At 60.4% G+C, this 57,671-nt stretch carries 49 protein-coding genes and 1 pseudogene (1 of these 50 running past the window's edge); 42 read left to right on the forward strand and 8 right to left on the reverse strand.

The features are described from left to right. Positions 1 to 6,883: pseudogene (locus tag V7M64_RS06055) on the reverse strand (hypothetical protein); the annotation flags it as partial. A 448-nt stretch (positions 6,884 to 7,331) separates the two neighbouring features. Between V7M64_RS06055 and V7M64_RS06060 the strand changes: the two are divergent. The 27 genes from V7M64_RS06060 to V7M64_RS06190 all read left to right on the forward strand — a co-directional run bounded on the left by V7M64_RS06060 (position 7,332) and on the right by V7M64_RS06190 (position 29,298). Beyond that, positions 7,332 to 8,507, forward strand: a complete 1,176-nt coding sequence (locus tag V7M64_RS06060) for a tetratricopeptide repeat protein (RefSeq protein ID WP_333677784.1) — start codon at positions 7,332 to 7,334, stop codon at positions 8,505 to 8,507. A gap of 248 nt (positions 8,508 to 8,755) precedes the next feature. Then, entirely contained in the window at positions 8,756 to 9,022 is a 267-nt protein-coding gene (locus V7M64_RS06065; RefSeq protein ID WP_333677786.1) for a flagellar biosynthetic protein FliQ, read from the forward strand. Between the two features lie 5 nt (positions 9,023 to 9,027). Next, positions 9,028 to 9,783, forward strand: a complete 756-nt coding sequence (locus tag V7M64_RS06070; RefSeq protein ID WP_333677787.1) for a flagellar biosynthetic protein FliR — start codon at positions 9,028 to 9,030, stop codon at positions 9,781 to 9,783. Beyond that, a complete protein-coding gene (locus V7M64_RS06075) occupies positions 9,780 to 10,850 on the forward strand; it encodes an EscU/YscU/HrcU family type III secretion system export apparatus switch protein (RefSeq protein WP_333677788.1) in 1,071 nt (356 codons plus the stop codon). The genes V7M64_RS06070 and V7M64_RS06075 overlap by 4 nt, the downstream gene beginning before the upstream one ends. A 113-nt stretch (positions 10,851 to 10,963) precedes the next feature. Then, a complete protein-coding gene (locus V7M64_RS06080; RefSeq protein ID WP_333677789.1) occupies positions 10,964 to 11,179 on the forward strand; it encodes a hypothetical protein in 216 nt (71 codons plus the stop codon). A gap of 3 nt (positions 11,180 to 11,182) precedes the next feature. Further along, complete coding sequence (locus V7M64_RS06085; protein ID WP_333677790.1) at positions 11,183 to 13,261, forward strand: flagellar biosynthesis protein FlhA; 2,079 nt, start codon at positions 11,183 to 11,185, stop codon at positions 13,259 to 13,261. 16 nt (positions 13,262 to 13,277) lie between these two features. Then, complete coding sequence (locus tag V7M64_RS06090) at positions 13,278 to 13,982, forward strand: flagellar hook basal-body protein (protein ID WP_333677792.1); 705 nt, start codon at positions 13,278 to 13,280, stop codon at positions 13,980 to 13,982. 3 nt (positions 13,983 to 13,985) lie between these two features. Next, positions 13,986 to 14,756 (forward strand): flagellar hook-basal body complex protein, encoded by a 771-nt coding sequence (locus V7M64_RS06095; RefSeq protein WP_333677793.1) that lies wholly within the window; start codon positions 13,986 to 13,988, stop codon positions 14,754 to 14,756. 187 nt (positions 14,757 to 14,943) lie between these two features. Continuing rightward, on the forward strand, positions 14,944 to 15,579 hold the full coding sequence (locus V7M64_RS06100; RefSeq protein WP_333677795.1) for a flagellar basal body L-ring protein FlgH: 636 nt from the start codon (positions 14,944 to 14,946) through the stop codon (positions 15,577 to 15,579). Between the two features lie 50 nt (positions 15,580 to 15,629). Next, positions 15,630 to 16,694, forward strand: coding sequence for a flagellar basal body P-ring protein FlgI (locus tag V7M64_RS06105; protein ID WP_333677796.1), 1,065 nt, complete (start codon positions 15,630 to 15,632; stop codon positions 16,692 to 16,694). A 19-nt stretch (positions 16,695 to 16,713) separates the two neighbouring features. Further along, positions 16,714 to 17,073, forward strand: coding sequence for a hypothetical protein (locus V7M64_RS06110; protein ID WP_333677797.1), 360 nt, complete (start codon positions 16,714 to 16,716; stop codon positions 17,071 to 17,073). 4 nt (positions 17,074 to 17,077) lie between these two features. Beyond that, a complete protein-coding gene (flgC, locus tag V7M64_RS06115) occupies positions 17,078 to 17,521 on the forward strand; it encodes a flagellar basal body rod protein FlgC (protein ID WP_333677798.1) in 444 nt (147 codons plus the stop codon). Continuing rightward, complete coding sequence (gene fliE / locus V7M64_RS06120) at positions 17,518 to 17,814, forward strand: flagellar hook-basal body complex protein FliE (RefSeq protein ID WP_333677800.1); 297 nt, start codon at positions 17,518 to 17,520, stop codon at positions 17,812 to 17,814. Before flgC ends, fliE begins: the two co-directional genes overlap by 4 nt. A 210-nt stretch (positions 17,815 to 18,024) precedes the next feature. Beyond that, on the forward strand, positions 18,025 to 19,476 hold the full coding sequence (fliF, locus tag V7M64_RS06125; protein WP_333677801.1) for a flagellar basal-body MS-ring/collar protein FliF: 1,452 nt from the start codon (positions 18,025 to 18,027) through the stop codon (positions 19,474 to 19,476). Then, positions 19,463 to 19,951, forward strand: a complete 489-nt coding sequence (locus V7M64_RS06130; protein WP_333677802.1) for a hypothetical protein — start codon at positions 19,463 to 19,465, stop codon at positions 19,949 to 19,951. Before fliF ends, V7M64_RS06130 begins: the two co-directional genes overlap by 14 nt. Then, positions 19,948 to 20,631 (forward strand): hypothetical protein, encoded by a 684-nt coding sequence (locus V7M64_RS06135; RefSeq protein ID WP_333677804.1) that lies wholly within the window; start codon positions 19,948 to 19,950, stop codon positions 20,629 to 20,631. Before V7M64_RS06130 ends, V7M64_RS06135 begins: the two co-directional genes overlap by 4 nt. A 192-nt stretch (positions 20,632 to 20,823) precedes the next feature. Next, positions 20,824 to 22,146, forward strand: a complete 1,323-nt coding sequence (locus tag V7M64_RS06140; protein ID WP_333677806.1) for a FliI/YscN family ATPase — start codon at positions 20,824 to 20,826, stop codon at positions 22,144 to 22,146. Then, positions 22,143 to 22,655, forward strand: coding sequence for a hypothetical protein (locus tag V7M64_RS06145; RefSeq protein ID WP_333677808.1), 513 nt, complete (start codon positions 22,143 to 22,145; stop codon positions 22,653 to 22,655). The genes V7M64_RS06140 and V7M64_RS06145 overlap by 4 nt, the downstream gene beginning before the upstream one ends. A 13-nt stretch (positions 22,656 to 22,668) precedes the next feature. Next, positions 22,669 to 23,445, forward strand: a complete 777-nt coding sequence (locus tag V7M64_RS06150) for a hypothetical protein (RefSeq protein WP_333677810.1) — start codon at positions 22,669 to 22,671, stop codon at positions 23,443 to 23,445. Further along, on the forward strand, positions 23,435 to 23,824 hold the full coding sequence (locus V7M64_RS06155; RefSeq protein ID WP_333677812.1) for a flagellar hook capping FlgD N-terminal domain-containing protein: 390 nt from the start codon (positions 23,435 to 23,437) through the stop codon (positions 23,822 to 23,824). Before V7M64_RS06150 ends, V7M64_RS06155 begins: the two co-directional genes overlap by 11 nt. A 12-nt stretch (positions 23,825 to 23,836) precedes the next feature. After that, complete coding sequence (locus V7M64_RS06160; protein WP_333677814.1) at positions 23,837 to 25,033, forward strand: flagellar hook-basal body complex protein; 1,197 nt, start codon at positions 23,837 to 23,839, stop codon at positions 25,031 to 25,033. Positions 25,034 to 25,041: 8 nt separating this feature from the next. Continuing rightward, positions 25,042 to 25,854, forward strand: coding sequence for a FliM/FliN family flagellar motor C-terminal domain-containing protein (locus tag V7M64_RS06165; protein ID WP_333677816.1), 813 nt, complete (start codon positions 25,042 to 25,044; stop codon positions 25,852 to 25,854). Beyond that, positions 25,851 to 26,180, forward strand: coding sequence for a flagellar motor switch protein FliN (gene fliN, locus V7M64_RS06170; protein ID WP_333677818.1), 330 nt, complete (start codon positions 25,851 to 25,853; stop codon positions 26,178 to 26,180). Before V7M64_RS06165 ends, fliN begins: the two co-directional genes overlap by 4 nt. A 478-nt stretch (positions 26,181 to 26,658) precedes the next feature. Next, entirely contained in the window at positions 26,659 to 27,420 is a 762-nt protein-coding gene (fliP, locus tag V7M64_RS06175; protein ID WP_333677820.1) for a flagellar type III secretion system pore protein FliP, read from the forward strand. A 73-nt stretch (positions 27,421 to 27,493) separates the two neighbouring features. Next, complete coding sequence (locus V7M64_RS06180; protein ID WP_333677955.1) at positions 27,494 to 28,180, forward strand: sigma-70 family RNA polymerase sigma factor; 687 nt, start codon at positions 27,494 to 27,496, stop codon at positions 28,178 to 28,180. 3 nt (positions 28,181 to 28,183) lie between these two features. After that, positions 28,184 to 28,759 (forward strand): tetratricopeptide repeat protein, encoded by a 576-nt coding sequence (locus tag V7M64_RS06185; protein ID WP_333677822.1) that lies wholly within the window; start codon positions 28,184 to 28,186, stop codon positions 28,757 to 28,759. A gap of 86 nt (positions 28,760 to 28,845) precedes the next feature. Then, the gene (locus V7M64_RS06190; protein ID WP_333677824.1) at positions 28,846 to 29,298 is read left to right on the forward strand and encodes a DUF4442 domain-containing protein; all 453 of its coding nucleotides are present in this window, start codon (positions 28,846 to 28,848) and stop codon (positions 29,296 to 29,298) included. A 7-nt stretch (positions 29,299 to 29,305) separates the two neighbouring features. On the opposite strand, the gene V7M64_RS06195 is transcribed toward V7M64_RS06190, so the two are convergent. Together V7M64_RS06195 and V7M64_RS06200 are read right to left on the reverse strand one after the other, a co-directional pair. Beyond that, positions 29,306 to 29,956 (reverse strand): hypothetical protein, encoded by a 651-nt coding sequence (locus V7M64_RS06195; RefSeq protein WP_333677826.1) that lies wholly within the window; start codon positions 29,954 to 29,956, stop codon positions 29,306 to 29,308. A 2-nt stretch (positions 29,957 to 29,958) separates the two neighbouring features. Beyond that, positions 29,959 to 30,471 (reverse strand): RNA polymerase sigma factor, encoded by a 513-nt coding sequence (locus V7M64_RS06200; RefSeq protein WP_333677827.1) that lies wholly within the window; start codon positions 30,469 to 30,471, stop codon positions 29,959 to 29,961. Positions 30,472 to 30,566: 95 nt separating this feature from the next. Here V7M64_RS06200 and V7M64_RS06205 point away from each other — a divergent pair, with 95 nt between their 5' ends. From V7M64_RS06205 to rapA, 12 genes are all read left to right on the forward strand, one after another. Next, on the forward strand, positions 30,567 to 31,235 hold the full coding sequence (locus V7M64_RS06205; protein ID WP_333677828.1) for a DUF502 domain-containing protein: 669 nt from the start codon (positions 30,567 to 30,569) through the stop codon (positions 31,233 to 31,235). After that, a complete protein-coding gene (locus V7M64_RS06210) occupies positions 31,232 to 33,037 on the forward strand; it encodes a M14 family metallopeptidase (protein WP_333677829.1) in 1,806 nt (601 codons plus the stop codon). The genes V7M64_RS06205 and V7M64_RS06210 overlap by 4 nt, the downstream gene beginning before the upstream one ends. 476 nt (positions 33,038 to 33,513) lie before the next feature. Beyond that, positions 33,514 to 35,640, forward strand: coding sequence for a M13-type metalloendopeptidase (locus V7M64_RS06215; protein WP_333677831.1), 2,127 nt, complete (start codon positions 33,514 to 33,516; stop codon positions 35,638 to 35,640). A gap of 586 nt (positions 35,641 to 36,226) precedes the next feature. After that, positions 36,227 to 38,251 carry a TonB-dependent siderophore receptor gene (locus tag V7M64_RS06220; protein WP_333677832.1) on the forward strand — a complete coding sequence of 675 codons (2,025 nt, stop codon included), beginning with the start codon at positions 36,227 to 36,229 and terminating at the stop codon, positions 38,249 to 38,251. A 180-nt stretch (positions 38,252 to 38,431) separates the two neighbouring features. Continuing rightward, positions 38,432 to 39,118 carry a Fe2+-dependent dioxygenase gene (locus tag V7M64_RS06225; protein ID WP_333677834.1) on the forward strand — a complete coding sequence of 229 codons (687 nt, stop codon included), beginning with the start codon at positions 38,432 to 38,434 and terminating at the stop codon, positions 39,116 to 39,118. A 266-nt stretch (positions 39,119 to 39,384) separates the two neighbouring features. Next, positions 39,385 to 39,903, forward strand: a complete 519-nt coding sequence (gene pilV / locus V7M64_RS06230; protein WP_333677835.1) for a type IV pilus modification protein PilV — start codon at positions 39,385 to 39,387, stop codon at positions 39,901 to 39,903. Further along, on the forward strand, positions 39,900 to 41,279 hold the full coding sequence (locus tag V7M64_RS06235; protein ID WP_333677837.1) for a PilW family protein: 1,380 nt from the start codon (positions 39,900 to 39,902) through the stop codon (positions 41,277 to 41,279). Before pilV ends, V7M64_RS06235 begins: the two co-directional genes overlap by 4 nt. Positions 41,280 to 41,296: 17 nt before the next feature. Beyond that, on the forward strand, positions 41,297 to 41,974 hold the full coding sequence (locus tag V7M64_RS06240) for a pilus assembly protein (RefSeq protein ID WP_333677838.1): 678 nt from the start codon (positions 41,297 to 41,299) through the stop codon (positions 41,972 to 41,974). Positions 41,975 to 41,991: 17 nt separating this feature from the next. Beyond that, complete coding sequence (locus V7M64_RS06245) at positions 41,992 to 46,557, forward strand: PilC/PilY family type IV pilus protein (protein WP_333677840.1); 4,566 nt, start codon at positions 41,992 to 41,994, stop codon at positions 46,555 to 46,557. Between the two features lie 13 nt (positions 46,558 to 46,570). Further along, positions 46,571 to 46,999: a type IV pilin protein gene (locus V7M64_RS06250; RefSeq protein ID WP_333677842.1), complete on the forward strand. Its 429-nt coding sequence runs from the start codon at positions 46,571 to 46,573 to the stop codon at positions 46,997 to 46,999. Positions 47,000 to 47,004: 5 nt separating this feature from the next. Next, a complete protein-coding gene (locus tag V7M64_RS06255; protein WP_333677957.1) occupies positions 47,005 to 47,610 on the forward strand; it encodes a GspH/FimT family pseudopilin in 606 nt (201 codons plus the stop codon). 147 nt (positions 47,611 to 47,757) lie between these two features. Continuing rightward, entirely contained in the window at positions 47,758 to 50,598 is a 2,841-nt protein-coding gene (gene rapA, locus V7M64_RS06260; RefSeq protein ID WP_333677844.1) for an RNA polymerase-associated protein RapA, read from the forward strand. Positions 50,599 to 50,672: 74 nt separating this feature from the next. Here rapA and V7M64_RS06265 read toward each other — a convergent pair whose 3' ends face one another. From V7M64_RS06265 to V7M64_RS06285, 5 genes are all read right to left on the reverse strand, one after another. After that, on the reverse strand, positions 50,673 to 52,040 hold the full coding sequence (locus V7M64_RS06265; RefSeq protein ID WP_333677846.1) for an amino acid permease: 1,368 nt from the start codon (positions 52,038 to 52,040) through the stop codon (positions 50,673 to 50,675). A 24-nt stretch (positions 52,041 to 52,064) separates the two neighbouring features. Then, positions 52,065 to 52,718, reverse strand: coding sequence for a rhomboid family intramembrane serine protease (locus V7M64_RS06270; RefSeq protein ID WP_333677848.1), 654 nt, complete (start codon positions 52,716 to 52,718; stop codon positions 52,065 to 52,067). Between the two features lie 293 nt (positions 52,719 to 53,011). Further along, positions 53,012 to 53,614 (reverse strand): C40 family peptidase, encoded by a 603-nt coding sequence (locus V7M64_RS06275; protein WP_333677851.1) that lies wholly within the window; start codon positions 53,612 to 53,614, stop codon positions 53,012 to 53,014. 382 nt (positions 53,615 to 53,996) lie between these two features. Further along, a complete protein-coding gene (locus V7M64_RS06280; RefSeq protein ID WP_333677852.1) occupies positions 53,997 to 54,692 on the reverse strand; it encodes a YggS family pyridoxal phosphate-dependent enzyme in 696 nt (231 codons plus the stop codon). Further along, positions 54,689 to 56,110 (reverse strand): M20 family metallopeptidase, encoded by a 1,422-nt coding sequence (locus V7M64_RS06285; RefSeq protein WP_333677854.1) that lies wholly within the window; start codon positions 56,108 to 56,110, stop codon positions 54,689 to 54,691. Before V7M64_RS06285 ends, V7M64_RS06280 begins: the two co-directional genes overlap by 4 nt. A 281-nt stretch (positions 56,111 to 56,391) precedes the next feature. Between V7M64_RS06285 and V7M64_RS06290 the strand changes: the two genes are divergently transcribed. From V7M64_RS06290 to V7M64_RS06300, 3 genes are all read left to right on the forward strand, one after another. After that, positions 56,392 to 56,745 (forward strand): helix-hairpin-helix domain-containing protein, encoded by a 354-nt coding sequence (locus V7M64_RS06290; RefSeq protein WP_333677856.1) that lies wholly within the window; start codon positions 56,392 to 56,394, stop codon positions 56,743 to 56,745. Between the two features lie 107 nt (positions 56,746 to 56,852). Next, complete coding sequence (locus tag V7M64_RS06295; protein WP_333677959.1) at positions 56,853 to 57,332, forward strand: SET domain-containing protein; 480 nt, start codon at positions 56,853 to 56,855, stop codon at positions 57,330 to 57,332. Beyond that, positions 57,329 to 57,671, forward strand: the 5' portion of a protein-coding gene (locus V7M64_RS06300; protein ID WP_333677858.1) for a GNAT family N-acetyltransferase. It continues 200 nt past the right edge of the window; the window shows 343 of its 543 coding nt (coding positions 1–343); its start codon is at positions 57,329 to 57,331; its stop codon lies beyond the right edge, outside the window. Before V7M64_RS06295 ends, V7M64_RS06300 begins: the two co-directional genes overlap by 4 nt.

Here is a 57,671-nt window from a genome sequence, read left to right on the forward strand (position 1 = left end):
CGTCGCGCGTCCACGCGATGCCGTAACCCTCCGCATCGATACGGAGGATGGCGTTGCCGTTGGCGTCGTACCAGGTGCGGCTGACGTAGCCGTTGCCGTCGGTTTGCAGCACGAGCTGGCCGTTGGCGTCGTAGACCCAGTTGCGCGTGATGCCGGTGCTGGTGGTGTAGTCGGTGTTATTGGATGCCGCCGTACCCGCCGCCGCGTTGAGCACGCCGGGCTGATAGGTTTGGATCAAGCGGTTGGCGGCGTCGTAGGTGGATTGCACCTCGCGCACCGCACCGCTGCCGGTGGGCAGCATGGCGGTGTCGGCAGGCAAGCCGACCGGGTTGCTGTAACTCAACGACTGAATGCGATTACCGGCGGGGTCGTACGCATAGTGCGTGGTCGCACCGGTGGGGCTCACTTCGCCGATCAGGCGATTGGATGCGTCGTAGTAGTAAACGCTGCGGTTGCCGTTGGCATCGAGGCGTTCGATCAGATTGCCGTTGAGGTCATACGCGCGCTGCTCGGCGACGATCTGCCCGTTGTCCAGTGCCTGGCTGCTGCGGATCAGCCGGTTGAGGGCGTCGTACTGGTAGGTGGTCAGCACCGAGGTGCCGCCCGTGTTCTGCTCCTGCTTGGTTGTCAGGTTGCCCAGTACGTCGTACTGGTAGAACGCGCTCCTATACAGGGCGCCCGTCTGGCTGTCGAAGGCGCTCTCGTTGCTGACTTCTCCGGCCTGGTTGCGGCCATAGCTGGTCTGCAAGCCAAGCTTGTTGGTGTAGTAGCCCAGGTTGCCCCAGGCGTCATAGCCCCACTTTTCCGTGCCGCCTTGGGCATCGGTGGCCTGGATCAAATAGCCGCGCGTGTCGTACGACAAGTGTGTGGTGGCGATCGGGCCGGCGGGCGGCGTGGGTCGTGTCGCCGGATCTGCCGGAAGGCTGATCGGTGTTTGATACGCCTGCACCAAGGTGGGATTGCCGAAGGCGTCATACGTGGTGACGGTGAGGTAGCCGTTCGGATCGACCTGGGCGATCACGTGGCCGAGGGTGTCGTAGTAGAAGGTGCCGGTGTAGCCGCGCGCATCGGTCACCGTCATGGCGTTGCCGAAGGCGTCGTACGCCGTGTTGACCACCGCGTAGGTGGCGCCGTTGGGATTGGGTGCGCCGTAGGGGCTTTGGGTTTGCACGGCGTTGCCGACCATGTCGTAGTCGGTGTAGGTGCTGTAGTAGCTCAGGAGTTTGGCGATGTCGGCATCGGTAAGTTGGTCGGAACCCTTGCCCCCTCCTGTGCTATCGACCACACCCAACGCGGCGCGCTGCTTGCGTAACGCGGTACGCAGGTCGATGGACGCTTGATCATCGCCCGTGGGGTCGGGACCCAGCAGGGCTATGCCGCGCGGATCGATGCTTTGGATCAGCTGACCCAAGGCGTCGTATACGTAGCGCGTCGTGGCGGCGATGGGAGTTCCGGCGGCTCGGGTTTCTTCAACGAGGCGGCCGTCGACGTCATAGGTGCGCGTGGTGGTTTGCGCAAGCGCAGTACCGGCGGCGCGGGTTTCGATGCGGACGCGGCCCAGGGCATCGAGCGTGCGCTGGGTAAGCGAGCCGGCCGCGTCGATCGTGTCGGTGGCGCGGCCGGCGCTGTCATAGCGGTATTGGGTGACCTGCGCCGCGCTGACGCGGGCGAACGATTGCAGGTAAGCCAGGCTGAGGTTCGTGCTTGAGGACGGCCCGGTGGTGTAGCGCCGCTCCTCCAGCGGATGACCGGCGCCGTCGTAGCGCCACTCGGTGATGCGCTGCTTGTAGTCAACGTAGTCGGTCTGGAACACCCGGCGGCCGGCGGCGTCGTAGAACCATTGGGTGTCGCGCCGCCCGGCATAGTTGCCGTACTGGGCCCAATACGCCTGCACTTGCTCGAGCGAGGGCGATACCCCGCCGGGCTCGTAGGTAAACCAGATGTAACCGGTCTCTCGCACGAGGTTGCCGGCCGCGTCGTAACGGAACTCGGTCAGGCCGCGCGAGGTATTGCCACTCAGCATGCTGTCCAGGCGGAAGATCATGCGGTTGCCGGCGTCGTAAAAGTAGTCGGTGACGCGGTCCTTGAGCAGATTCGTCACGACGCGTGCGGCAATAGCGTCGCGGGTGAACGCACCGTTCAAGTTGATGGGCGTGGCGTGGATCAGCGTACGCGTGACGTTGCCGTTGGCGTCGTACTGCTGTTCGGTGACGCCGCCCAGGGCATCGACGGTGTAGGTCAGGCGATCATCGTTGTCGTAGGCGAACCGCGTGAGGCGATCGCTGGCACCAGGCGCCAAGCGTGCCGTAACATCCGCGTCGCTCAACGCGTTGCCCAGTCCACTCAGATCGACGCGGTTCGCATACTGAGTACGCGCCATCAGGTTGCCGGCCGCATCGTAAACGTGGCGTGTCACTGCACCGGTGGCATCAACGCTCAGTGCAAGCTGGTTGTTGGCGTCGTACACGTAACGCGTCACCGCGCCGTTGGCATCGGTCACCGCGACCGCATTGCCGTTGCCGTCGTAAACGTAGAGCGTGGTGAGGTTGAGGCCGTTCGGGTCGACGACGGTTTGCGTCAGGCGCCCCGCGTTGTCGTAGCGGTATTGCGTAAGCTTTTGCTCGCGAGTGCCGGCGCCTTCGGTGACTTGCACGGTGTTGCCCGCACCGTCGTAGGCGAAGGTGGTGGTGAGTGCCAAGCCATCGGGATCGACGATCAGCGCGACGGCCTGACCGTTGCTGTCGTACCGGGTTTCGGTGACGGTGCCCGCCGGATCGGTCATGCGAATCACCTCGCCCATCGCGTTGTAAGCGTAGGTGGTGGTGAGGTTCAAGCCGTTCGGGTCGACGGTGCGCGTGAGCACTCTTCCCGCTGCATCATAGCTATAGCTGGTTTTGGTGCCACGTGCGTCGGTGGTTTCGATCAGCTGGCCGGCGGTGTCGTACGCCTGCTCGGTGGTGGTGCCCAGCGCATCGGTGACCTGGGTGAGCTGGCCGTCTTGGTTGTACTGATAGCGGGTAGTGTTGCCGTTGCCATCGGTCAGCGCGATCACCTGCCCGAACGCGTCGTACTGCGTGGTGACGCGGATACCTTCGGCGGTGGTCATCGTCACCTGGCGGTTGAAGGCGCTGTATTGGAACGTGATGGTGTGGCCGTTGCCATCGGTCTTGCTCAGCACGTTGCCGAAGGCGTCGTAGCTAAGCTGGGTTTTATTTCCCAAGCCGTCGGTGACGACGATCAACTGGCCGTTGCGGTCGTATTGGTTCGTGCGATGGATGCCGTTGGCGTCCACCGTCTCGATCACGCGCCCGAAGGCGTCATGGATCGCTTGGGTGACGAGGTTCAAGCCACCGGCATCGGTGGTCTGCGTGGTTTGCTGGCCGAGGCGGTCGTAGCTGTAGGTCGTGGTCGTGGAACGATTGGCATCCAGCTGTTGCGTGACGCCGGTGATCTCCCCGAAGGCGTTAGTCGTGTAGTCGGTCGTATAACCCAAGGCGTCGGTGCGGTGCACAAGCAGACCGCTGGCGCTGTAGTCGTAACGGCTGATGCGCGCGCTGCCATCGGTGTCGAGGGCGTCGAGGATCGTTTTGATGTCGCTGGTAAGCGCACCGCCGACCAGCGTGCCAAGGGTGCCGGAGGCGACGCGGCTCATGTACACGGTGGTTTGTAATGTGTTGCCGAAGGTGTCGTAGGCGTAGCTGACGGCTTCGCCTTGGGCATTGATCACCGCGGCGAGCTGGCCGGCCTCGTCGTAGTAGTACAGCGTGCTGCGTCCGAGGGCATCGGTCATGGAAGTGCGGCGACCGGCTGCATCGTAGGCGTAACGCGTGGCCCATTGCTGCCACACCGCATCGACGGCCGCTTGGGACGCGTTGGCGCCGAGTGCGGCGAGCGCCGCGCTGCCTTCGCCACCGAGCTGGCCGATCACGCGGCCTTGCAGGTCGTAGCGGTACGTCACGGTGCGGCCGTCACGCGCTTCACTCGTCACGCGGCCCATGTCGTCATAGGTGTACGTCGTGGCGACGTTGCCTTCCGGCGCAACTTCCGTCACACCGAGCAGGCGGCCATCCGCATCGTATTGATAGAGCGTTTGTTCGAGCACGCCCGGTTGCGTGGCCCAGGCAAGCAGGGCCGCCAGGCCAGCGAGGGAGTAGTTGGGCGCGGGCTGTGCAGGATCCCACTGTGCCGGATCGATGCGCTGGCCGCGCGTGCGCGAGGCGACGTTGCCGTAGGCGTCGTAGGTGTATTGCGTGACGTAGCCTTCGCTGTCGACCTCGGCCACGAGCAGGCCGCGGGCATCGTAAAGATAGTGGCGATGGGCATCTTGCGCGCTGACGGCTGGGCGCAGTTGCACGAGGCTGCCTTTAGCGCGCTGGGCTTCGGGCGTAGAGGTGGCATAACGGATGGTTTCGATCCGTTTGCCGGCGCTGTTGGTGCGGTATTCGGTGAGGAAGCCTTCGGCGTTGAGTTCGCCGACCAGGGTGTTGTCCTTATCGTAGAAGTAACGCGTGGTGCGGTCGCGGCCCGGATCTGTCGCGAGGGCCATGATTGCGGTGAGCGAGGGCATGGTGTTGGTGCCCAGGTGCGGTGTCATATCCAACCGTGCGGCATAGACGGTGCTGCCAATCAGCGTGCGGCCGTCGTAGTAGAACCGAGTGACCGTACCGTCGGCACTTACGGCGTAGAGCGGCTCAGTGCCATCCAGGTAATACAGGTAGTCGTGCCGATCAGCCGGGGTGCCGGGTGGCCGAAGTCCGGCATTGCTGAGGGTGATCGGGGCGCCGCCCACACCGATTTTTTCCACGGGCCGACCATGTGTGTCGACCAAACCGGCGAGCTGCGCGACACTCAAGCGCGTGGCGTAGTGGATGACTTGATTCAAGACATCGCGGCTGGCGTCATAGAGGTACTCGGTAACCGTTCCGTCCGGGCCGATCTCGGCAACCTTGCGATCTTGCGCGTCATAAAGGATATGGGTCTTGAGGCCGTTGGCATCGACGGTCATGCGTAGACGGCCGTCGCTGTCGTAGTAGTTCTGTATCTGCGAGAGTACGGTGCCGCCGCCGACCTGCGTGATGGCGATCAGCTCACCGGCCAGGTTGTAGGTAGAAACCTGGGTGAGGCCGTTGGCGTAGGTCACGGCGACTTGATGGTTGGCATCGTCGTATTGGTAGAGCGTCTGCGTGCCGTCGAACGCGGTGGCGGTGAGCAGACGGCCCAGACCATCGTAGGTAAACTGCTGCACTTGCATGGCACCGGGCTCGCCGACGAAACGCTGCAGCAGACGACCGAACGGGTCGTAGACGTACAGCGTCTGGGTCAGCGCAACATTCGTGTCGCCGTCGCCGTTGGCAAGCAGTTGGCTGTATTGCGTGGTGCTGGCCAAGTTGCCGCGGAAGTCGTAGGTCCAGTCGGTGCGGGTCGCCTGGGTTTTGTCGCTGAGCGCAGCGACCCAGCGGGTGAGCGTGGCTTCATCGAATGTACTGCCGGTATAGGTGTTCGCGCTGTAGCTCAGCTGGCTGATTTGCTGGCCGGCGGCGTTGTAGCGGAATTCGGTGACGCGGCCTTCGGCGCTGACCACGAAGCGCAGATGATCCTGGGCGTCGTAGAGGTAGTGAGCGACAGCGGGCGTGGCGTAGTTCCACGTCTGGGTCAGGGAGTTGTAGCGGGTGAGCGCTTCGGTCAGCAGTTGGTTGGTCGCACTGTAGGTGCGATCGATCTGCATGAATGAATCCTGCTGTCGCGTGACGTTGCCATACCTGTCGTAGGTGTAATAGGTCGTGTTCGAATCCTTGCCTTGATACGCCTGCAGCTGGCCGTCCGCGTTGTAGATAAAAACCTGTTGTTGCAGACCCGTCTCGATGGACGTGACACGCCCTTGGCTGTCGTACGCCAGCGTCGTCACGATACCCAGCGGGTCAGTGATGGTGGTCTTGCCGCTGGCCAAGTCGTAGCTCAACGCGGTGACACGCACGATACCGGCGTCGCCTGTCTCGGTAATCTGGGTGACGCGGTATTCGCCGTTGATCGGCTGGTAGGCAAAGGCCACCTGCGAACCATCACTGGCGGCGACCGAGGCGATGCGGCTGCTCGTGCCGTCATAGGTGTAGGTGGTGGTATACACATCACCGTCAGCGACGCTGTTGTCATCAGGGGAGATATCCACCGTCACCGCGCTCAAGCGGCCTAAGCCGTCGTAGCCATAACGCACCGAGGTTTGCGTGTGAGAGGTGCCGTCGGCGTGCCTCAATACCGTGCGCAACTGGGTGAGTTGCGTGCCGTTGTAATCGAGATAGGTGATCTCACCGCTGGCGGTGGTGACACTGGCGAGCAGGCCTTGTGCGTTGTACGCGTAGTGGATGGTGTTGCCGCTGGTGTCGGTCGTCGACGTGATGCGTCCGCCGTGCGTGGCGTCGTACTGCTCGGTGACGCGGGTGGCGGCTTGAGTCCAGACCCAGGTTTGGGCACCAGCGTTGTAACTCAGCGTGTCGCGCAAGCCCTGGCCGGTGGTGGCGACGTACGCACCCTGCGTGGTGTCGTAGGCGTAGAGCATGCTGGACCCGTCAAAGTCGGTGCGCGTGATCGTGCTGCCCGCGGTATTGAGGGTGCCGGTGAGGCCATTGACGGTACGCGCGGTACCCGGGCGCCAGCTATCCCCATTCAGTTGGCCCTGGCTGTTGTACGCGCGATACAGTTCACTGGCGATGCCTTGGCCGAGCAGGAGTTCATCGCGATCGCGGATCACGAGGTTGCCATTGGCCGCATTCACATAGAGCTGCTCGCCGCCCTGGCCGAACGCCGCGCCACCGACTTGACCTTTGCTGCCCAAACCCAGCGACGACGACTGCAGACCCAATCCATTGCCGGTGACGATGGCGACCATGTGTGGAACTCCTCGGATAAGTATTGCGTGAGCCGTTGCGTTTTTGCATGCCCTTCAAAGACTCTTATCCGAAGATTTTGAAATTTGTTTAGCGAAAAAAAGCGAATTCAGAAGATCCGTGCAAGATGATCAGCATGGACTTACACGACGAGAACACTACGTTGCAGCTTGGGCCGATATGCCTACACGACTGACCGATACGCACATCATCAGTAGGCTGGAGGACAAGCCCTGAGGTATCCCCACGTTTTTTTCCAGCTATTCCAAAAAATCCTGGGGTTACGTAGAGCCCATTTCGAAACGAACCGTCATTCTGGCGAAACGTCGAGCAAAAAACGTGGGGAGGGTTTGTACGCCAACCCACGATGGACATGCCGACCCCTAACGATCCCATCGGCACACGCCGACATCCACCAAACATCGAGCTGTGCGATGCTACGGTCCGTTTATGCCCATCGAACACAGGCCCGCCATGCCCGCGATGCCGCCATCCCCTGCCCGTTCTCGCCTGGAACGTTTACTGGCCTTCCATAACTCGGACCCCTCTAATATCGGGCTGCTGAGCGAAGCAATCGAAGCCGCTTACGATGCGCATGAGCACGCTACGTGCGACAAGCTGCTGGACCACCTTGCGACGCTGCAACCGCTGTCCGACGAGCAGATCAATTTGCGTGGCCTGAATGCCATTGCCCAAGGCCATTTTGCGGAAGCGTCCGCTATTTTTGAATCACTCAGCGCGTCAACCGGCAATCTCGGGGCTTTTTTCAATCTTGCTTATGCGAAAGCGATGAAAGGTGACTACGCAGGTGCGTCCACCCTGCTCAACGACAAAGTACTTGCCGGCCAGCCCTTGGCGATTCCGCTAAAAATGCAGACGCTGCACCACCTGGGCCAACTCGAAGACATGATCGAACTCGGCAAGCAAAATGCGGAGCATCCGCAAGTTGGTGAGGAAGTTTGCGGCCTGCTGGCTACCGCCCTGCTCGACCAGGGCGACATGGAGGCATCCCGCCACTACGCGGGCATATCATGCGAAACCGCCAGCGGCCATACGGTGACCGGCCTGCTGGCGCTTGATGATGCGCAAGATGACGCAGCACTGCACCACTTTGAGCGCGCACTGGCACTACAGCCGCAAAGTGGGCGCGCAAATCTTGGCGAAGGCCTGGCGTGGCTGGCCAAGCAGCAATACGCTCGCGCAGCACAAAGCCTGCAACAGGCAGCCGACTTGCTCGCAACGCATGCGGGCACGTGGGTGGCGGCAGGATGGGCGCATCTGTTGAATGAAGACGTCGGGAGGGCTCGCATATGCTTCGAGCAAGCCATCACGCTGGAGCCTGGTTTTTCCGAGGCAGTCGGTGGCCTTGCCATGGTAGCCATCCACGAGGGCGATACGGCACAGGCCAAGCACTGGGCAGACGTTGCGTTGCGACTGGATCGCGAAAGCCTCACTGGTGGCGCAGCACAAAGTCTCCTCTTGATGCAGGCGGGAAACGCAGAAGCCGCGCAGGCTGCGTGGCAATCCGTGATCCAGCAGCCATTGGGGCCTGAGGGAAAAACTGTCGCTGCAGCTCTTGCTCGCCGCAGCCTGCAATCCGCTTTTTTCCTACAAAGAAAGTCTTAGTACGCGCCGCAGATTAGTACTTGAGCAAATATTCATCAGGCCGGTGCAGCGATAACATGGCACCACTTGTTTCGCTCCAAAGATCGCTTCTTCCGCAACGTCACGCCAGCGAAGCGGATCACGCTGCGCCTCGCGATTTTTCATCGCGTCAAAGGTGCCGGATCCCAGTTTTCGTTAGGACGACGATGCCCTAGAAGAACATTTGAAGCGAATCAGGTAACACCTCAGCTATCGCAGGAAACGACAGGATGTCCGCTGATCAAGCGCTACAGCTCATAGCGCAGTTGCTATGGAAAAGCTTTCTTATCGCTGGCCCGATTCTTATCGCCACGCTGCTTGTCGGCTTGTTGGTCAGCGTATTCCAGGTAGTAACCCAGCTGCAGGAAATGAGCCTTAGCTACGTGCCCAAGCTGGCCGTGGCCGCCATCGTCATTGTTGTTTCCGCTTCGTGGATGCTGAGCCAGTTGACGGGCTTTGCTCAGAGCTTGTTCAAGAGCATTGCCAATCTGGGTTGACACCTATGTTCTCCGCGTCGACATCCTGGGCTCAAGCCGCGCTGCTACTATCGCTGCGCCTTGGCCCGTGCTTGGTGCTAGCGCCGCCGTTCTCGCAGGCACCCGCGCCGATGCGCGTGCGGCTCTGCCTGGTGTTGGCGTTGGCGGGATGTCTTGCAGGCACCGCACCGCTCGCCACCACACTAGAGCCAGGCGCACTGATCGCCGCCGCCTTGACCGAGTTGCTGCTCGGCTTGCTGATCGCGTTCGGATTTCTAGTGGCCTCTGCATCGCTTTCTTTCGCCGGGCGTGCGTTGGACGTGCAGGCGGGATACGGGCTGGCACTGGTGATCGACCCCGGCTCGCGCGCGCAATCCCCTATGTTTGGCACGCTGTTTACCCTGGTGGCCGGTATGATCTTTTTCGCCGCACAGGGACACCTTGAATTGATGCGGCTGTTCGGCGCCTTGCTGAAGGCCATTCCGGTCGGTCAGTTGTCGCTGTCGGGTGATCCCACCACGCTGATCCGCGGCTTCGGCTTGATCATGGGGCTAGGCGTAGGTGCCACCGGTGCGGCGATGCTCACCTTGTTCCTGATCGACGTGTGCATTGCCTACTTGTCGCGCGCGCTGCCACAGATGAATGCGCTGATGCTTGGCTTGCAGGTCAAAACCATCTCCACCTTGATGGTGCTGGCGTTGTCAGCGGGCTTGCTTGGCCCGGTGGCGTTGCGCTTGATGCGGGCAGCCTTGGATTTCGTGCCATCGCTGGGGACGCCATGAGCGATACCGAGCAAAACAAATCCGAACAGGCTACGGCTTACAAACTGAAGCAGGCGCGCAAGAAAGGGATGGTGCCGAAAAGCCAGGAGCTCGGCATGGTGGTAGCCGTAGCCTGCTTCGCCGGCTACTTGCTGGTGCGCGGCAATCAAATGGGCCGGCAGCTTGCGCAACTGTGCGCACGCATCTTTGCGGAAGGCAGCCAGCTGAATGACGGCGGCCACGCGCTCATCATCTGGATGGGCGCGGCGTTCGCCGAAGCTACGCATATCGTGGCGCCGATCATCTTTATCAGTGTTGGCGGGGCGCTGGTGGCAACCCTGGCACAGATCGGCTTTCTGTTTGCGCCGGACGCATTGAAAGTCGATCTGTCCAAGCTCAACCCCATGCAGGGGCTGAAGCGCATCTTTTCCATGCAGATACTAATCGACGCCGCCAAGGCCTGCTTCAAGATGGTGGTGTATTGCATCATTGCCTTCGTCGTCATCGCAGAAATTGCGCGTACCGCCAGCCATGCGGACATGAGCCCCATCCACGTGATCGGCATGCTCAAATCGAACAGCCTGCGCCTGGTCGGCTTTCTATTACTGGCTGCCATGGTGTTCGCGGCCATCGATCAGATCATCGTGCGGCGCATGTTCGCGAAGAAAATGCGCATGAGCAAGTACGAGTTGAAGCAGGAAATCAAGCAGCGCGAAGGCGATCCGCGCATCAAGCAGAAGCGCAAGCAACTGCAGCGCGAACTGCTGCAACGCTCGCAAAGCATGCGTGGCATGCGCGGGGCGGACGTGCTGGTAACCAATCCCACGCACATCGCCATCGGACTGAAGTACGAGCCCGGCAAGATGGCCGCACCTACTGTGGTCGCCAAGGGCGCGGGCGAGTTCGCTATGCGCCTGCGCCGCATGGCCTTTATCTATGGCGTGCCGACCATCGAAGCACGCTCGCTTGCGCGTCAGCTTTATAAAAAGTCCTCACTGGAGCGCGAAATTCCAGGTGAACTCTATCGCGATACCGCCGCGGTGTATCTGCGCGTGCAGCGCATCAAGCAACGGATGGCGCACGCATGATGCAATGCTCCGAACTCAAGGGCACCTCCATAAATTGCCCCACAAGCGAAACAAGCATCTCGATTCTTGCGAAACAGAGTTCCCTCCCCTGCCTGCAGGGGAGGGAGCAGATCATGGCAAGCGTGGTGTCATGTCGCGCTGTCACGCCGTCAGACGAATTGCTGGCAATTTTTAGAAATGCCATTAAAAATGTTTCGCCCGCCATGGGCCCAACTCTCGTCATCCCAGCGAAAGCTGGGGTCCAGTGTCTTTCCGTCAAAAAGACGCTGGATTCCAGCGTGCGCTGGAATGACGACGAGTCGGAATTGCTCTTGAGCTTGGAGCGCTGACGCATGATGGCCCTGTTCACCCGGCTGCGCGGCCAATCCGATCTGGCGCTGGTGTTTGCCGTACTCGGCATCCTGCTGATTCTGTTCACGCCGATTCCGGCTGTGATGCTGGATCTCCTGATCCTAGTCAATTTCGCCTTTGCGCTGACGATCCTGCTGCTGACCTTCTATGTGTCACGGCCGGTGGATTTCTCCACCTTCCCTTCCCTGCTTCTGATAGCCACGCTGTTCCGCCTTTCGCTGAACATCGCGGCGACACGCTTGATCATGTCCGGTGCTGATGCCGGTCAGGTGATCGGCGCAATTGGCCAGTTCGCCGTGCGCGGCAATTTCGTGATCGGGCTGATCGTCTTCTTCATTCTGATCGTGGTGCAGTACGTGGTGGTGACGAGTGGTGCGCAACGCGTGTCGGAAGTAGCAGCCCGCTTCGTGTTGGACGCCATGCCTGGCCAGCAGATGAGCATCGACGCCGATCTCAACATGGGCCTGATCGATCAGGATGAAGCCAAGCGCCGTCGCAAGGCGTTGGAGAAAGAAGCTGGCTTCTACGGCTCCATGGACGGTGCCAGCAAATTCGTGAAGGGCGATGCCATCGCTGGCATCATCATCCTGCTGATCGACATCCTCGGCGGCTGGGCGGTGGGCGTAGCGCAGATGGGTATGGGCTGGAACGAAGCCATGCAGACCTTCACCATGCTCACCATCGGCGACGGCATCGTCACGCAGATTCCCGCGTTGGTGATCTCGGTGGCCACGGGCATCATTGTGACGCGCTCCGCGTCGGACAATCAGCTCAGCGGCGAAGTCGGGCGACAGCTTGCGCAGTTTCCCAAGATTCTGTGGCTGGTGATGGGCGCTCTGGCGGGCCTGATGCTGCTGCCGGGCATGCCGCGCTGGCCGATGCTTGCGCTGGTAGTCATCGCTGTGGCGGTGTGGTTCGTGCGGCGCGGCAGCCAGGCGGCGGCGGATATGTCGCAGAAAACCGCCAGCGAAGAAAACCTCACGGCAAGTACGCACGATAGTCAACCGCCACCACCCATCGAAGTCTTGCTGGGCGCCACGCTCAGCCGGGCATGGATACCAATGCAGAGCGTACTTGCCGAACGCACCTCGACCTTCCGCAAGCAATACGCCAAGGACATGGGCATCGTGATACCGCCGATCGTGTTCCGCGATGAGCCTGCACTGGAAGCTTGCGACTATCGCATTCTGCTGTTCGGCGATCGCTATGCGCAGGCTAGCGCGCAACCGGATAAGACTCTGGCCATCAACGCCACGGACAAGATCGGCCAGCTCGGCAAGGTGATACGCGACCCGGCCTTTGGTTTGCCTGCCGTGTGGATCAGCGCGGAGCAGGCCGCGCAGGCGCGAAGCCTGGGTTGCACACCGGTCGATGCACTCACCGTGCTCGTCACCCACCTTATCGAAGTGATCAAGTCGCATACCTCCACGCTGCTGTTACGCACCGAAGTAGTGGCGATGCTGGATGGCGTACGCGCGCGTCAGCCTGGATTGGTGGAAGAACTCGTACCGGGCATTCTCGCCGTGAGCGATGTGCAACACATTCTGCAGGCGCTGCTCGACGAGCACGTGCCGCTACGCAATATCGATGTGATCGTGGAAACCTTGGCCGACGCGGGCCGGCATGAAAAAGATCCCGCCAAGCTCGGCGAAACCGTCCGCCAGCGACTAGGCCAGACTATCTGTCAGGCCTTGCTTGGCCAGCGCGACATGCTGTCGGTACTGACCCTTGACCCATCTCTGGAAAGCAGCATCCTGCGCAATCTGCAGGAATCGAACAGCAGCGGCAGCTTCGTGCTCGATCCACGTGTGGCCGAAGCGTTTCTGAGCCGGCTGTTGGCGCAAGTGGAGGCAATGATGCGCAAGAACCTTGCGCCCGTGCTGCTGTGCCGGCCCGAGATTCGTCGGCCGCTGCGCAGCTTCAGCCGCCGAGTGGCTCCGCGACTGGCAATTCTTTCGATGAACGAAGTACCCAATACGATCAACCTCAGTTCGTTCGGCATGCTGTCGATCGAACTGCCGGACGAACAACCCGCGTTGGTCGCACGGTCGGCGGCGTAGAACACAAGGCAGTGATATGGACAATCTCATGATCATGGCTACGGACCTGATGGCGCGGGAAACCCGACGCGTCGACGTCGCCGCACAAAACATCGCCAACGGCGGCACACCCGGCTACAAGCAGGCCGTGGCCTTCGACCAAGTCGTGAACGACTTGCGCCGCAACGAAGGCGTACCCGTTTCCGCGACCAACGTCGTCACCGATTTCACGCCGGGCAAGTTGCAACACACCGGCAACCCCACCGATCTAGCCATTCGTGGCCAAGGCTTTTTTGAGGTCGCTACGCCAGAAGGTGCGGCTTACACCCGCGCTGGCGCTTTCCATCGCGATGAACAGGGGTATCTGGTCAACGCGCAAGGCTTTCGACTGCAAAGCCAGGATGGCGGTGACGTGCGCGTGTCGCAAAGCGATTGGCGCGTGGAACAGGACGGCACCATCATCGATCACGGCATCGCTACGATAAAGGTTCGCGTGATGACGTTTGACAACGATCAGTTGCTGGCACGCAGTGGCAACGGTCTGTTCAAAACAAGCGAAACGCCGCTTGAAGCTTCGCATGCACAACTGGCGCAGGGTTTTCTCGAAGCTTCCAACACCGTCACGGGTAACGACATGGTGCAGATCATGCAGGCCATGCGGCGCGTTGAGTCCGGCCAGAAGCTCGTCTACGCCTACGACGACATGATCGGCAACGTTCTGCAACGCCTGGGAGACATGTAAACCATGAACGGCATTTTCTATATCGGCGCCACCGGCTTGAATGCCGGCCAGACAGCCGTGGACCTGATCGCCAACAACGTGGCGAATATCAACACGGCGGCGTTCAAGCGCGGCACCGTTTCGTTTTCGGAACTGATTTCGCCTGTCGTCAACACGAGCCACAACCGTCGCGAGGCGACCACAGGCTCCGGTGCGGGCGTCATGGTCAACCCGACGCTGCATGTGTTCGATGCCGGCGACTTGCATGCCACCGGCAACCGTTTCGACCTGGCCATTCGCGGCGAAGGCTTCATTCCGCTGGTGGCGCAAGACAACCAGGCCCTGCTGTGGCGTGGCGGCACGCTAAAGATCAACACCGATGGCTATCTGGCAGCGGAGGACGGCACTGCGCTTGCAGCCGAGATTTCCGTGCCGGTCGACGCCACCGACCTCACCATCCATAAGGATGGTCGGGTTTTCGTGACCATGCCGGATCAGGCCGAGCCGCTGGAAATTGGCCAGATCGAACTGGCCTTGCCCACGGACAAGCAAGCCCTGGAAGCACTAGGAAGTGGCGTCTATCGCATGAACGACGATGGGCTGGCGATCACGCAAAGCCGGCCCGGTGAGGACAACGCCGGCCTGGTCGAGCAGGGTTTCAGCGAAGCCTCCAATGTGCAGCTGTCGGATGAGCTGGTGAGCTTGATGGTTTATCAGCGCGCGTATGCCGCCAATGCACGATTGGTGCAGGTGGGCGATGAGCTGATGTCGATTGCTAATGGGTTGAAGCGGTAAAGATGATATGAAGGGAGTGAGTAGCCACTGCTTTCCAATCATGCGGTCTCCCGACATCCGTCATGATGAAAGTTGCTCAGAGGGCCGTCATTCCCGCGAAAGCGGGAATCCATGTTGCTCTGATGCATCCTTGAAAATGGATTCCCGCTTTCGCGGGAATGACGGCCGTGAGGGAACGCGCACCTTCATGGCAATCCTCCATCACACCGGAGGCAGATTCGTCTCCCCGACAAGGAGGGCGAGCACGCGCGCAGCGCCAATCCTGCTCGTTATCGCACTGGCATGCAGTAGCACCCTCATCCACGCCGCCGATCTCTACCAACGCGACGACCACCGCGCCCTGATCGCCGACCGACGCGCTACGACTCCAGGCGACATCGTCACCATCCTCGTCTACGAAAACTCCAGCGCCAGCAGCAGCGCGGATACGTCAACCAACACCAGCGCAGGCATCAAGGCCAACGTGACAGCACTGCCCAACACGCGCGACTCAGCGCAATTGGGCGTGGGTGACAACTATGGCGGACGCGGCCAGATCCAGCGCACGGGGCGCCTGCTGGCACAGATCAGCGCCACCGTTACCGAGATCTTCCCCAATGGCGATCTCAACATCGCTGGTCAGCAGATGATCGACGTCAATGGCGAGAAGACCAAGATCAAACTATCCGGGCGCGTGCGCTCGGTGGACATCGCGCAGAACAATACCGTGCAATCGAACCGGCTTGCCGATGCCAAGATCGAATACGTGGGCGACGGCTTCATCACCGATCGCACCCGCCCTGGCCTGATTCCCCGCTTCCTCGCATGGCTTGGCTTATGGTAAGGCGTGTCGTTCTTCTCCTTATCGCATGCGTCGTCAGCGTGCATGGCGCGATGGCAGCTGACGCTGCGGCACAAGTGCGCCTGAAAGACCTGGGCCGCTTCCAGGGTTGGCGTGACAACATGCTGGTCGGTTACGGCATCGTGACCGGACTTGCCGGCAGCGGTGACACACCACGCAACCAGGCAACACGTCAGGCGATGTCGAACATGCTTTCACAATTCGACCTGGTGATCCCGCAAGATCAGATTCAAAGCCGCAACGTAGCCATGGTGATGATCACGGCCACCTTGCCACCCACTGCAACGGTAGGCGACAAGATCGACGTCAACGTCACCTCCACCGGCGATGCGCGCAGCCTGGCGGGCGGCACCCTGATCATGACACCGCTGAAAGGCCCCGACCATCAGGTCTACGCGTTGGCGCAGGGCCCGCTGGTTATCGGCGGCTATCGCTTCGATGCCAACGGCAATCTGCGGCAAAAGAATCATCCCACTGTCGGCACCATCTCGCTGGGCGGCACGGTCGAAGCAGCTGTGCGGGCCGACTTGGTCGCATCGAACGGTTATCTGAATTTCGTGCTCAAGGATGCCGATGCCACCACGGCTGAACGTATCGCTCAACGCATCAACCAATCGCTGGGCGCTGGATCGGCTACATCGGTGGACGCGGAGAGCGTGCGCATTCGCGCACCTGCCAACGGTGAAGGATTGAATGCTTATGTAGCACGCATCGAAAGTCTGGCCGTGGTTCCGGATCAGGTTTCGCGCGTCGTGATCAACGAGCGCACGGGTACCTTGGTGGCAGGCGGCGATACGCATATTGCACCCATCACCATCTCGCACGGCGACATCCGCGTGTCGGTCGATACGCAATACATGGCCTCCCAGCCGCAGTTTGTGGGCGTGGGTGGTGACGGCGTGCGCACCATCATCGTCGGCAACAGCGACCTCAACGTGGAAGAGCCGGCGCATATCGCCGCCACGTACGGCCATACCACGGTCAGCGAGCTCGTGCATAGCCTGGAAAAAGCCAATGTGAGCACGCGCGACATCATTGCAATCCTGCAAGCCATTAAGGCAGCGGGCGCGCTGCACGCAGACGTCATTGTTCAATAAACAAGGAGGCATCCCGAACATGGATGTGATCACCGCTATCGCCAGCAAGGCACTCGATGGACTCTACGTCCGCCAAAGTGCCATTGCACAAAACGTTGCCAACGCCGGCGCCGAAAGCTATTCACCGGTACGCGTCGAATTCGAGGAGCAGCTTCGCCAGGCGTTGGACGCGACGGCCACGGCAACGCCCGCAGATGCTCTTGCGCGCGTCGCACAGGTACAGCCTGAGTTACGCACAGTTCCTTTGCTGCCAGGGCAACGTGTGAAGTTGGATCAGGAAATCACCAACGCCTCGGAGACCAGCGCGCGCTACGCCATGCTGATCGGCATGCTCAACCGCAGCCTGCAATCGCAGATGCTGGATATTCGTGGAGGCTGACTTTATGAGTGACAGCCTATTCGCCATCGCCCGCTCCGGCCTCGACGTCGAGCGCATGCGCATGGAAGTGATTGCGCAGAATCTTGCCAATGCCGGTTCGGCCGGCTCTCAGAAGAACAGCGCCAACGCACCCATGCGTTTGATTTCAGGCCCCCAAGCACCGAGTTTTTCGACTGCTCTCGCGCAAGGGACGTCTTCGGCGCAAACCGGTTTCCGGGGCACGCAGGTCTACGGCATTCAGCCGATAGACGTGCCGCCGCGTCTGGTCTACGAGCCCGCCAATCCCGCCGCCAACAGCGAAGGTTACGTGGCTTATCCCGGCATCGACCACGCCGGCGAAATGACATTACTGGTGCAAACCCTGCGCACCTACGAAGCCAATGTGGTGATGTACAACGCTGCGCGCTCCATGTACATGCGCGCGCTCGATCTGGGAGGCAACGCATGACCATTTTCGCTATCGAAGGCTACGCGCCTTCTGCCATCGCGCAGAGCATGGCTACGTCCGCGCCGCAGCCGAGCACCAGTTTTGGCGCCATGCTGCTGGAAGGCGCGATGCGCACCGACACATCCCAGCAGCAGGCCGGCAAGGCTATGGCCGATTTTGCCGTGGGCGGCGCGACACCACCGCATCAGGTGATGCTGACGCTGGAAGATGCGCGCATGTCGCTCGAGCTGGCCTTACAGGTTCGTGCGCGGCTGGTTGAGGGCTATCAGGAATTGATGCGGATGCAGCTTTGAGGTCTTGTTGATCTTTTCGTGATCCAAACTTCCTCAACCTATATGCCGTCATTCCAGCAATGACCACCAAGGCCGTCATTCCCGCGAAAGCGGCAATCCACTGCGCTCTCAGGCAAAGCGAACATGGATTGCCGCTTTCGCGGGAATGACGGCCATGGGCGGGTCGAAATGACGAATCGGCAATATTGAATTTCAAATGACTTCTGCGAAATGGAATCGAACGAGTCCCCCACCAAAAAAAGGCTCACCGGCACCACCCGCGAACGCCAATGGCTACTCGCCGGCTCGCTGGCACTACTCCTTTTTCTGCTACTCGCGGCTGCCTACTGGATATTGCGTCCGCACTACCAAGTGCTGTTCAACGATCTGCGCGCACAAGATGCCGCTGCCATCGTCGCCGAACTGGAAAAGCAGAAAACGCCTTATCGCATCGCGGGCGAAGGCGAACACACCACCGTACTGGTGCCGGTCGATGACGTGCACAACACACGCATCAAGCTGATGAGTGGCGACCTGAAGCTGAAGAACGTCGTCGGCATGGAGTTGTTCAACAACTCCGATCTAGGCCTGACGGATTTTACGCAGAAGGTGAACTATCAGCGCGCGCTGCAAGGCGAACTGGCCCGCACCATCATCAGCCTGGATGAAGTGGACATGGCGCGCGTGCATCTCACGCTGCCGGAATCGTCGATCTTCCGGAACGACCAGGATCGTCCCAAGGCTTCGGTAGCGTTGTTTCTGCATGAGAGCGAGGTACTTTCGCCGGATACAGTGCGAGGCATCCAACGTCTCGTGGCTGCCGCCGTGCCGCAAATGCGGCCCTCCGATGTCACCGTGGTCGATGCGCGCGGCGTACCCATGACCGGCCGTGACGACACCATCGACGATCCCAAATTTGCCCTCAAACAATCGGTGGAGGCTTATTACCAGCGCAAGATCCGCGAACAGATCACACCGCTTTTGCGAGATGACAAGGCATCGGTGAGTGTCAACGCCGACATCAATTTCGATCAGGCCAGCCTGACGCGCGAATCCGATACCAGTGGCTCGCCGGACGCCAACAAGGCGATCGTGCTGCCCCTGCCTTCCAACAATAAGTCGACGAGCAAAGTAAGCCTGCCGCCACTTCCTCCGGGCGGCGCCTATGCCGGCATGCAGCAGAAAACCCAGCGCACGGTGGAACAGATCGTGTCCGCGCCCGGCTCCATCAAACGCTTGTCCGTGGGCGTTGTATTGGAGCGCCCCTTATCGGCCGAAGCATCCAAATCGCTGCAAGCCCTGGTAGCGGCCACGATCGGCATGGATACCTCGCGTGGTGACGTATTCACGGTAGCAGTACGCACGCCCTCGCCTGCTGCGGCAGCATCCGTAGCACCCGGCAACACTGACGCCATGCAGGAAGAGCAAACGCCCGCCGCTGCTTCTGCTGCGCATAGCGAACCTGCTGCTTCGCCATCCACAGTGCCGGCGCCGAACAACCCCGCACCCACATGGATACTTATCGGTTCGCTGCTGTGTGGCGGTCTTGGCATCGGCCTGCTGTTGCGGCTGGCCTGGCCGCGCCGGTCGAAATCTCGCTTGAGCGAAAGCGAACGCAAGGCGCTGGCTCAACGGCTGCAGCGTTTGCTCAGCGAACCGGAGCGTGTGCATGTCGAGCCCTAAGCAAGAGCGAGCACTGCGCCGCACGGTGGAGCAGCTGAGTCATTGCAGCGCGGACGATATCGAATGGGTGTGGTCCACGCTCGATGCCGCGCAGCGCCAACGCTTGCGCCCCTTGCTGGCCGAGGTGCGCCCGGATTGGCGTATCGAACAGCAGACCGATGACCACACCGTGGTAGCCGATACGCCATCCAGTGCGAATCAAACGCCTCAGCAACTGCCCGAATTCATTCGCCGACTGCCGAGCGATTTGGCCAAGCGCGTGCTGGCATGCCTGGAGGACACACAGCGCCAGACCGTCGTCGCACAACTTCCAGCCAACCTTGGCAATACGCGCTACGCCGACATCCGCATGACGAAGCGTGCACAACGTTCGCTACGCGATGCCGTGTACGCAAGCGCGAACAACATGGCCGCACCGCCAGTATCGAAACAGCCAGCGTGGCGCCGACTGCTCCAAAGGAGAGCACGCAGATGAGTCGCCTGCTCAAAGCCAGCGCCGTGACACTAACCCGCGAGCATCGCACCGCTTTGCCCAGGCAAGCGGATGCAGCGCCTGCCGTGGTGAACGAGTCGGATACTGCGCTGGAAAAGCTGCGCGAACAGATCGCCGCACTGCAGGCGCAGATTGAAAACCTGCAGCAGGAAGCGAAACACAAGGAAGCCACTGCTTACGAGCGCGGGATCAAGGAAGGACAACAGAAGGCGGAGGAATCCATCCAGCGCAAGCATGACAAGCAGATCGAGGTGCTAACGCAAGCCGTGCAGGAAGCCTCGGCGCAATTCAACCAAACCCTGGATGCCTTGTTGCCGCTGTCGCTGGACATTGCCGAGGCCGCGCTGTCGCGCATCATCGAACAGCCATCGCGTTATGCGGAACTGATCGTGCAAACGATCGAGCGGCAGTTGCGCAATCTCTCGTCCGATGCCGTGCTTGCCATTGATGTTTCTGCCGAGGATTTTCCGGCTGGATCGGCGTTCGAATCCGAATTGCAGGCCATCGGTTCACGGCATGGGCTGGCGATCACGATCAAACCATCGGCAACAGCGGGCACATGCTTGCTGCAACTCGCACTGGGGCGGATCGATGCGGACCTGTCCTTGCAACGCGAGCGCCTGGCCGAGACCTTCATGGAGTTGCGTCGTCATGATGGATAGGTATCTGCATAGCGCGCGTACCCTCATGCTCGTCATTCCGGCGAAGGCCGGAATCCAGTCGAGTATGACGTGCGCAGCACACGACATAAAAATAAGTTTGTGTGCTTCGCACGACGTATTCAACCTGGATTCCGGCCTTCGCCGGAATGACGACAAGGCACCCGCATGCTTTCCGGTAGTGGGCAGATACCTATGACCACGATGGATAGCAAAACCCTGCGAACACGCTACATCAGCGCCTTCAAGAACCTGGATCCCGTCGCACGACTCGGCAGCGTCCAGCGCATCATGCCCACCTACATCGAAGCCGACGGCCCCGGCGTCACGCTGGGCTCACTCTGCACGGTCGACGGCGTCATGGCGGAAGTTGTGAAAGCCGAGCGCGGACTCATCACACTCGCACCTTATGCGCCCGTCACGTCGCTGCGCATTGGTGATCGTGTCGAAGCCGTTCGTGCGGACGCGCAAGCTTCCGTTAGCTCTCATCTACTAGGGCGCGTGGTCGATGCGCTCGGCCGACCCATCGACGGCGGCCGTCCGCTGCCACCCAGTGGCGAAAACTGGCCGCTCGCCGGCATCGAAACGGCAGCACTTGATCGCGTCACCGCCAGCCAGCCGCTGGAAACCGGTTGCCGCGCTATCGATGGTTTGTTGACGTTAGGCATAGGTCAGCGCGTGGGCATCTTTGCTGGCAGCGGCATAGGTAAAACCACGCTTCTGCGTGGTTTTACCCGGCACATTCAAGCCGATGTTTGCGTGTTGTGCCTGGTCGGTGAGCGTGGCCGTGAGGCCGACGAATTCTGGCATCACGCATTGAACGAAGAAGCACGCAAGCGCTCTGTGATGGTGGTCGCCACCTCCGACCGGCCAGCGGTGATGCGCGCACGCAGCGTGACGCTGGCGCTGGCCTATGCCGAATATTTCCGCGCGCAAGGCAAGCATGTGCTGTTGTTGCTCGACTCGATTACGCGTTACGCGCTGGCACTACGCGAGATCGGCTTGGCTGCCGGCGAACCACCCACCGTTCGTGCCTATACACCTGGTGTGTTTGCCGCGCTGCCCAAGATCGTGGAGCGGTGCGGCGCCTTGCGCAAAGGTGGCGCGATCACCGCCGTCATGACCGTGCTGACGGAAACGGATGACATCGACGACCCCATGGCAGAAACACTGCGCGCACTGCTCGATGGCCATATCGTGTTGACACGCGCACTCGCCGAACAAGGCCAGTTCCCCGCCATCGATGTTCCGCGCAGCCTCAGCCGTTTTTTTCGGCAGGTCACCACCGAAGAGGAAAGAGCACTGGCTACTGAAGCTGTCGAGCAACTCTCGCTCTATGACGCTTCGCGCACATTGGTCGAATCTGGCCTTTACATCGCCGGCAGCCATCCCGCCCTGGATCGCGCGCTGGCTGCGCGTCCCGCGTTGATACGGTTCCTCAAGCAGGACCTCACGATGCCCACCCAGCGCGCGCAAGCGATGACCGAGCTGGCTGCGTTGCTGAGGACGAGTGCATGAACAAAGCTGATCGCTATCGCATGGCGCAACGGGTGGCGACGATTCGCCAGCTGCAATGGGACAAGGCGCAGCAGCGGGCCATGGATGCGCGCAGGCGTGCCGACCAGGCCAATGCAGCGGTTGATCGTGCTCAGCAAAAGGCTGCTGCTTATGCATCACTCGCCAGGCAGACGCTGAGCAGCACACATGCGTTGTCGCCTGATCTGTTGAGTGGCTTGGCGCACGCTAGCGCCGCCGCGCAAGACAATGTCCAACGCTGTCGCGAAGCAGCTACTCAAGCTCATACGCATTGGCAGCAGCGGATGGAAACGCAGCAACACCAGCAAGTGCAACAGCATGAGGCTGAGCGCGTGGCCAAACGTTCGAAACGCGCATATCGGCAGCAACTGGAAGAAAAGCAGGCAAGCAAGGTGGAGGAACAATGGCTCGCACGCAAGCTCGCCAAAACCCAACCTACGAAGCTCTTCCGGCCGTCATTCCCGCGAATGCCGGAATCCATTTTGCTCTGAGGCAAAAGCAAAGATGGATTCCGGCATTCGCGGGAATGACGGCCATGAAGGCTTCGGACGAACTCGACGGCTTTCTGCAAACGAGGAGAGAAGAACCATGAAAATCCCCGCCGCAATGACCTCCCCGCCACTCGTAGGCTGGGATGCCAATCCCAGCTTGCAAGGTGGAACGAACTTCCAGCAACTCGTCGAGCAGTTGGAGCGGGACATGTGGTCCGGCGCGAAGGCCGGTCACAATGATGTGCAAGCGTTACCCGAACCCGGCAACGTGCCGGCACAGCAACCGTCAGCGCAGCAGATGTTCGCGGCATCGCTTGCACAGGATGCCAGCGCGTCATCCGATATCCCGTTAGCAACCGTTGATGCATCACCGCGCGTTGAGCCTTCCTTGCCTTCCTTGGCCATGCAGACCACGCCTGTAGCCGCTCCAATGCTGCAAACAGAACAAAGCAACAACAGTACACCCACACCAACGCCCCAAGCTTTCTCCGTGTTGCAAGCAGGCACTTCGAACGCGACCAAAGCCACCCTTGTCGAGCAAAGCACCTCTGCGCGCATGCCACAGCAAACAACGTACACCGCAAACGAAAGCGACCGCGTGAATCTACTCCCCGGCACCATCATGCCCGCCGTCGTAGTGCGCTACACCGGCAGCAACGAAGACCTCCCGCAACTCAAACGCTCGCTGCAAGGTGTACTGCGTCGCCACGGCATCAACGAAACATCCCTGACCATCAACGGATTCGACACCATCGCGCGAATCGAACACGGAACCGACCATGGCCGTTAACCCCGTAGGCACCAGCACCGACTCGCTTGGACTGGATCTGCAATCCCTGCTGCAGATCATCCTGACGCAATTGACCTATCAGGATCCGCTCAAGCCAGTGGACAATTTCGAGTTCGTCTCCCAACTCGCTCAGTTCACCACGCTGGAACAGACACGGCAGATGACCGAAAAGCTCGATAGTCTGATCTCCGTGCAATCGGCCACGCAAACGCTCGGCCTGCTCGGCCGCACGGTCGATGTGACGACCAATACATCCACCGTCAGCGGCATCGTGAAAAGCATTTCCTTCGAGGGTGACCAGCCGGAGCTGGTCATCGAAACCGCCAGTGGACAGTTCCTCACCAACGCCACCGTGTCGCAGATCAAGCAAGTTCGCTAGGAGTAGTTCGCCATGCTAGGCAGCATCTATATCGGAATGAGCGGACTGACCGCCTATGCCAAGGGCCTGCAGACCATCAGCAACAACGTTGCCAACCTCAACACACCGGGTTTCAAGGCCACAACGCCTCGCTTTGCGGATCTGTTCTACGGCCAGCAATTCGCGCCGGGGCAGCCGGGTTCGACTTCCACCCAATCGTTCGGCAGCGGTGTGGAATACGGTTACGCCTCGATCGATTTCGGCCAGGGCGATATCCGCCAAAGCGATGGTCAGCTGGACCTGGCCATCCAGGGCACCGGTTTTCTCGCCCTGCTCGATGGCGACAAAGTGCAATTCGGCCGCACGGGACAGTTCATATTGAGCAATGATGGCTATATCGTCGATCAGGTTACCGGCCTGCGCCTCACTGCGCTGGATTCCGCCGGGCAACCGGAAGCGATTTCGGTGACCGGCAAAACGATCAGCCCGCCGGCTGCCACCACCTATGTGCGCTTTTCGGACAACCTCTCATCCGGCGCCACCGAGTTCTCCATTCCCGACGTTGTGGTCTACGACGGCAACGGCACCGAGCACGCGCTGTCGATCAGCTTCAAGCCCGACAACGCCATTTTCCCGGGGCGCTGGGCCGTCACCATCACGGATGAAAATGGCAAGGTCATCCAGACCAGCCCGCTGCAGTTCCTGGGTGGTATTCCGGAACCGGGTATGGACACGATCGATGTCACCATGAGTCCTGCCGGCGCGGAGCCATTTACCTTCACATTGGATTTTTCCAGCGGCGTCACGGGATTTTCCGCCGGCTCGGTCTCCACGCTGAAGGTTTCCGGTAGCGATGGCTCGCTTGCAGGCACACTTTCCTCGTTATTCATTGATGCCGATGGCGTACTCAACATCGGCTACTCCAATGGAGAATCGCTGCCGCTAAGTCCCATCGCGCTAGCGCATTTCAACGACCCACAACAGCTCACACAGCAAGGCAACGGCTTGTTCGACGCCTCGCATGCCAGTGCGCCGCAGTACGCCACCAGCCGCGGGCCTGGTGTTGGGGCGCTAATCTCTGGCGCAGTGGAAGCCTCCAATGTCGATCTGTCGACCGAATTCGGCCGGCTGATTCTTATCCAGCGTGGCTTCCAGGCTTCTTCGCAAGTGATCAGCACCGCCAACGAAATGATCATGCAGCTGTTCCAGATGCGAGGCACCCAAGGATGAACGCGCCGATGAGCGAGCCGAGACGCTGGCGACCGGTTTCGGCGGCCGATCTTCGTACCATCGATCAGGCCGTAATGCGGGCGGTCGAGGCTTGGCTAGAGGAATGGGTGTCGGAGCCGTGTGCCACTAGCGTGCACCTTAGGCCGATCGATCAAACCACGCGCGCCGAACCGTCCAAGCACGACAGCGCATGGTCGCTAGGGGCTTTCGTGCGTCTCGCCGTTCAGCCCATTGGATGGGATGCACTGCTTCGCCGCGTACTTGCTTTGCCAGCTGGCGTCACGCTGGCCGAAGAACGCTTTCCATCATCGCTGCTCGATCCGGTGCGGGACGATTTGCAAGGTGATCTGCTGCATCGACTGGTCGATGCTCTTGCCCTGCAGCCCGCACTGCCGATGCCACTGCTTCAGGCGTATACGTCGGAACAGCAAGCACAAGAAAAGCTCCAGCTCACCTGCCTGCTGGACGAACAGCAGCCGTTGTTCGATCTGCGTATGGCCGAGCCGTGGCGCTGGCTGGCAACACCAGTGGCCCAAGGGTCAAAAGCCGCTTCGCCCTTGGAGAGACGCCAGCATGCACTGGCCGGTACGCGCCTGAAATTAACGGCGCTGCTCGGACGCTGCGAACTGTCGCTCGCCGAATTGGGCAGTCTTTCCGTGGGCGACGTCATCACCACCAGCCAAGCGCTGTCCATGCCACTCGACGTCGCCGTGCTAACGGGCGATAGCCGCCCGGGACGCGTCTTCGCCCTTGGCCAGCCTGGCCTGACTCAGGGTAAGGCCAGCGTGCAGATCACATCCATTCACGAGACATCTCCATGACTTCATCAACACCCATGAAACAAGTACACGTTGCACCCGTTCAACTGACCGAACACGCCGAACTGCCGCAGGAAAAAAACACCGCCATGCCGTCACGCGCCATGCTCGACGACATCAAGGTCAATGTGGACGTGTGCCTGGGCACGGCTGAGCTGACGGTGCAACAGTTGATGACGCTACAAAAAGGCTCTGTCGTCGAACTCGAACAATCACTGCAGCAGCACGTGGACGTACTGTTGAACGGCAAAGTGATCGCGCGTGGCGAGATCGTTGCCGTGGATGAATACTTTGGCATCCACGTCACCCAGGTGCTGGACGCGTCATGAACTTGCCGTTCACACTCGCCCTGTCTGCTCCCAGCCTTGGCGTCGCGGAAGGCAGTGGCGGTGTCGACGTTTTCCGGGTGATGCTGGCGCTTGGCCTGTGCGTTGTTCTCGGCGTGGCGGCAGCATGGTTGCTGCGCTTTCGGCACCGCTTGGCCGTGCAGCGCCCGGGCAGCACATTGCAGGTAGTGCAATCGGTACGCATTGATGCGCGCACATCCGTGCACCTTGTTCGCTGTGGCGACAGCGAACATCTGCTCGCTTGCGGGCCGGGCGGGGTCGCGATAACACCCGTAGCACGCGATGAAAGTCACTCAGAGGGCGCTCGTTCCCGCGAAAGCGGAGGTGCTTTTCAACAGCGAACGCTGGTCAATCCACTTTCATGTACTCATCAGTGCGAGATGGATTCCCACCTTTGCGGGAGTGACGGCCATGAGGGAGCACATACCTACATGGCAACTCAAACGCAGGATGCGATCCGATGAAGAAGGAACTGATACGACAGCTCACGCTGTTGCTGATTGGCGTTGCCCTGCTGATCGCCAGCATGCACACCGTGGCCGCCACTCCGCCCGCAGCCGGCACCGGCCTACTGAATCAAACCCAGAGCATGGGAGCTACCTCCGAAGCGGTGCGCATCGCAACGCTGCTGACGGTGCTGAGCATCGGCCCAGCGCTGATCATGTCGATGACGGCCTTCATCCGCATCGTGATCGTGCTGTCGATGATCCGCCACGCTTTCGGCATGCCGGAAACGCCGCCTACGCCCGTGCTGATCTGCCTGGCACTGTTCCTCACCGTGTTCGCCATGTTGCCCACCTTCGAGCAACTCAACCATGACGCGCTGCAGCCATTCATGCATGGCACGCTCACGCTCGATCAGGCACTGGATCGAAGCACAGCGCCGATGCGCGATTTCATGCTCAGGCAAGTGCATTCGAACGAACTGCAACTCATGCATGAGCTGTCGCACAAAGCCATGCCGGCCTCAGCAGACGAGGTGAGCCTATTGCAGCTCACGCCAGCCTTCATTCTCAACGAACTGCGTGTGGCGTTTCAGATCGGCTTCGTGATCCTGTTGCCGTTCCTGCTGATCGATCTGGTGGTGTCGAGCGTGCTGCTTTCCCTGGGCATGCTGATGGTGCCGCCCGCGACTATTTCCCTGCCGTTGAAAGTATTGATGTTCGTGCTGGTGGATGGCTGGGGGCTGATTCTGCAAGGAGTGCTGCATAGTTTCAAATGAATTCCCCGTAGCCCTTCCCCTTGAACATTCCGACGAGGAAGGCGTTGACCACGCCAGCCTGCACGAATATTGGCTGGCCTGGCGAACACGTGCCGACAATCACGCACGCGAAGTCATTTTCCAGCACTACCTGGAGCTGGCTAGAAACATCGCATCCAGCATGCGTGCGAAATCGGTTGCTGCAAATATCGATTATCACGATCTGGTGCAGTTCGCTTGCGTGGGCCTGCTGGAGGCGATCAACCGTTACGTGCCCGAAAGCACCGCGTCGTTCAAAACCTTCTGCACACCACGAATACGCGGCACCATGTTGGAGGGCATCCGCAAATGGACCGAGGCAAACGAGCAGCTATCGTTCCAGCGCCGCCAGCGACGGGAGCGCCTGGCATTCCTTTCCGACGCCGAAGCTGGGCCAGACCAGTTGACCAGCCTGGCTTCGCTTGCCTCCGGCCTGGCCATTGGCATGATGCTGGAGGGCACTGGCATGTATGCGGGAGACGAGGAAAACCATAGCCCTTATGGCAACGGTTACGACAACACTGCCTGGCAACAATCCTGCGCCAAGCTCCGGCATGCGGTATCCACGCTGCCGAAAACCGCTGGCAAAGTTATCCGCTATCACTACTTCGATCTTTTGCCTTTCGAGCAGATCGCGTTACTGCTGGGTTTGAGCAAAGGCCGCATTTCGCAACTTCATCGCGCCGGCCTGGAAGAACTCAGGAAGGTATTGCAACCGACCCACTCCACCGCCACGGGATAACTCATGAATCCTCTTGCGCACTCATGCGATCAAACCGTCATCGACCGCATCTCGGCCCTGATGCAGACATCCGACAGCCAAGCTCTTGCCGCGATCGACGAAGCTATCGCCCAGTGGCCTTCGGATACGCGCCTGCATCTGCTGCGCGGCGCCATCTTCGGCCACCTGGCCAGGTTCGACGAAGCACGGCACGCTTTGAGCCGCGCCGTTGCCCTGGACCCGGACTTCGCGATGGCGCGCTTCATGCTCGGTCAACTGGAAATCCAGTCCGGTCATCCCACCGACGCGCTCGTCGTGCTGCAGCCGCTGGCCGAGCATGGACAGGACGATGCCATACGCCTATTTGCCGCCGGCCTGATCGATCTGCTGCAAAACCGGTTGTCCACAGCAGCCAAGTTTCTCCGCGCCGGCCTGAATGCATCGCCCGCTTACCCCGCGCTGGAACCCTACATTCACAGCGTTCTAAACGGTATCGGTGATGCTGCAGGCAAGCGTGACAGCAATGTGTCCCCGGATCTGGAGATCGACCAGCAAGCCAATCACCTGCTGCTGGGCGACTATCTGCGCAGCAAACATTGACACATGTTGATTTGCAGCCTGCCCCCTCCGAAGCAAAACCATACGCGTGAGCATGGTAGATTGAGACTCCATCCCTGGAGCCTTTCATGCGCGCATCCACCTTCCGCCGCCTGCTCAATCTGTGGCCGCCCTTCCTGTTCAGCGGTATTCGCTTGCTCAGCCTGGATGACGACTACACCGAAGCGCGAGTGGTTCTGCGTTTACGGCGGTGGAATCGGAACTATGTGCGTACGCAATTCGGTGGCAGCTTGTTTGCCATGGCCGATCCGTTCTGGATGCTGCTGGTACTGCATCACCTGGGCAGGGATCATTTCGTGTGGGACAAGGCAGGCACCATCGACTTCGTTGCCCCCGGCCGCGAGGATGTTTATGCACACTTCAAGCTCGAAACCGGCGTGCTCGAGGAATTGCGTGCTGCTGCGGCCAACGGCGAGAAGGTGCTGCGTTGGTTCGATGTACCGATCAAGACGGCAGCGGGTGAAGTGGTCGCGATGGTTCGCAAGCAGCTTTATGTGCGGTTGAAGCCAAAGCATCGCTAGAGACGACTCACTCCCGTATGAAGCGCGCGATATCCGCCAGCATGGATTCTGCACGCTGCACGCTGGTTCCAGCCCAGTTGTTTTCCATCCAGCGACGCTGACCGGCAAAACGAATCAAGCCATAGGCCACCACGACCAAGCTCACCGATATCGCGCTGGAGAGAACGAAATGATTGGCTACTCCGGGCGCAACCTGTTCCAAGTCGATGCCGCAGAGGCCAATTTCCATAAGCGCCAGCGGCAACCAGATAACCGCTCCCAAGATGGCGAAGACCGGCCCATCCACCTGTACGCGCCATGCACGCAGCGCGGCGATACGACGCTGGATGTCCAACACCGGAGCGGAATAGTCGATTTGCAAGATCAAGTGGAGATTCCTCGCGCCTGCGACGACCATCAAGATGCCGGACAGATGCACCAGCAGACCCCACACCAGAAAGTGTGCAATGGTCATCCGCGAAAACCAGAACAAGCCGGCCACCAAGTTAATCCCTACGCCCAAGACAATCTGCAGCACCTGTCCCCAGAACAACGGACGCAAACCATGCCGCACCTTGTCCATCCGCCTTTCCACATAAAGCTGCGTGTTCAGCGCCTTCTCGCGTTCCAACTGTTGATTCAGCGCCTGCCAGGCGATTTTCATTTCATCGAGGTCCATGGTCATGCTCCTGCAAATTCGATGCTCGTCATTTGATGGCGTAGCTTCTGCTTGATGCGGCTGATCTTGGTGGCCACATTGGTTTCACTGATGCCGAGAATTTCGGCGATCTCGGCGTAGCTGCGGTCTTCCAGATACAGCAGGATCAGTGCGCGATTGAGCGAATCGAGCTGGCCGATGAATTGATACAGGGCATGCAGGCGCTCGTCGGGTTCAGCAATGCCTTCCGCTCCGCCAAGCGCATCGAGCTGTGCCTGCTCCAAAGATTCCTCCGGACGCCATCGTCGCTTGTGTGATATCGCCACGTTCAACGCCACCCGATACATCCAGGTAGAAAACCGTGCACGTTTTTCGTTGAAGCTGGAGAACGAACGCCACAGCTGGACACAGATTTCCTGCACCAGATCATTGCGGTCTTCAGGGTGGCGGGCATAGGCAGACGCCACCTTAAAGACGATCCGCTGGTGCTGCCGCAGTAAGTTCTCGAAAGCCTGTTGTTGTTTCCGTCCACGCATGGCCCTTCCCCTTGCCTGCCCTGTTATTCGCAGCGCACGCGAAAAAATCACAGGCTGCCTACAATAGGCGCGCCCTCCCTCGCTCAGAGCTCCTCATGCCCCCGCTGCGCCTCAAACGCTACCTCATCACCGGCCTGCTCACCTTCATGCCGCTATGGGTGACGTGGCTGGTGTTCAAGTTCATCGTCGGCTTTCTGGCCGATCTCGGCGCGCCGCTGGTGGCCGGGTTCGTGGGAGCGTTGGGCTGGGTATCGCCTCAGGCGGCCGATCAGCTCAGCCACGGCTGGATTACCTACGTGCTGGCGCTGGCGCTTACCCTGATCACCTTGTACCTGCTGGGCTTTCTTGCCAATCGGATGATCGGCCAGCGGCTGCTGCATGCGTTCGACAGCATCCTGCAACGCATTCCGCTGGTACAGACCATTTATGGCGGCACCAAGAAATTGATGACGGTGCTGCAGAACAAACCCAGTGGCGCGCAGCGCGTGGTGCTGGTGGATTTTCCGCGCAAGGGCATGAAAGTGGTCGGCTTCGTGACGCGGGTCATGAAAGAAGAAGGCACCCAGCGCGAGATGGCAGCGGTCTACATTCCTACTACGCCCAACCCCACTGGCGGTTACCTGGAAGTGGTGCCGCTGGAGGAACTGACACCCACCGACTGGACGATGGACCAAGCCATGGCCTTCATTATTTCGGGCGGCGCGGTGGCGCCCGATACCTTGCCGGCAGCGCCAGTGGCACTGCCAACCGAGAGCCATCCATGAACGCGCGTCGCGCATGGCTGGCTTTTTTGTTGGGCATGATGGTCATAAGCGGGCGCGCCACCGATTCCCAAAACAACTGGATCACGCCCGCGGAGGCTTCACAGTTCCGCACTACGCCCAGTTATGCGCAAACGCTGGCTTATCTGCAGCGGCTGCAACAGGCCGCACCGGGCAAGATCAAGCTGGAAACGTTTGGCATCACACCGCAAGGCCGTCCGATGACGATGGTGATTGCAAGCCACGATGGCACGTTTACCCCCGACGCCGCCCGTGCCGCGCACAAACCCGTCGTGCTGGTGCAAGCCGGCATCCATCCGGGTGAAATCGAAGGCAAGGACGCCGGCCTGATGTTGTTGCGCGATATTACGGTTACCGGCAAATACCCGCACTTGCTCGATCACGTGGTGCTGGTCTACATCCCCGTGTATAGCGTGGATGGCCATGAACACAGCTCGCCATACAACCGCATCAACCAGAACGGCCCGCAAAGCATGGGCTTTCGCGGCCAGGCGCAGTACCTGAATCTCAATCGCGACTACATCAAGGCCGACGCCCCAGAAACGCTGGCGTGGCTGAAGCTGTGGCAGGCGTGGCTACCGGATTTCCTGATCGACGTGCACACCACGGATGGTGCGGATTACCAATACGACCTCACCTGGTACACCGAAGACCCGCACAAGCTCGATCCGGTTATCGCCAACTGGCAGCACAAGCTGATGGTGGTACAGGCCATGCCGGCTTATGAAAAGCTCGGCCACCTCGCCTCGGTCTACCTGGAATTCAAGGACGGCCGCGACCCACGCAAGGGCATCGAGAATTTCGGTTCCGGGCCACGCTTTTCGACCGGTTATGCGGCCCTGCAGAATCGTCCCGCACTGTTGATCGAAACACATATGCTGAAATCCTATGCGGTGCGCGTGCATGCGGTTTACGACCTGCTGCGCCTCGTGCTGGATAACATCAATCGCGACCCTTCAGCCCTGCTGGCAGCCACCAGCCAGGCCGACACCGACACCATTGACCGCGCCGGTGATGCACACGCGCAAGTAGCGCTGACATTCAAGCGCGATCCTGCATCCACACCGTACGAACTGAAGGGCTACGCGTTTACGCAAACGCATAGCGAGATTTCCAACGATACCTGGATCCAGTACGACCCAAGCAAGCCCGTCACTTACCGCATCGACAACTGGAACGGCTTGCTGCCGGATATATCCATCACGCCACCTGCGGCCTATGTCGTACCGGGCGAATGGAAAACCATCATCGATAAACTGGACGCCCACGGCATTGCGTACCGCCGCATCGGCCATCCAATGAAGGATGTTGACGCCACGGCCTATCAGCTGGATCAGCCCAAATGGGCCGATAGGCCTTTTGAAGGGCACGTGATGCTGCAAGGTTTCACGCTGCACGCTCACCCAGTGGAAGTCACGCTGCCGGCCGGATCGGTGATTGTGCCGATGAACCAGCGCACGGCGAACGTCGCCATGGAACTGCTGGACCCCCAAGCGCCTGATTCATTGCTGCGCTGGGGCTATCTCGATGCCATTTTCGAAACCAAGGAATTCGGCGAGCCGCGCGTGCTGGAGAAGCTGGCGCGCGACATGCTGGCCAAGGATCCGCAATTGAAGGCGGCGTTCGAACAGAAGCTGCACGATGATCGAGCATTCGCAGCAAGCAGCCGTGCACGGCTGGACTTCTTTTTCATGCGATCACCGTGGTACACGGTGCAGCGCGTGGGGGTTTATCCGGTGTTGCGGTTGGACGCTGCCCAACTGGCGAATATCGCCACCAAGTAGCACAGGCTGGGGTGCTGGCCCCACATCGCCATCTCAATGGCTTGCGCCTCGAGATTTGCGATGATGCGCTCCCGTCCCTGCGGCAGCCGGGGAGGGTTGGTTCGGGATTGCTTTTGGCTATAGCGCGTCGCCGAAAGACCAACGGCAAGACGTAAACGCAAGGTACGCGCTCCGATCGATGGACACGCTCTGCTCAGCACCATCCACGCGCATGGGCAGCGGCGATTGCAGTCCGATAACAATGATGCGACGGCGTCGGGCTGCTGTTTGTTCGCCGGCCAGTGATAGCCATGCCGTACAAAAAGGCGTTGCAGACACCTACACCCCTACCCTGACCTTTGACACTGGGTCCCCTGTGACCTTTGGCCTAGCTTGGCGGGCCATGGCCGCGATACCCGGGGAAAGTCCACTGCGCGGCCAGCCATAGCCGGGAGCGCCTGCGGGCGAATCATTCGACTCTTCACAGAGGGATATACATGACCATCAAGCATCTGAAGCCACTGTTGCTGGCCGCCAGCGTCGCCTTTGCCTTAGCCGCCTGCGGCAAACAGGAACAAGCCCAGGCACCCGCCCCGGCCCCTGCCGCCACCGCGCCGGCCGCTGCATCCACCACCGCCAGCGCCGCCAAGCCGGCCAGCGTGTTCGATGCCAGCGAACTGGATGCCGCCATCAACGCCTGTCAGGACTTCAACGGCTTCGTCAATGCCAAGTGGATCGCTGCCAATCCCATCCCGCAGGACCGTACCCGCTGGGGTGCTTTCGACGCGCTGGCCGAGAAGAGCTTGAACACCCAGCACGACATCGCTGATGCCGCCGCCAAGAATGCGGCCCAGGCCAAGCCGGGCTCGATCGAGCAGAAGATCGGCTACCTGTACCAGGCCGGCATGGACCAGGACGCCGTCAACAAGCTCGGCTACGAGCCGCTCAAGCCGCAGTTGGCGCAGATCGATGCGCTGAAGACGCCGAGCGATGTGGCCAAGTACATCACTGACCGCTTTGCGCAGGGCGACAACCAGGTGTTCGAGTTCGGCTCTGGCGCGGATTTCAAGGACGCCAAGATCCAGATTGGCTATGCATTTCAATCCGGCCTGGGCCTGCCCACGCGCGACTACTACACCGACAAGAAGTACGCCGACATCCGCGACGCCTACAAAGGCTATATCGCCAAGTCGCTGGAGCTGACCGGCGTGTCTGAAGCCGACGCCAAGAAGCAGGCCGATGAGGTGCTGGCGTTCGAGACCAAGCTGGCACAGTCCTCGCTCTCGCCCACCGAAATGCGCGACCTCGACAATCAATACCACTTCGTGAGCGTGGCCCAAGCGGACAAGATCACCCCGCACTTCAACTGGGGCGATTTTTTCAAGGCGCAGGGCGTGACCATCGACAAGGGCTTTTCGCTGTCGCAGCCGAAGTTCTTCGCCGAGTTCGACAAGCTGCTGACCAGCGCGCCGATCTCGCAGTGGCAGGCGTATCTGCGCTTCCACGCCATCAGCAGTGCTTCGCCGTACCTGAGCACCGCTTTCCAGGACAACCGCTTCGACTTCTACGGCAAGACGCTGTCCGGCCAGCCGGAACAGAAGCCGTTGTGGAAGCGCGTGCTCGGCGCCGTGAATGCGTCGATGGGTGAAGCGCTGGGCCAGCTGTATGTGGCGAAGGAGTTCACGCCGGAAGCCAAGCAGCGCGCCGAGGAGCTGGTAACCAACGTGCGCGATGCGCTGAAGGATCGCATCCAGCATCTGGATTGGATGAGCGACGCGACCAAGCAGAAGGCGCTGGACAAGTGGGGCAAGTTCCTGCCGAAGATCGGCTATCCGGACCACTGGCGTAGCTGGGATGGCCTGGATATCAAGCAGGGCGACTACTACGGTGACGTGATGGCCGCAGCCAAGTTCAACTACCAGTACGACATCGGCCACATCGGCAAGCCCACGGACCGCACCGAGTGGGGCATGACGCCGCAAACGGTCAACGCCTATTACGACCCCAGCACCAACACCATCAACTTCCCGGCCGCGATCCTGCAGCCGCCGTTCTTCTATGCCCATGGCGACGACGCGATCAATTACGGCGGCATCGGCGCCGTGATCGGTCATGAATCCAGCCACGGCTTCGACGATCAGGGCGCGCAGTTCGACGGCGACGGCAACAAGGCCGACTGGTGGACGGCGCAGGACAAGGCACAGTTCAAGGCACGCACCGGCAAGCTGGTCGACCAGTTCAACGGCTATGCACCGCTCAAGGACAAGCCGGACCTGCACGTCAACGGCCAGCTCACCCTGGGCGAAAACATCGCTGACCTGGGTGGCCTCAACGTGGCCTACGACGCGCTGCAGGACGCGCTCAAGAAGAACCCGAGCGAAGCGCAGGACAAGATCGACGGCTACACCCAGGACCAGCGCTTCTTCCTGAGCTGGGCTCGCGTATGGCGCAACAATACCCGCGAGAAGCAGGCCGAGCTGTACCTCAACATCGACCCGCACGCCCCTGCTTCGCTGCGCGCCATCGGTGCGCCATCGAACATGCCGGCGTTCTCCGAGGCGTTCCAGTGCAAGACTGGCGACGCGATGGTTCGCGATGGCGACAAGCAAGTGAAGATCTGGTAAGTCGCGCGATCTTTGGATCGGAAACCAAGCCCCGCATGCGAATGCGGGGCTTTTTTCTTGGCGTGCATTGCCATCCCTCTCCTGGGTTGGCGGCAGCCTTCTCCCTCCCCCGCGACGGCAGGGGGAGGGTCGGGGTTGGCTTGTCCTTTAGCGTGCCATCAGATCTCCCAACCACCTTCCGCAAGCCACGTAGGCCGGGATGCAACCCCAGCATCGCCAAGTCTGTGGATGCTGGAATTCCATCCCAGCCGACTGAGCAGAACCCAGGGGGCGGGATCCCTGCTTCACATCCACCTAACAGCATGTAAGAATAGTAACGATTCGCATTCGCAGGGCGCCCACCGTGGCGACAAGCGGGATTGAGAGGCGTAGCCATGCCCTGGCCACAACGCTCAAGCAGCCAGCCAAGCCCGCTCTGCCCCTCCCAACCTTGCCGACATCGTTGCCCATGCCCGCTAACTTCCGCACTTCGCCCCTGCAAACCGCCCTGCTGCTTGCCCTGAGCCTGCCCGTTGCCGTTCATGCGCAAACTGCGCCGCCCCCCGACGATGCCTCGCCAGATTCGCGAACCTTGAAGCCGGTCCATGTGACAGGCAGCGTTATCGGCAACGACTACACCGTCGACACATCCCATGTGGGCGCCAAGGTACCCACGTCGCTGCGCGATATCCCGCAAACCGTGGTGGTGGTCAATCGCGACCTGCTCGACGCCCAAGGCGCCACTTCGCTGCAGGATGCACTGCGCAACGTGCCCGGCATTACGATCGGCGCCGCGGAAGGCGGACAGATCGGCAACAACATCAACCTGCGCGGCTTCACCGCACGCACGGATATCTACCTGGACGGCTTCCGCGACCCCGGCCAGTACTACCGCGATGTGTTCGACCTCGATGCGGTCGAAGTGCTGAAAGGCCCCTCTTCCATGCTGTTCGGCCGCGGCTCCACCGGCGGCGTGATCAATCAGGTGACCAAGGAGCCGGAGCTGAAAGCCTTCGGCGAGATCAGCGCGACCGTCGGCAGCAGCGATCGCTATCGCCTGACCGGCGACATCAATCAACCCCTTTCCGATACCACGGCCGCGCGCTTGAACATCTACGGCCAGGACATGCACGCCACGCGTGACGTGTTGAACAACCGCGATGGCGGCATTGCGCCGTCGCTGCGCTTGGGCATCGGCACGCCCACGCAGATCACGCTATCGGCCTTGATCCAGCGCAATCACGACATGCCGGACTACGGCCTGCCACCGATCAACGGCCGCCCAGCGCAGGTGAACCCGAAAAACTGGTACGGCCTTACCGACGACCGCACCATCCAGAGCGTCAACGCGTTCAACGCGCGCCTGGAGCATGCATTCTCCGACCACGTGAACCTGCGCACGCAGCTGCAATACAGCGACTACCGCACCGATGCGCGCGAAACGGCCGCCAACAGCATCGTTACTTCCAGTGGCGTGACGCTCAACCGGACCCTCGGCAATCCGACCAACCTGCCGCTGCAGGATTTGTACGTGCAACTCGCCAGCCACGATCGTGTCATTCACGACAAGCTGCTGGACAGCCAGACTGATTTGACGACCAAGTTCGCCACCGGCGCGTGGGAACACACGCTGATCACAGGCGTAGAGTTGGCACGCGAAACCTACAACAACCAGACCTATACACGGAATGGTTTGCCGCTGCTCTCGTTGCTAAATCCCGCGCAAGAAGCGACGCCATCCAACGTCACCACCACAGTAGGCAATTACGCAGCATCGGTCGGTAAAACAGCGGCCGTCTACGCCAACGACACCATCAAGTTCAACGACCGGTGGATGGTCGTGGCCGGCGTGCGCCGCGACCGTTTCGATGCGCACATCAGCAATACGATTTCCGCACCAGCGTACGCGCAACAAACGGTGTACTTCACCAGCGTACGCGGTGGCGTGATCTATCAGCCGAGTGAGAAACAGTCTTACTACGTGTCATACGGCACCTCGTTCGATCCGGTGCTGGAGCAACTCACGCTCACCAGCGGCACGCAGCGCCTCGCACCCACCAAAAACCGTTCCTATGAAATCGGCGGCAAGTGGAACCTGGCGGACGACATGCTCGGCATCAACGCCGCGCTCTACAAGCTCGAGCAAACCAATGCGCGTACGCAAACCGCGTCAGGCGAGTACACGCTGGACGGCAACATCCGCGTGCGCGGCGCCGAACTCAGCGCCGTCGGACATATCACCGACCACTGGCAGGTCTTCTCTGGCTATAGCTATATGGACGGCCGAATCGTCAAGGCACTCGACGGCACACAAGGCAACGTACCCGCCAACACGCCACGCCATACCGCCACCGCCTGGACCACCTACACCTTCGCCCAACACTGGGAAGCCGGCGGCGGTCCGACGTATATGTCGCAACGCTTTGCGGCAAATACGGATAATACGAGCGTAGGCGGCTATACACGATGGGACGTCATGGTGGCGTACCATCAGCCGAGCTATGACATTCGGCTCAATCTGTTGAACCTTGCCAACAAGCGTTATTTCGATGCACTGATTCCGTCGGATGGCGGGCGTGCAGTGCCGGGAGTTGGGCGCACGGCGTTGGCGACGTTTACGTATAAGTTTTGAAGCAGGGCTTGAGGGATAATTTTCCAACGGCCTATTCGTAGGCTTGCCATAAGGTATGCGTTCCTTTCATGGCCGTCATTCCCGCGAAAGCGGGAATCCATTTTCAAGATGCATCAAAGCAAGATGGATTCCCACTTTCGTGGGAATGACGGCCTAGGGGATAAGAGGAGAAGTCCCGTCATGCTGGTCCACATTCCCACCCTGCTCACCACTGACCAAGTTACCCACTTCCGGCAGCGCCTAAACGCCCCCGATGCCCCCTGGGTCGACGGCCGCGCCACCGCGGGCCACCAGGGCATCCACGTCAAGCAAAACCAGCAACTCGCCGAAGGCTCACCCTTAGCCATTGAACTCGGCAATATCGTCCTCGCCGCCCTCGAACGCCATCCACTCTTCATAAGCGCCGCCCTCCCCAACCGCATCTACCCCCCGATGTTCAACCGCTACCAAGGCGGCATGCACTTCGGCAGCCACGTCGACGGTTCCATCCGCCTCATTCCCGGCACTGGCCAGAAAATCCGCACCGATCTGTCTGCCACGCTCTTCCTGGCACCGCCCGATAGCTACGAGGGCGGCGAGTTGTTGATTGAAGACACGTACGGAACCCAGACCGTCAAACTTCCTGCCGGCGACATGATCCTGTACCCGGCCAGCAGCTTGCATCGCGTGAATCCTGTCACACGTGGAATGCGAATCGCATGCTTCTTTTGGGTGCAGAGCATGGTGCGTGACGACGGACAACGCACGATGTTGTTCGATATGGACAACGCGGTACAGCGGCTTACGAGGACGAATGCCGATGAGGCCGCGCGCGTGCGACTGACTGGTTGCTACCACAACCTATTACGGATGTGGTCGGACGTTTGACCTGACGCCACGGGACTTATCCGAGTACTGCAAGAAAACTTCGCCATTTTGTTGATAAGCGTCAAACTCGGGCGATGAACGGTCGCGTTTCCCCGATAGACGGCCGTTCAAATCCCCCTACGACCGGACCAGAATATTTTCCGCCAGCTTGGTGAATCAGGATGACGCATACGATGGTGTGCGGCATTACGACCTACGCCTTAACGGCGCCAGGCGAAACCACCATCTGGGTTCATCGCAAGACAGGGGCATCAAGGGGAAGCTCAATGCATGTTATGTCGCGCCAGCGAGGTTTTTCGCTGATTGAAGTGCTGGTGGCAGTGCTGATCTTCAGCATCGGCTTGTTGGGCCTTGCCTCGCTCATGATCATGAGCACGCGCTCGGACCAGGCTGCCTATATGCGCACCCAGGTGGCCTTCCTGGCTCAGAGCATGGCCGATCGTATGAGCGCCAACCCGGTAGGCGTGTGGAACGGTAGCTACAACACCACCTATCCCAACACCACCACCCAGACATGCAATGCCACAACCGGTTGTTCACCGGCAAATCTTGCCAACTACGACCAGCAGATGTGGAGCGCCCAGTTGAATACGTTCCTGTCGAATCCCAACGCAAAGATTACCTGCACCAATCCCACCGCGTATACACCCACCAGCGCACAACTGAACTTGCGGCCGCCCTATGGCGGCAATTGCCATATGGAAATTTCGTGGCAGGAACGCGGAGTCGGCCCGAATAAGCAGGGCTCCCTTCCGCAAAAATTCGCCTGGAACTTCCAACCATGATCGCCGCCATCCGTTTGCCGCGCCAAGCCGGCTTTACCCTGATCGAACTGATGGTCGCGATGGCGCTCGGCCTGCTGGTGGCGGCCGGCATTGTTACGATCTTTTCCTCAACCTCCGACACCAACAAGGCCGATACCCAATTGGCTACCTTGCAGGAAGCCGGGCGCTTTGCCGTGAGCCAGCTCAAGAACGATCTGAGCATGGCCAATGGCGGCCAGTTCTGCAGTAACTCCGGCGGCGATGCTTCACCCAGCAGTGTGGCAGGCACTTATCTGGACGGTTTGCGCACGCCTACCGTGGATGCCGCCAGTACTGCGCTGACATCCGCCATGAGCGACCTCACCACACCCTGGGGCACCAGCCCTTACCCGGCGACACCTACGACGCAGTATTCCATGCCATCGTTCATGTCGATGCGTGGTTACGACTGCACCACCACAGCCTGCACACCGATGGACCCGAGCAGCACGGTTAGCGCGAATGGCTTCTCCATTCCCGCCATGGGCAAAACCGTAGGTAGTCGTGTTGAAGGTACAGCCGTACTGACCGTGCGCTACATGAACCCTTCCAGCGGCTGGGCAATCACCAGCGCCGGCAGCACGCTCACCAACAGCGCCACCGGTGTCGTCATTACCTTGAGTCCGCAGACGTTCGAACCGAAGGCAAGCAATTTTAAATCCGGCGATCTGGCCATGCTGGCTGATTGCTCCAATGCACAGGTTTTCGCCGCGACGCTGTCCGGTACGACCATCACCTCGGGGGCCCTAGGCACCGCGGTAGGCCAAAACTTCGTCGCACCTGTCGGTCGGACAGGCCAAGCGCTCGAAGTATTCGATTTCAATCGCGACTACCAGACCGTCACCTATTACGTCAAAGTGGTCAGTAATGGCGACAGCTATGGCCATACCACCGGCGCGCTGATACGGCGGGTCAACGGCGGCAGCGCCAATGCGGCCCACAACGGCTCCGAAACGGAAGTCGTGCGCGGTGTGGAGCGAATGGATTTCAAGTACGGCGTGGAGTACCCCGATGGCACCGTGCGTTTCCTCACCGCAGCCCAGGTAGATGCCAGCAACAACACGACGCCGGGCTGTACCGTGAACGCAGCCATTCCGATCAGCGGCAGTACCGATCCGGGTTGTCTGTGGCGTGCCATCGTCAGTATCCAGGTTGACTTGCTGGTGGACGGGCAGGTGCCGCTGTACACGCTGACCTCCAACGAGGAGCAATACACCTACGCAACCGACGGGGTTACTAGCCCACAAGCACCTTCGTCGGGCAAGTTCAACCCCGCTCCCTCGCAGCAAGGTTTCGTCGACCAGATGATCCGTCGCGAATTCATCTCGCTGGTCGCCCTGCGTAACTTCAATCCGTGATGCAAGGGGAATCCGTGATGTCCAAATTCCATCGTTCCCTGTTGTATCGCCGCGACGCCGCTCCGCATGCTCAACGCGGTGCGGCCTTGTTGGTCTCGCTCATTTTTCTTTTGCTGCTGACCATTCTCGCGCTCAGTGCATCCAGCCGTTCTCTTTTACAGGAACGCATGGCAGGAGGTTTGCGTAACGCGCAGCAGGCGCAGATGGCCGCGAATGCGGCATTACGCGCCGCGGAATGGACGATCTGGAGCCGTACCAGCCAGGTAGGCAAGTACATGGATTGCCAGAATGGCCAGATCTCCAGTGACGATGGCTGCGTGGTCTACAACGCCAGCAATGCCAGCCTGTATGGCGCCAGTGGCACCGTCACGAATTTCCAGACCTCTTCCGGCTGGATTACCACGGGTGCGCATACCTATACCGGCCCAACCGGACAGGGCTATACCGGCAGCAACACGATGACGACCAACTACAGCCAATTGGCGCAAAACCCCGTCTACATCATCGAGGACATGGGTCTTGAACTACCGCCAGGCGCCGGTACGCAGCATGAAGCAGGCGCCACTGGCCCCACCGGCAGCGGCCCTGGGCAGGTAAGCACGCATGTATTCCGGATCACTGCCCGCGCCACCGGTGGCAGCCCCAATACCGTCAGCGTTTTGCAGAGCACATTTGACGCCCAAGCGACCAATTGAATCGGAGCATCTTCACCATGTCTAGCAACAGCCCCATGATTCGCTTCGGTCGCCACGCATCGTTAACGCTCGCGCTGACCCTGATCGCCGGTGTTTCTGCACTACACGCACCGGTAGCAAATGCAGCCGCCACGACCACCACCGGCTCGACCGAACTCAGTCCCACGCCGGTGAACGAGACACAGGCCGAACCGCCGAATATTGCAGTCACTTTCGACAATTCGGGATCGATGGCGTGGACGCATCTGGGCGACGTGCCGCCATATACCACCAATAGTGACGGCACCACCAAAAGCGGCCTTAGCAACGTAAACTGGAACAACGGTCCTTGGCGTTGCGCCGGCATGGTCGATGCCGATTATCTGGATGGCAGCACCTCGCCGCTGGATTCGCTGGTGATGAATGGTGTGTACTACAACCCGAACGTCACCTATACCCCGCCAGTCTACGCCGACGGGACCTCATTCCCTCAAGCAGGTGACAGCAGTCAGACTGCGACCACGCTGGCCTACTTAGACAGCGTATGGATTGACGGTATTGCGATAAACCGCCCGCTGTCTGCCGCTACAGCTGGATCTCCTGGTTACTACAACAATCCGGATGTCGACTCCCCTGGCGCAGGGTATGTGACCAATCTGAGCGGCACTGGATCGTCCGTAACAACTTATTACGTCGAGTTCGGAACTTCCGCTTCCGTGTGCCCCAGCAACGCTGACGCGGGTTCATGCAAACAGTACACATCGGGCGGGTCGTCGTCCTCGTACTTTTTTTACTACAAAGGCAACAGCGGTAGTTCGGGCTCTGGAGTCAGTAAGCAATATTACGGAACTAGCCTCTCGGTCCAGACAACCAGCGGCAGCGGCTATACCAAAGCATCCAGTTCCAACAGTGCGGCTGCCAACTACACCATGTGGTCGGTCACGACAATCAGCTCGACGGCAGACAACCGTTGGAGATGCGGACAAGGTGGCTCGTCCTCGACAAGCAATTCCGGCGATGACGGCTGGTCCCAGACTAGCCCGATGGATGGCCTGGCACACACGCTTAGCGACGGCAGCAGCGTCACCTATACCAATGGCGGCCCTTATTACTATCGCTTAAAAAAAGGCGTCGCGGTCAGTCTCAATTCCTATGGCCAACCATCAACGACTACCGACATCCAGACGCTTTACACCGGCAGCAATTGGGAGGCCGTACCCGTTCCGACCAGCCAGTACCAGAATTTCGCTAACTGGTATGCGTATTACCGTACCCGCAACCAGATGGCACGTTCGTCGCTGGCACGCGTCTTTGGCAGCAATAGTTTGGCAAGCACTACTTCCACAGGTGGCTACGGCAGCACCATTCGCGTTGCTTGGCAAAACCTCTACACCTCCGACAAGTTCACGCTTCAGTCGAACACCATCATCAGCAGCCTTATCGATACCACGCCGGCTACTTGCAAGAGTTCGCAACCCTCGCTTGGATCTCAATCTCTAAAAAGCGGCACGACGACATCCCCACCGACCTGTTATCGAAGCGACTTCTTCAATTGGATATTTCAAGTACCGGCAAGCGGCGGAACGCCAACGCGCAGTGCGATGGACCGCGCGGGCTTGTTCTTCGAGCGCGGCGGCTCGCTTAATAACAACGTTTCCCAAGGCGATCTGCATGACCCGTACTGGCAAGCTTCCACGACCGGCACGGGTACTGGTAGCGAGCTGAGCTGCCGCCAGAATTTCCATATGCTGATTACTGATGGTTTGTGGAACGGCAGCGCCGATGGCCCGTCGGCCGCATCCCTTAACAATGCGCCTTCAACGACGACATCATTGCCGGATGGCACTGCCTTTCCGACACCCGGTGCAGGCAAGGTCACAGCGATCTACAACCAGGTAGACGATGGCGGGGACACCGGTTATGCCTCACTTTCTGATATCGCCTTCAACTATTGGGCTACCGACCTCCGCCCGGATCTCTACGACCCGGCCAACGGTAAGTTCGTGGCGCCTTACATCAACGATACGACAACCGGTGTCGTAACCACTACAACTCAGTCCTCCAGCGGTACGAATGACGCCAACGTCAACGACGAAATCTATTTCAATCCCAAGAACGACCCGGCCAATTGGCCACATATGTCGCAATACTTGATCGGCCTGGGTGTGAGCGGCGTGCTCAACTATTCCGCCAATACCGATTGCACCGATACGACCGATGCCATCGCTGCCGACGCGTGCGCATTGCGCAAAGGAACAACCAACTCATCCGGTAGCACCGTATGGCCCACTCCCAACGGCTCTGGCAGCGGCATCGCTGCAAACATCGATGACACTTGGCATGCGGCGCTGGCCGGTCGTGGCCAGTTCTTCAGCGCTGCCAATCCACAAGACCTGGTAACGAAGCTCAGCAGTGTACTCACCAGCATCACCGCGCGCGCGGCAACTCCTGCCATCAGCGCGGTCAACGCCTCAGTACTGACGACAGGAGCTTTGTCGTTCCAAACCGGCTACAGCTCCGTCGATTGGACGGGCTTGTTGGAAGCATTCGGATTGAATGCCGATGGCACGACTGGACCCATGGTGTGGAATGCCGGCACTCTTCTCACTGGCGGCACGCCATCCGCCACGTCGCGCCAGATTCTTACATCCAGCCTGGGCAGCGCCGCTTCGGTGGCCGCCGGCATGAGCTTCGAGCCTACCTCTACATTCGATACGGCGGAGACCACCGGCCTGGGACCTGCCACTCCCACTTCCACCGACACACAGACCAACCGCATCAACTACCTGCGGGGCGATCGGACCAACGAAAGTAACGGCACGTATCGCACTCGCGACAGCCTGCTCGGTGCGATCATCGATTCGCAACCGGCGTACGTGAGCTACCCGGCGAGCGGATATACCAACAACTGGCCTTCCGGTTCGCCCGAGGCAACTGCAGCAGCGGCGAGTAACGGCACCGACGACAAATCCTACGACTCGTTTGTCTCTGACCATGCCTCGCGTGATCCCACCGTCTATGTGGGTGCCAATGACGGCATGTTACATGCGTTCTATGCACCCGTACCGACATGCAATAACACAGATCCAACTACGGGCTATTGCACCTCCTATACTGCGGGCAACAATGCCGGCCAGGAACTGTTTGCGTACATTCCGCGCGCGGTTTATGGCAACCTCGGCAGCCTTACCAGTGCGACCAGCTTCACCTTCCAGCCGACGGTAAACGGCTCCCCGGTCACCAGCGATGTATTCTTCAGCGAAAACAACCAGGCCACCTGGCACACCTTGCTGGTAGGCAGTTTGCGATTGGGTGGCCGCGGTGTTTACGCACTGGACATCACCGACCCCACGGCGGTGACCGAAGCCAATGCCTCGAGCAAAGTGTTGTGGGAATTCGATAGCGATGTAACCGCGCCGTCGTCCTCAACATGTACCGCGATCCAAGGCACCAGCAGTGATAGCGCCGGCTGCAAACCTTCGGATCTAGGCTTCACCTATGGTCAGCCCAATATCGGGCGTCTGGCGAACGGTAAATGGGTCGTGCTGGTGCCGAGCGGTTACTTCCCCGATTGCAGTCAGACGGACAAACCCGTCATCTGCAATAACGCCTCTCCGCCCGCAACACCTACGGACAGCACCGGCAAGACCTTCAGCTCGCTGTTCGTGCTGGATGCACAGACCGGTGCCCTGATCGCGGAATTGAAGACCCCGACAAGCATTGCGAATGTGGCTAGCTATGGATTGTCTTCGCCCGTGCTGGGCGACTATAACAATGATCAGGTCGATGACGTCGCTTTTGCAGGTGACTTGGCGGGCAATGTGTGGCGTTTTGATCTCAGCGATCCCAGTCCGTCGAACTGGAAGGTGACGCTGACCTACCAACCCACAACCCAAGGTGCCCAGCCAATCACGACTATGCCACGCCTCTTCCCGGACTCCACGACCAACCGGTTCATGGTGGTATTTGGTACCGGCAAGTATCTTGGCGCCAGCGATAATACGAGCACGACGATACAAGCGGTGTACGGTATTCGCGATACATTGGACAGCAGCGGTAATCCGCTCACCGTGAACGGCACTTCCTCATTGGTCCAACAGACGTTGGGTTCGGTCGCTGGCACCGGCTCCCTTGCAGGTGCCACATTGCTCACTCTAACCAGTAACACCGTGAACTCGTCGAGCGAAGGCTGGTATTTCAATCTGGCCACTTACACCGGCACCACGCAAACCGATGCTGGTGAACGTGTCGTCGTAACACCTGCTGCGCTCTTCAACAGCAACACCGTGGTCATCAGTACCCTTATTCCAGGCACCTCCGATCCATGTAATCCCACGACCACTGGCTCAATCTTGTTCGTCAATGCAAGCACGGGCAGCCCGGGAACGGCCGGCGTGTCCTCACTAGGCGGTTATCCGTATGTGGGCGCGCAAGTGAATAACGTTCGTACCAGCGGCACATTGCCAGTGACTACGCCAGTTGGTGGCGGTAGCACCGTTCTGCCTGGTGTCACGATCAGCGGAACCAACCCGGCCAAGCCGCTCACAGGCAATGCCGCGATATGGCGCCGCCGCTCATGGTCGATCTTGACCAATGATCAATAAGAGGGGATTTCTTATGGCACGTTCGCGTGGTTTCACCCTGGTCGAACTGATGATCGTGGTGGCAATTATTGCCATCCTTGCCGCAATCGCGGTGCCCGCCTATTTGCGCTACGGTTACCGCGCACGACGCGTGGATGGGCAACAACTGCTGCTAACCATCGCCAACGCGGAAGAGCGCTACTACGCCGTCAATAACCAGTACACCACGGACCCGACCAAGATTGGCTTCTCCACAACGCCAGCTGTCTCGAACAACGGGTACTATTCGGCGACGATAACGCCGGCCTCCGGCAGCACGTCAGCCCAAACGTATCTGGCCACCGCAACCCCGCAGAGCTCGCAGGCTAACGACGTGTGTGGCCCGCTATCGATAGATAATACCGGCGCCAAGCTACCCAGCACGAGCAATACCACCCTGAACAGCAACGGCAACTGCTGGTGACGGCCATGAACAACACACGTTCCCATATGCCTGGGTTTTCGCTCATTGAACTGATGGTGACGCTTGGCGTGATGGCAATCTTGCTGGTCATGGCCTCGCCGATGATCACCACGACTCTTGAAAAAAACAACGTCAGCTCGGCTACCAACTCACTGCTTGCGAGCATCAACTACGCACGCGCGGAAGCCATCGGTCGCGGCACGTACGTATCGATGTGCCCAACGACCGACGGCAGAACATGTACTACCAGTACCGATTACGATACGGGCTGGCTGATCTATGCCTACACGTCCAGCCCCGTTGCGCAGGCCGCGTACGACAGCACAAAGTCCAACAATATTCTGCTGCGCTATATCACTGCCCGGAGCGGGGTTTCCATCCAGGCTGGAAATACCAAGATCCTCACTTTTGGCCCGCAGGGTGAAATGAAGCCCGACAACACCCCATCCGCCTTTGACATCTGCTATCAACAAGCAAGCAGCGGCACAGCCCAAAGCACCAGTGAGGTACCGGGAGTGTTGCTTACGCTGGAAAGCTCCGGCAACGCATTCAATCAAACGTTGGCCGCCGGCGCGGCATGCACGGGACCTGCTCCATCTTCATCGATTTAGTCACGCTCAAAAACCAGCGCCCGAATCTTGCCTGCTGCGGGAGTTCAAGCCACACGGCGCCAAGCCGTCCTGCAATCGACTTTTTCTAGGCATCAGCAGCCAATGCGCGGATAATCGACACCCCTCGAAACCACGCAACAGCAGTCAATGTACATACCCGGTCAACGCTGGATCTCCACCGCCGAACCCGAACTCGGCCTCGGCACCGTGCTGCGCGTCGAGGGGCGCGGGGTGCAGGTGCTGTTTGCCAAGTCTGGGGTGCTACGGCCTTATGCCGTCGATTCCGCCCCCCTTGTTCGCGCCGAGTTTCGAGCGGGGCAGCGAGTGGCGGGCAAAGGCATCGCCTTTCTGGTGGAGCGGGTCGAGGAACGCGAGGGGCTGCTGGTCTATCGCGGCGAAGGGCGGGAGCTGCATGAGGGTCAGCTGGATGATGAGCAGAGTGTCAGCCAGGCGGATGACCGGCTGATTGGCGGGCGCACCGATCCGGTACCGCATTTCGAATTGCGCCTGGAAAGCCTGAAGCGCCGGGCCGAGGCGCGGCGTTCGGCGAGCTGGGGGCTGAGTTCCGCACGCATCGGCCTGGTGCCGCATCAGCTGCGCGTGGCGGGTATTGCCGCGGCGCGGCGTCCCCCTCGCGTGTTGTTGGCAGATGAAGTGGGCCTGGGCAAGACGATCGAGGCGGGCATGGTCGTCGCGCGCCAGATTGCGGCTGGCCGCGCCTCGCGGGTATTGGTGCTGCTGCCGGACACACTGGTGTACCAGTGGTTCGTGGAGCTGTTGCGTCGCTTCAACCTCAGCTTTGCGATCTACGACGAGGAGCGGTGCGAAGCGCTGGAGCAATCCGGCAGCGACGCCAATCCGTTCGACGACGAGCAACTGGTGATCGCCGACTTCGGCTTTCTGGAGCACAACCCCAAGCGTGCCGCACAATTGGTGCAGGCCGGCTGGGATCTGCTGGTGGTGGATGAAGCCCATCACCTCGCATGGACGCCTGAGAGCGCCAGTCCGCGCTACACCCTGGTGGAACAATTGGCCGCGGCCACGCCTGGCGTGATTCTGCTGACAGCCACACCGGAGCAATTGGGGCGTAGCGGCCACTTCGCCCGCCTGCGCCTGCTCGATCCGCAGCGCTATCACGATCTGGTGGCTTATCTCGCCGAATCGGAACACTTCCAGGCACTTTCACATATCGCCGACAAATTGCTGGCACACACGCCGCTCGAGGCTTCCGAGCTGGAGCAGCTGCGCAAGGCTTTCGAAGGCGACACGACACTGCAAGCCTGCCTTGCCGACACCACCAAACCCGAACACAGCCGAGAACTGCTGGCGGCGTTGATCGATCGCCACGGCACCGGCCGCTCCATGTTCCGCAATCGTCGCGCCAGCATCGGTGGCTTTCCAAAGCGCGTACCGGTGTGGGAACTGGTCGATGCGCAGCAGCTGGATGAAGTCGCACGCCAGGCATGGCTGATGGAATTCCATGCGGATATCCAGCAGCCCATGCCGGTGCTCGAACTGGATTATGCGAACGACCCGCGCATCGACACGCTGGTCGCCTTGCTCGATCGCTATCCACAGGACAAGTTCCTGCTGATCTGCCGCAGCCAGGCCAAGGTGCTGGCCTTGGAAGAAGCACTACGAACGCGCACCGGCGCGGGCATTGCGCGTTTCCATGAAGGCTTGGGAATCGTGCAGCGCGATCGCAATGCCGCTTATTTTGCCCAAGCAGATGGCGCACGCTTGCTGATCTGCTCGGAAATTGGTTCGGAAGGACGCAACTTCCAGTTTGCGCATCGGCTGGTGCTGTGGGACCTGCCGCTGGATCCGGATCTGCTTGAGCAGCGCATCGGTCGCCTCGATCGCATCGGGCAGAAGCACGACATCAGCATTCACATCATTGCCGCACCCGATAGCGCGCAGCATGTGCTGGCGCGCTGGTATGACGAGGGCATCGACGCGTTCCGCACCAGCCCGGCCGATGGCCGCGAATTGCTGCGCCGTTTTGGCGACACCTTGGCCAAGCTGGCCGAAGAGCATGCGCGTGGCGCTGATCAGCGCGACCAGGAACTGGATGTGCTGCTCGCCGAAACGCGCGCCGCGCACGAACAGATGGCCGAATTGATCCGCGCCGGCCGCGATCATCTGCTTGAGCTGGCCGCCAGCCGCGACCTGCACGCGGATGAATTGGCGCAAGCATTCCGGCGTGAAGATGACGACCCTTCGCGCGATGCTTTCCAGCAGCGCTTGCTGGAATCCTTCGGCATTCACGCGGAAGAACTCAGCGCCAATGTGTTGCTGCTCGATCCGCAGTATCTCTCCACCGATGCCCTGCCCGGCTTTGCCGAAGGCCCGGTGTCGGTCACGTTCTCGCGCGACGTGGCGCTTGCGCGTGAAGAGTTGCCGCTATTGCGACTGGATCATCCAATGATCGCCGGCGCGATCGACCTGGTGCTTTCCAATGAACGCGGCAATGCCACCTTCATGGTGGATGATGCGTTGCCGCCGCGTAACGCACTCTTGCAAGCGGTCTATGTATTGGAATGCGTCGCCGAGCGCAGCCTGGATGCGGAGCGTTTCCTGCCCACGCAGCCGATCGTGGCGACCATCGATACCAAACTCACCGAGCGGCCCAATTTCCAGCCCAGCGACATGGCGGTGCGCAAAGCGGGAGATCGCACGATTGAAGTACCGCGCTATCGCAAGTTCCTCGCCAAGCTGGTGCCGCCGATGCTGGAAAAAGCCGAGGCTGCGGCAAGCTTGCGTGCGCAAACCAGCATGACGGCGGCGTTGACCGAAGCAAGGGAAACGCTGGATGCGGAATTGGCGCGACTGCATGCGCTGCGTGCAGTGAATCCGTCGATCAGCGAGGCGGAAATTGCGCGACTGGAAGAAGAGCGTACGGCAATGCTGGCTGCATTGCCGCAGGCGCGGTTGCGCCTGGATGCGGTGCGGTTTGTGGTGAGCCCGGATTTTCTGGCGTTGCGGTGATTTTGCAGCCGAACCCAACGTACCCGAAGGCCCGTAAGCTGGGATGGTCATCCCAGCCTGCGCTGATCGCTTACTCAGGCCGCATTCGCATCCACGGCAACGACTGCTATCCGCTTGCCGATGCCGAACACGAAATACGCCACCGTCAACAGCACGACCCACGCCGCACCTACGTACAAAGCCACGCGCGTACCCGGGTCATAACCGAGCATCACCAGCACGAACATCAGGAACGCCAGGCAGATGGCGCTGGTAATCGGCCAGCCGCGCAACGGGAACGCGGTCTTGCCAAAACGGCGGCGGAAGCTGAAGTGCGCGATCAACACCATCGACCACGTCCACACGGTGTTGAACGAAAGAATCGACATCATCATCTCGAAGATGCGCTTGGGCAGCTCATAGTTGAGCACCACGCCGAACAGCAGGCACGCCAGCGTGACCAGCACGCCGCGCATCGGCACGCCATGTCCGCTCACCTTGGCCAGGAACGCCGGCGCCTGCCCCTTGTTGGCCAGGCTGTAGAGCATGCGGCTGCCGCTGAAGGTGGTGCTGTTGAAACCTGACAGCGCCGCAGTGATCAGCACGAAATTGATGATGCCCGCGGCTTGTGCAATACCGAGCTTGTCGAAGGTGGTGACGAACGGACTGCCCTGGGTACCGATCTGGTTCCATGGATAGATCGCCATGATCACGAACAGCGCGCCCACGTAGAAAATCAGGATGCGCCACAGCACCGAATTGACAGCGCGCGGAATGGTGCGCTCCGGCTGCGAGGCTTCGCCCGCCGCCATACCTACTGTTTCGATGCCGCCGAAAGAAAACACCACTACCGGCAGCGCCAACACCATGCCCACGAATCCATGGGGAAACCACCCGCCGTGGCTCCACAGATTGGAAAGACCCATCGGATGGCCGCCGTTGCCCCAGCCCAGCCAGATCATGCCGGCGCCGCCCAGGATCATCAGCACCACGGTCACTACCTTGATCATGGTGAACCAGAATTCCATCTCGCCGTAGACCTTCACGGCCATGAGATTCAACGAGCCGATCATCACCACGCTGCCGAGCACCCAGATCCATTGCGGCAAGTCGGGAAACCATTGCTTCATATAGATGCCCACGCCAGTGCTTTCAGCCATGCCGACGCCCACCATCAACAGCCAGTAGTTCCAACCGGTGACGTAGCCGGCGAACGGGCCCAGGTAGCGATGCGCGTAGCTGCTGAACGAACCGGCGACCGGGTCGTGCACGGCCATTTCGCCGAGCGCGCGCATGATGATGAAGATCATCAGGCCGCCAAACATGTATGCGAACAACACCGAGGGGCCGGCCAACTGGATGGTGCTGGCCGAGCCCAGGAACAGGCCCGTGCCGATGGCCATGCCCAGCGCCATGAAGGTGATGTGGCGCGGCATCAGCCGGCGCTGCAGGTGTTGCGTCATGTTTTCCGCCCTTGGAATTTTTGTTCAGCGCATCAAACGGTGCCGAGGTTTGATCGGCAACTTGCCACGCCAGTATTCGATCATCAGGAAGCCGCCGAGCATACCGCCAAGGTGGGCGAAATGCGCAACGTTCGCCTGCCATCCGCCAACGCCCAGCACCAGCTCCACCCCGCCATACAGGATCACGAACAGCCAGGCGGGAATGGGAATCGGCAGGAAGATCAGCATCAGCCGCTCATGCGGATAAAGCATGCCGAACGCCAGCAGCAGCCCGAAGATGGCGCCGGACGCGCCAAGCGTAGGCTCGAAGCCGTGCGTGAAGTACTTCACCACCAGCAGTTGCGTCAGCGCAGCGGTGATCAGGCAGACGAAGTAATAGAGCAAAAAAGGACGCGCGCCGAAGGTCTGTTCGATCGCGCCGCCGAACATGTACAGCGCGAACATGTTGAAAAAGATGTGCTGGATGCTGCCGTGCATGAAGGCGTAGGTCACCAGCTGCCATGGCCGAAAGCCGATGGCCGTGACGCTGCCATCCGAGAGCTGCGCCATCTGGTCCGGCCCCCAGGGCCATAGCGCGAAATGCGCAAGCAAGGTCTCGTGCATCACCTGCTGCAGCAGGAACACCACGATGTTGGCGATGAGCAGGTAGAGCGTGACGGGCGGCAGGCGAGTAGGCATGAGATGCGTTTGGGGCGAGCATGTCGGTGGGGTTGGCGCAGCGTAACCCAACGGCTGGCGCCAAATGCCTAGATATCGTTGGGTTATTCCGCGCGACAGCGGCTGTGATGAAATCCCCGCATCGGAAGCCGCAAGAATGCTTGTGTGCAGCAGCTCGATAACCCGCAAAACGCGGCAAATCTGTTCCCTCCCCTGCTTGCAGGGGAGGGAACGTTATCGCGACCTACGCGCCATCTGCAAATAAAAAAAAGCCACCCGCAGGTGGCCTTTCAAAGTCGTCATTTACCGGGAAATCAACCGTTGTGCGCGCCAGCGTCGATCTGCGCCATGGCTTCCGGACGACGAGCGCCGGCAAAGTGCTTGGCCCAGTAGCTGTCGGACAGATTGTCTACGCGCACGGACTCGCCACGGCGTGGGGAATGGATGAAGCGGCCCTGGCCGATATAGATCGCCACGTGCGAGATGCGGCCCTTGCCATGGCGGCCACCGGCGGTACGGAAGAACACCAGGTCGCCCGGCTTCATGTCGTCGCGGTGGATGATCTTGCCGACCAGGTATTGCGAGGCGGAGTTGCTCGGCAGCTGCAGGCCGATGGCGCGTTCAAATACGTAGCGAACGAAGCCACTGCAATCAAAGCCAGTGGAGGGATCGCGGCCGCCGCGCACATAGCGCACGTGGCGCAGCTCCATGGCCAGGCCGATCAGCATGTCGCGCAGGCCCTGACTGGTCTTGGCATCGCTGAACTGCACCGATGTATCGGTATCGTCATCCGACGTAGCGGCAGCATCGGCGGTGACGCCACTCTTGGCGGACGTTACCGTGGCGAAGGGAAGCTGGGTAGGAAGCGTGGATTGCGCCATGGCCACGGCAGGGGTAAACGCGGCCAGCGGACTCATCAACGCAGTGGAAAACTTTCCGGAAACCTGGGCCTGAATGCTGCTGCTAGCGTCAGCGGCGAAAGCGGTGCCTGAAAAGCACATAGCCGTGGCAAGCGCGGCGAGTACAAGTCGCGTGTTTGGCATTCGGTGATCTCTGGGCGGTTACCAGTCCGGCCGTCGCCCCCTGCGGCGGCCGTGACGAAGCAGTGAAGGTAACAAAGCCCTACCGCTGACTTGTTCGGATGAGGTTAACTGAACCCCATCGTTCGAAAACTCGAATGGCGGCGCCCGGCCTCTCCAACTGCTTGATCTGCAAAGTCTTCTTTCAGGAACTTCGATTTACCTATAAACGGGAATCGAAAAAATTTTCGGAACATTTGCAGGTTTTGCAGGTGAAGTCTCACTTGGGCATGTAGGAACGGCTACCAAAAATAGCGGTCCCAATCCGCACTTCCGTAGCGCCTTCAGCAATCGCCAACGGGTAGTCACCGCTCATGCCCATGGACAGGCGTGGCAGCGCGTAACCCGCCTCCACGCACCGATCACGCAGTTCCCGCAGCTGGCGAAAGCACGCACGCACCTCATCGGCATCCTCGGACAAGGTCGCCAGCGTCATCAGGCCCTGCACGCGCAGGTTGGGAAACGCGCGCAGCCGCTGCAGGAAGTCCGGCAATTCTTCCGCCGGCAGACCCTGCTTGGTCTCCTCGCGGGCCGTCTTGACCTGCACCAGCACGTCCAGGCTGCGGCTTTCGGCCTCCAGGCGGCGCTGCAATGCCTCGGCCAGCTCCAACCGGTCCAGCGATTGCACCTCGCTGGCCAGCCGCGCCACGTCCTTGGCTTTGTTGGTCTGCAAATGGCCGATCACCACCCAGTCGATCATCTCGCCCGCCAAGGCCGCGGCCTTCTCGCGGATTTCCTGCACCTTGTTCTCGCCGAAGCGATGCAGGCCCAGCGCCAATGCGGCCCTGACCACGTCCGCACCGAAGGTCTTGCTGACCGGCAGCACGGATACCTCCGCCGGGTCGCGGCCAGCCTCACGGCAGGCAGCGTCCACGCGCTGCCGCACCGCGGCCCAATTGGCGGCGATATCGCTCATCGCGCGCTTTGCTGGAAGTGCTTCGCCACGACCTCGGCCACCACCATCGACACTTTCTTGCCGGTCGGGATGTGCAAGAACTCGTTGGGACCATGCGCGTTGGAATGCGGCCCCAGCACGCCGGTGATCAGGAACTGCGCCTGCGGGAACTTGGCCCCCAGCATGCCCATGAAGGGAATGGTGCCACCCTCGCCCATATAGGCGGCCGGCGCGCCGAAGTAATGCTGCGAGGCATCGGCCACTGCCTGTTCCAGCCAGGGCGACAGCTGCGGCGCGTTCCAGCCGCTGCCGTCCTTCTCCAGCTTGAAGGTGATCTTGGCACCGTACGGCGGGTCCTTTTCCAACAACTGTTTGACGTAGACGCTGGCCCTGGCGCCATCCAGCGTCGGCGGCAAGCGCAGGCTGAGCTTCACACTGGTCTTCGGCCGCAGTACGTTACCGGCGCTTTCCAGCGGCGGCAGCCCGTCGGCGCCGGTCACTGCCAACTGCGGGCGCCAGGTGCGGTTGAGCACCAGTTCGGCGAGATCTCCGGTGACCGGCTGCATGCCCGCCACGAAGGGAAATTTCTCGTACACCGCCTTGCCAAGCACGCCGGTCGCCGCCTTGGCCTGCTCGATGCGCTGCGGCGGAATCTCCACATGCAATTCTTTCGGTTTGATCTGCCCGGTTTGCGGATCTTCCAGCCGCGACAGCAACTCGCGCAGGATGCGGAAGCTGGAAGGCACCACACCGGAGGCATCGCCCGAGTGCACGCCCTCTTCCAGCACCTGCACGGTGAGCTCGCCGCCGGTCATGCCGCGCAGCGACGTGGTAAGCCACAACTGCTCGTAATTGCCGCAGCCGGAATCCAGGCACACCACCAGCGAAGGATTGCCGATGCGCGGGGCGAGGTGGTCCACGTAATACGGCAGGTCGTAGCTGCCGGACTCTTCGCAGGCTTCGATCAGCACCACGCAGCGCGCATGCGGCACGCCTTGCTCGCGCAAGGCCAGCAAAGCAGCGAGCGAACCGAAGATGGCATAGCCGTCATCGGCGCCCCCGCGACCGTAGAGCTTGTCGCCCTTGAGCACCGGCGTCCATGGCCCCAGCCCTTCCGACCAGCCGGTCATCTCCGGCTGCTTGTCGAGGTGGCCGTACAGCACCACGGTGTCGTCGTTCTGGCCCGGCACTTCGATGTAGATCAGCGGTGTACGCCCCTCCAGCCGCACCACTTCCAAGGTCGCGCCCGGCAGCTGCGAAAGCTTGCTGCGCGCCCAGCCTTCCATCAGCTTCACTGCGGCATCCATGTACCCGTGCGCCACCCAATCCTTGTCGAACATCGGCGATTTGTTGGGAATGCGGATGTATTCCACCAATTGCGGAACGATCTCGGCATCCCACAGATCGCTGATGTAACGAGTGATGCGCGCGGTATCCATGGGGGACTCCTGGAAGATGGGAAAACGCGATGTTAACAGCGCGTGCCATCTCAACTCTTGCTGCAAGAGAACATGTCGCTTTTTCGATGCAAGCCAAGCGCGCAAACACGTCATGTTCATCACTCGCACGCACAACCTCGGTGAGTCTGGATGACACTCACATGCGTGCAACTCAGCCATGCCTGTACGCGCTCCACCGACTGGGCTCCACGTACGCGACAACGCAAAGTGAGGTCGCGGCAGGACAGCGCCGCCCATCCACTTTTCCAGGGAGATTCCATATGTTGAAAAAACTCGCCGCCGTTGCCGCATTGGCGTTGTCGTTCGCACTGCCCGCCTTCGCCGCCACGCCGGTCAATATCAACACGGCGGATGCGGAAACGATCGCCAAGTCGCTGGACGGCATTGGCCTGGCCAAGGCGAAAGCCATCGTTGCCTTCCGCGACGAACATGGGCCGTTCAAGAGCGCGGACGAATTGTCGCAGGTGAAAGGCATCGGCCCGGCCACGCTACAGCGCAATCACGACGCGATCCTGCTCAGCGGCGAAGGCGCGAAAGCACCTGCCGACGCGGCAACCAAGCCCAAGCACGCCAAGAAGTCCAAAGCGGCCATGGAAGAAGCCCCTCAGGACTGATCCACTCGCAAGCCTCGATACGGCCTGCCTACGCGGGCCGTATTTTCAGGCAAGGCTTGCGCTACACTCCGCGGCGCCGCAACTCCATCCGCCGCCGCCATTTCACCATGATCCTGCCCCGCTACCGCATTGGCTCCTCCACGATTCGTGGTGCGGGCAAGGGGCTGTTCCTGGACGAAGAGGTGGAAGCAGGGCGCATCATCACCGCACCGGATGCCATCGACCGCACTTATCCGTTGAGTGAACTGCAGGCCAAACCCGAGCAGATGTACGCCAGCGCGCGCTGGTTCGAAGATCGCTACACGTTGTCGCCGGAATGGCCGGACGAGTGCTACATCAACCACAGCTTTGCGCCAACGGGCCTCTGGCATCTGGGTTTTGTATTCGCCCTGCACGACCTGCCCGCCGGCACCGAACTCACCGTGGATTACCGTCACCTGCTGCCGCCCGGGCAGGAGGAGGACTTTATCGACACGGCCACCGGTGAGAAAATCATTGGTCTGCCCTGGGACGAGAGCCTGATGATCACCACCCGCGCTCTGGCCCGAGTGTTGGATAGCGCGAGCTTAACGATTGACCGGCAATGATCGACATTCCCACCCTTGAAACCGAACGCCTGCGCCTGACCGCGCTGACCGAACGTCACTTCAACGACTACGCCGCGATGCTTGCCGATCCGGAAAGCACGCGCTGGATCGGCGATGGCTTGCCGCTGGATCGCACCAATGCCTGGCGCTCGCTGGCCATGCTGATCGGCCATTGGCAATTGCGTGGCTACGGCATGTGGGCGTTGGAATTGAAAGACACCGGCGAATTCATCGGACGCGCCGGATTGCTCCATCCCGAAGGCTGGCCCGATGTGGAAATGGGCTGGATGCTCAAGCCCGATCATCGGCATCACGGCTATGCCACCGAAGCCGGCGCCA

The organism is Dyella sp. (assembly GCF_036746095.1).
Classification (GTDB): domain Bacteria; phylum Pseudomonadota; class Gammaproteobacteria; order Xanthomonadales; family Rhodanobacteraceae; genus Dyella_B.

Bases quoted from the DNA above. Each gene is read 5' to 3' on its own strand.
- V7M64_RS06275 (WP_333677851.1), bottom strand. From the start codon at position 53,614: ATGAGTCCGCTGGCCGCGTTTACCCCTGCCGTGGCCATGGCGCAATCC.
- V7M64_RS06085 (WP_333677790.1), top strand. From the start codon at position 11,183: ATGATGGCCCTGTTCACCCGGCTGCGCGGCCAATCCGATCTGGCGCTG.
- V7M64_RS06150 (WP_333677810.1), top strand. From the start codon at position 22,669: ATGGATTCCGGCATTCGCGGGAATGACGGCCATGAAGGCTTCGGACGA.
- V7M64_RS06265 (WP_333677846.1), bottom strand. From the start codon at position 52,040: ATGACGCAACACCTGCAGCGCCGGCTGATGCCGCGCCACATCACCTTC.
- V7M64_RS06215 (WP_333677831.1), top strand. From the start codon at position 33,514: ATGACCATCAAGCATCTGAAGCCACTGTTGCTGGCCGCCAGCGTCGCC.
- V7M64_RS06245 (WP_333677840.1), top strand. From the start codon at position 41,992: ATGTCTAGCAACAGCCCCATGATTCGCTTCGGTCGCCACGCATCGTTA.
- V7M64_RS06285 (WP_333677854.1), bottom strand. From the start codon at position 56,110: ATGGATACCGCGCGCATCACTCGTTACATCAGCGATCTGTGGGATGCC.
- V7M64_RS06290 (WP_333677856.1), top strand. From the start codon at position 56,392: ATGTTGAAAAAACTCGCCGCCGTTGCCGCATTGGCGTTGTCGTTCGCA.
- V7M64_RS06110 (WP_333677797.1), top strand. From the start codon at position 16,714: ATGGATGTGATCACCGCTATCGCCAGCAAGGCACTCGATGGACTCTAC.
- V7M64_RS06250 (WP_333677842.1), top strand. From the start codon at position 46,571: ATGGCACGTTCGCGTGGTTTCACCCTGGTCGAACTGATGATCGTGGTG.
- V7M64_RS06080 (WP_333677789.1), top strand. From the start codon at position 10,964: ATGGCAAGCGTGGTGTCATGTCGCGCTGTCACGCCGTCAGACGAATTG.
- V7M64_RS06295 (WP_333677959.1), top strand. From the start codon at position 56,853: ATGATCCTGCCCCGCTACCGCATTGGCTCCTCCACGATTCGTGGTGCG.
- V7M64_RS06160 (WP_333677814.1), top strand. From the start codon at position 23,837: ATGCTAGGCAGCATCTATATCGGAATGAGCGGACTGACCGCCTATGCC.
- flgC (WP_333677798.1), top strand. From the start codon at position 17,078: ATGAGTGACAGCCTATTCGCCATCGCCCGCTCCGGCCTCGACGTCGAG.
- V7M64_RS06165 (WP_333677816.1), top strand. From the start codon at position 25,042: ATGAGCGAGCCGAGACGCTGGCGACCGGTTTCGGCGGCCGATCTTCGT.
- V7M64_RS06060 (WP_333677784.1), top strand. From the start codon at position 7,332: ATGCCCATCGAACACAGGCCCGCCATGCCCGCGATGCCGCCATCCCCT.
- V7M64_RS06155 (WP_333677812.1), top strand. From the start codon at position 23,435: ATGGCCGTTAACCCCGTAGGCACCAGCACCGACTCGCTTGGACTGGAT.
- V7M64_RS06065 (WP_333677786.1), top strand. From the start codon at position 8,756: ATGTCCGCTGATCAAGCGCTACAGCTCATAGCGCAGTTGCTATGGAAA.
- V7M64_RS06095 (WP_333677793.1), top strand. From the start codon at position 13,986: ATGAACGGCATTTTCTATATCGGCGCCACCGGCTTGAATGCCGGCCAG.
- V7M64_RS06130 (WP_333677802.1), top strand. From the start codon at position 19,463: ATGTCGAGCCCTAAGCAAGAGCGAGCACTGCGCCGCACGGTGGAGCAG.
- V7M64_RS06100 (WP_333677795.1), top strand. From the start codon at position 14,944: ATGGCAATCCTCCATCACACCGGAGGCAGATTCGTCTCCCCGACAAGG.
- V7M64_RS06135 (WP_333677804.1), top strand. From the start codon at position 19,948: ATGAGTCGCCTGCTCAAAGCCAGCGCCGTGACACTAACCCGCGAGCAT.
- V7M64_RS06280 (WP_333677852.1), bottom strand. From the start codon at position 54,692: ATGAGCGATATCGCCGCCAATTGGGCCGCGGTGCGGCAGCGCGTGGAC.
- fliE (WP_333677800.1), top strand. From the start codon at position 17,518: ATGACCATTTTCGCTATCGAAGGCTACGCGCCTTCTGCCATCGCGCAG.
- V7M64_RS06075 (WP_333677788.1), top strand. From the start codon at position 9,780: ATGAGCGATACCGAGCAAAACAAATCCGAACAGGCTACGGCTTACAAA.
- V7M64_RS06190 (WP_333677824.1), top strand. From the start codon at position 28,846: ATGCGCGCATCCACCTTCCGCCGCCTGCTCAATCTGTGGCCGCCCTTC.
- V7M64_RS06185 (WP_333677822.1), top strand. From the start codon at position 28,184: ATGAATCCTCTTGCGCACTCATGCGATCAAACCGTCATCGACCGCATC.
- V7M64_RS06240 (WP_333677838.1), top strand. From the start codon at position 41,297: ATGTCCAAATTCCATCGTTCCCTGTTGTATCGCCGCGACGCCGCTCCG.
- V7M64_RS06270 (WP_333677848.1), bottom strand. From the start codon at position 52,718: ATGCCTACTCGCCTGCCGCCCGTCACGCTCTACCTGCTCATCGCCAAC.
- V7M64_RS06205 (WP_333677828.1), top strand. From the start codon at position 30,567: ATGCCCCCGCTGCGCCTCAAACGCTACCTCATCACCGGCCTGCTCACC.
- V7M64_RS06200 (WP_333677827.1), bottom strand. From the start codon at position 30,471: ATGCGTGGACGGAAACAACAACAGGCTTTCGAGAACTTACTGCGGCAG.
- fliN (WP_333677818.1), top strand. From the start codon at position 25,851: ATGACTTCATCAACACCCATGAAACAAGTACACGTTGCACCCGTTCAA.
- V7M64_RS06145 (WP_333677808.1), top strand. From the start codon at position 22,143: ATGAACAAAGCTGATCGCTATCGCATGGCGCAACGGGTGGCGACGATT.
- V7M64_RS06225 (WP_333677834.1), top strand. From the start codon at position 38,432: ATGCTGGTCCACATTCCCACCCTGCTCACCACTGACCAAGTTACCCAC.
- fliP (WP_333677820.1), top strand. From the start codon at position 26,659: ATGAAGAAGGAACTGATACGACAGCTCACGCTGTTGCTGATTGGCGTT.
- V7M64_RS06140 (WP_333677806.1), top strand. From the start codon at position 20,824: ATGACCACGATGGATAGCAAAACCCTGCGAACACGCTACATCAGCGCC.
- V7M64_RS06255 (WP_333677957.1), top strand. From the start codon at position 47,005: ATGAACAACACACGTTCCCATATGCCTGGGTTTTCGCTCATTGAACTG.
- V7M64_RS06070 (WP_333677787.1), top strand. From the start codon at position 9,028: ATGTTCTCCGCGTCGACATCCTGGGCTCAAGCCGCGCTGCTACTATCG.
- fliF (WP_333677801.1), top strand. From the start codon at position 18,025: ATGGAATCGAACGAGTCCCCCACCAAAAAAAGGCTCACCGGCACCACC.
- V7M64_RS06235 (WP_333677837.1), top strand. From the start codon at position 39,900: ATGATCGCCGCCATCCGTTTGCCGCGCCAAGCCGGCTTTACCCTGATC.
- rapA (WP_333677844.1), top strand. From the start codon at position 47,758: ATGTACATACCCGGTCAACGCTGGATCTCCACCGCCGAACCCGAACTC.
- pilV (WP_333677835.1), top strand. From the start codon at position 39,385: ATGCATGTTATGTCGCGCCAGCGAGGTTTTTCGCTGATTGAAGTGCTG.
- V7M64_RS06210 (WP_333677829.1), top strand. From the start codon at position 31,232: ATGAACGCGCGTCGCGCATGGCTGGCTTTTTTGTTGGGCATGATGGTC.
- V7M64_RS06195 (WP_333677826.1), bottom strand. From the start codon at position 29,956: ATGGACCTCGATGAAATGAAAATCGCCTGGCAGGCGCTGAATCAACAG.
- V7M64_RS06090 (WP_333677792.1), top strand. From the start codon at position 13,278: ATGGACAATCTCATGATCATGGCTACGGACCTGATGGCGCGGGAAACC.
- V7M64_RS06105 (WP_333677796.1), top strand. From the start codon at position 15,630: ATGGCAGCTGACGCTGCGGCACAAGTGCGCCTGAAAGACCTGGGCCGC.